The following is a 55,899-nucleotide window of genomic DNA, read 5'->3' on the forward strand; positions in this document are numbered from 1 at the left end:
CGTCGAATGGTGTGCCAGATATGGGATCAGGTGGACGCTGCCGCCGTAATTCTGGACTACCCGGGCCTCCGGCAGGCGGGCGAGATCGGGCGTGCTGTCGCTGGCCGAGGGCGAGACCGGAGAAGCGGCATAGTCACCCCCTTTGACATAGATGGCCGGGCGAAGCAGGGCCACCAGATCGCAGGCCGTTGGCTCGCCGAAGATAGTCACATAGTCGACGCAGGCCAGAGCCGCCAGAATCTCGGCCCGCTCCTCCTGGGGTACGAGAGGCCGCCCTGGACCTTTGAGGGTCCGCACACTCTCATCGCTATTGAGACCAACGATCAGAAAATCGCCCAGGGCACGGGCCTCCTGAAGATAGCGCACATGGCCCAGGTGGAGCAGGTCGAAACAGCCATTGGTGAAGACCGCCCGTTCACCGCTTTCTTGACGTTGACGCACCAGGGCAGCCAGTTGCGCGCGCTCCACCATCTTGGCGCGCGTCGCCAGAGGCGAGCCGGGGTAGCCCGCTGACGGGGCCGGTTCGGCAGGGCGAGCGCTGCCGCCCTGCGTTGTCAGCTTAGGTTCTCCTCCATTACTCATGCAGAGCATCCATCAGTTCTTCTGGCGTATTGCTGGCGCAGCCGAGGCGACGCACGACCAGAGCGGCGGCCACGTTCGAGAGAAAAGCCGCCTCAGCCATCGTAGCGCCGGCGGTCAGGGCCAGCGCGAAGGTCGCGGCCACTGTGTCGCCGGCACCGTTGGTATCGACCACCTCGCTGCTATGGCGGTTCAGGCGATAGACCGGCAGGTGCAGTGGTTCCCTGCCGACCTCGAACAGACTCATCCCCTCGCTTCCGCGAGTGATCAGCACGCCGCGGGCCTGACTGCCCTCTAGCAGGCGCCGCCCGGCCTCGTTTAGCTCCTCCTCGTCGTGGATCGTCATCCCCAGCGTCGCCTCGGCTTCCGGCTGATTGGGGGTCAAAGCGGTGACGCCCTGGAAGCGGAAGAGCGAGCCATGTGAGTCCACCACGATGATCTTGCCCAGCTCACGTGCCAGGGGCAGGCAGGCGGCAATGATATCGGGACTGATCACGCCGTTCTCGTAATCGGCGACCATGACCGCGTCCATCGAGGGGAGCATGTGCTGAATATAGGCGATGATCTGGCTCTTGCAGGGTTCAGTGACCTCCGATGTATCGACGCGATCCAGGCGCACGATGTGCTGACGCACTACCTGCGGGCTACCGGCCAAAATGCGTGTCTTCGTAGAAGTTGGGCGGCGCTGGTCGGTCAGGAGGCCCTCCTGGTGGATGCCCCAATCGCGAATGGCCTGGCGCAGGCGGGCACCGGGGGCGTCATCGCCGACCACACCGGCCAGGAAGACCTCCGCGCCCAGGGCACGTGCGTTTACAGCCACATTGGTAGCGCCGCCTGGGATAGTGCGCTCTTCGCTCAATTCAAGGATCAGGACGGGAGCCTCGCGAGCGATGCGCGTTGGGCGCCCGATCAAATACTCATCGGCGACCATATCGCCGATGACCAGCACGCGCTTGCCGGCGAAGGCTGAAATAAGAGCGCGCAGGCGTGCAAGCCTGCTGGTGCCAAGCTCTTCCTGCATCATGCCTCTGAATGCCTTCCTCGTCCCTTGAAGATTACCACCAGTGCAAAGCGGGGCAGTGCCAGCATCCGGCGCCAGCGCCACGGCTCGTGATAGAGGCGGTAGAGCCATTCCAGGCCCAGACGCTGCCAGGCACGAGGCGCCCGCTTCTTGCGGCCCGAAAGGAAGTCGAAGGCGCCGCCAACGCCTATGGCCACGGCTACCGGCAGGCGTGACAGGTTGCGCCAGATCCACAGCTCCTGAGCTGGCGCACCGTAGGCCACGCAGAGCAGGTCGGCCTGAGCGGCGGCCAGACGCTGCAGGATCGCCTCCTCCTCGGAAGGTGCGGGCGAACCTGCATAGGTACCGGCGATCTGCAGGCCGGGGAAGCGCGCACAGAGGCGAGCGGCGGCGGCCTCGGCCACACCGGGAGCGGCACCCAGTAAATAGAGACGATAGCCGTGGGCGGCGCAGCGCTCCGCCAGGGCTGGAATCAGGTCGGTACCTGTGATGCGCTCGGGCGCGGGCTGGCCCAAATAGCGTGTTGCCCAGACCACGCCGATGCCGTCGGGCACGTTCAAAGCCGCCTCGTTGATGGCCTGGCGAAAGGCCGGGTTGCGGCGGGCCTCCATCACGAACTCAGGATTGACCGTCACGACCTGACGACAGGGCAGGCGGTTGCCACTGGCGCGCCGGCGGCGCATCTGCTCCTCAATAAAGGTGAGGGCTTCCTCCTGCGTAACGCAATCGATACGCACGCCGAGCACAGAGACAAAACGAGGGCTTCCCCGGCTCTGGCTGGGCGTGCTTTCCACTTGCTCTACTGACATAGTGCCTGTTGTAAGTACTCAGCCTGGTCAGGCGAGCCTGGCAGGGGTGGGCATCACCATCACCAGCTCATAATCTCGGTCCTGGCGTCGGTCACGATCACATCGGGGCGTGTCTCTTCGATGAAGCGCCAGACATGATCAAGGACCTCTTCGGCATGCTGGCTGCTGGTGCTCACGTAAGATAGCCCCAGGTAGGCGATCTGCCAGCGGTCATGCCCATCCACCTCGGCAATCGCTACCTCGAACTGGTTGCGCACGCGCGCCATAATCGATTTCAGAACCTGCCGTTTGGCTTTCAACGAGTGGCACGACGGCAGATGCAATGTGATTTGACAGACTCCCACGACCATGAGGCTAGTATAGCACAGTTGGTTAGCTCTCGTGACCTGCTTGCCTTCACTGCACGTACTTCCAGGTCCCAGGCCAGCCCTGCCCGCTGCCTGACGAGCTTCCTGTCGTTGGCCGATCTGCTCACTGACGGCCTGCCTGAGTTGCTCACCGCCACGGCTTGCGCGTTCGCCTATTTGCTTGCTTGCTTGCTTGCTCGCTCGCTCGCGTGCGGCACAGATGTGCGATGCAGGCCATCCCTGGGGTTATCCTATCCATTCCTGTGGCAGGCCCACGAACCGCTAAAGCGGTGCTGCAGGCAGGGCACAAGTGCTGGCTCCGCTCTGCCAGTCGCCAGCCCCTCATTGAGCGACTGGCTGGCACTTGGTAGGCGGGATGGGACACTCTCGACGCCCTCAATTATCTCTGATAGAATGGCATGAAGGCAACCATACAGGCCACTTTTCTTCCGCCACGAGCATGAAGGAGAAGGCAAGATGACAGAAGTTGGTACGCGGAGCGAAGAACAGCCCGTGCTCCCAATGCAGGGAGTGCCGCAGCCTCGTCGGGAAGAGGTCCTCAATCTACCGCGTGTCCATATATCTCACCACCCGGTGGTGGCGCATAAGATGACCGCCCTGCGCGACAAACGCACGCCGCCCACCGAATTCTATCGCCTGGTGAAGGAAATCGGGGCCTTGCTGGCATACGAGGCCACGGCCAATCTCTCGCTGGAGCCGGTCGAAGTTGAGACGCCACTCCAGAAAACCATCGGTCAACGTTTGGCCGGCGGCATTGGCATTACACCGATTCTCCGCGCTGGTCTGGGACTGGCGGAGGGCTTCCGCGAGGTCATCCCCGATGCCCAGGTCTGGCATCTGGGTCTGCGGCGCGATGAGCGGACACTCCAGGCCCAGGAGTACTATAATCGGCTGCCAAGTACGGTCAATCTGCAGGTCTGCTACGCCGTCGATCCTATGCTGGCCACTGGAGGCTCGGCGATCGATGCCATTTCGATCCTCAAGCAGCGGCATATTCCACGCATCTGCTATGTGGGCATTATCGCCGCCCCCTATGGATTGCTGCGGCTCTCGCAGGCTCATCCAGATATCGACATCTATATTGCCGCTCTTGATGAGAGCCTGAACGATTACGGCTTTATCCTGCCGGGCCTGGGCGATGCCGGCGACCGGCAGTTTGGAACCTTCTGAGGAGGACGGCGAGGGGCGCGATGTCGGATGTGAACCATGACCCGGAACAGCTCCGCGCAGAATCCGCTCGGGTGCCGGACAGGCAGAACCAGACAGCCGGGGAGGCCGCTGTCTCCGAAGCGGCTCCCCAGGCCGGTGTCAATGAGACTGAGGCTGGACAGTCCGCGCCAGGAAGTGCGGCCACAGAAGAGTGGGAAACAAATGGTGGTCCGCTGGGCTGCTGTCTGGGCGTGACTGTCGGCCTCCTGCTGAGCCTCTCTCTGCCTGTGGCTGCGCGCCTCATCGGCTCACCGCTCACCGATCTCTTCAACGGCGCGCTCCTGCGAGTGACGATGGCTCTGGTCGCTCTGGTGGCCGCCATCATCTGCGGCTACTTCGGCTGGAAGATCGGGCGCCGCCTCTATCGTGAGTATGAGCTGAGCCCCCGCCAGCGTCGCCGCCTGGAGGAACTGGAGCGCAAATATGCCCAGCGCCAGCGGGGACAGCGCTGAGCGGTAGACCAGGGAGGGAAGGCCCGCGCGGGCCCGACCCATTCATCGCTTTCCACAGAAGAGAGGGCGGAGGTCGTCGTAGGAAGATAGGAGTGAGCGTTACTTTTTTGGCTTTTTAGTATCTTGCTACGTCATATATAGAGAGGATCAATGTGAGACAGACAGGCATATGTAGTAAGTATGTGTAAGCGATTCTACATCGCTTGAGGGAGAGCTTCCCTATGCGGATCGTTATCTTTTGTGATATGGAAGGGGTGGCCTGCATTGAGCACTGGGAGCAGGTCACAGCGGGTCATTCGCTGTATGAGGAGGCGCGCAGACTCTACACTGACGAGATGAACGCAGCGGTGCGCGGGGCGCGTGCTGCCGGCGCCACCGAAATCACGGTTGTGGATTGCCACGGGGCTGGAGGCGCGCATAACTTCAAAAGCTTTCTCCCGGAGCGTCTGGAGTCTGGCGCGCAATATGTGCTGGGTCATCCCTGGGCGCGCTACATCGAAGCCTTCGAGCGCGGCTGTGACGCCATTCTCTTTGTCGGGGCCCATGCAATGGCTGGCACACCTGACGGAGTGCTCTGCCACACCGTTTCTTCCGAGGCCTGGTACAATGCCTGGATCAACGAGACGCGCGTTGGAGAGAGTGGCATTCTCTCTGCCATCGCTGGCTGCTGGGATGTGCCCGCCGTCTTTGTCTCCGGTGACGCAGCCACCTGCCGCGAGGTGACAGCCCTGCTCGGCCCCCAGGTAGTTACTGCCGAGGTTAAGCGTGGACTGAGCTGCTTCTCAGCTGTCCATATGGCGCCGCGCGATGCCTGCTCGCTGATCGAAATGGGGGTAGCGCGAGCGCTGAGCACACGCAACTGGCCCAAGCCCTACAAACCGACCACCAGTCCGGTCACCTTCAAGGTCGAGCTGGCCGGACCTGAACGGGTGAGTGACTTCAAGGGCCGTCAAGGCGTGGAGATTGTTGGACCGCGGACGGTGAGCTCGACAGCCGCAACCTTCTGGCAAGCCTGGGACCAGTTGTGGTATCGTCATGCTTAACTGCGCTGAGGCGAAGAGCGCTTCAATGCTGCTTGAAACGGCCCCTGGGACCCTGCATCAACCCGGATGACGCAGGCCAGGCCCAGCCGCGCCTAGCTTCAGCCTGTCCTCTGGCCACGCTGCTCTCTCTGACTTCTGAGCTGGCAAGAGAAACAGATTTGCGGAGCGCGTGGCCTCTGCTCCGTCGGGGGCTGAGGCAACCGCCGAAGCGCCCGGCTCACCCCACCTGCTTCACAGCTCTTCTTGTACCTTGAACGGTGCCAGGCGCCGACGCAGGCCCTCGGTTAAGCCAACCATCGCATCAACTGCCTGCTTGCTGTGCTGCAAGTGCTCGTTGAGTTCTGTACTCATACGAGACATCTCCCCTACCGAAGCGACAGCCAGCTGCGAGCTTTTGCTCTGGCGTTCCGTATCGACGTGGATCACGTCGGCCAGATCGGCGATCTGCTCAGCCACCGTCAGAATGGCATCCAGCTCGATGCCGGTCTGCGTGACCAGGTCGGTCTGAGTGATCACCTGCTGGGTATTGCGCTCCACGCTCTGGGAAATGGCTGTTGTCTCGTGCTGCACTGTGCGGATATGGGTAGCGACCTTGCGCGCCGCTTCGGCGCTGCGCACTGCCAGCGTGCGAATCTCCTGAGCGATCACCGCGAAGCCCTGGCCATACTCACTGGCGCGCACAGCTTCAATGGCCGCGTTGAGGGCCAGCAGATTCATACTAGCTGTCAGGTCAGTGATGGCCGTTACTGTCTCATTAATCTCCTGACCACTCTCGCTCAGGCGCTTCATGAGGCGTGCCGACTGCATGGTTGCCTCGCGTACCTGACGGATGCCCTCCACGGCGCGATCCACCGTTTCCTGTCCCTTAGCCGTCACATCCAGGGCCTCCGAGGTCATCTGTGTCAGCCTGGCGGCGTGTTCGCCCAGTTGGCGGATCAGGGTCATCAGTTGATCGACCTCGTGGGAGAGGTGGTAGACCTGACGCTCCTGTTGATCGGCGTCACGCACCAGCAGCTCGGCGCTTCGCTGCAGTCCGTGAGCGTAGTCATCGAGCGTGCGTGTGCTTTTCTGGAGATCGGAGACTGTGGCGTGAAGGTGCTCAATCAAGGTATTGAGCACCTCCGTCACTGGCTCCAGGGAGACATGGCGGGCTTGCAGTCGGACCCGCAGATCGCCGCGGCTCAGCGGCTCCAGCTCTGCCCGCAAGGCGGCAATAGCCTCTTGTAAGGCCCGATGCTCGGCCTCTTGCTGAGCAAAAACCTGGGCATTATCGATGGCGATCGCTGCCTGATTGGCGAAGAGTTCCAGGATCTCAATGCGCTCTAAGGTGGGGATCTGCCCATCCTCCGGCTCATCAAGTGAGATAAAGCCGACGAGCTGTTTCTTGCGTGGACTGTAGAGCGGCACGATCAGCATGTCGAGCGGATGCCAGCCACCGGGCTGATAATCGCTGAGGGGCATATTGCCGACCAGGGTGACATCAGCAAACTCATGGATATGCTCATGTGAAATAAAGTAGCTCTGGCTGATGCGGAACTCTGGTCGCATCTGGCGCAGCATTTGCTCCACTCGCATAGGATGCTCGATGAGGCGGCGCTGGTCCTCGGAGGAGATGCCGGCGAAGGCCACTGCTTTCAAGTACTCGCTATTCTCTTGCAGCAACTTAATTACCGCGCTGCGGAAGCCGGTGCAGGCAGTAATCGAAGCAGCAATCTGCTGAAGCACCTCCTCCAGGCCCAGCTCTGCGCGCAGCATATTGCCCAGGCGGATCAGCTCCTTGACCTGGCGTGTGTAAAGCGCCTGTTCCTGGGTGGTAGGATTGGCCGTACCGGTCGCGCTGGCGGAGCCAGTGGCGGGCACTGCAGGTCCGGGTCCGGCGGACTGAGGCCGTGAGGCGAAGCGCTCGCGCTCCGCCGAGGTATTGAGCGGGGGGAAGGTAGTCATAGCAGCCCTACTCCGTGCAAGGTTAGTCTCGTGATGGACGCTCCGTTCCTGGCGTGTCGGCTCATTGCCGCTGCGCAGGCGTACACGCAGGGGAATAAACCAGTTCTGCTGTTTTCTCTCTGCCATGCCAGCATCGTATTCCTTTCCAGTGTGGCCCGCGCGGTCTGGCCTGGCGGCAAAAAGCGGGGCAGCCGGTCTTGCCTCCTGTGCTTCCGGTGGGCGAAAAGGACTCCCATGCCGCGCTAAAAAGTCGCCTCCAGTCTTAGGGTGAGGATAGCATATTCTCATGCAAGAGTACAAGGTGGGTGGGAAGATGGTTTGAAGAAGATCTCGTTTTGAGGAATCCGGGCCTGCTGGCGGCCAACCGGGCCACCTCAGAGCGGCGCTTGCTCAGCCCTTCTCTTGCTCTCAAGATTCGGCTGATGCCAGGGCATCGAGTGGGAGCAGGCCCTCCTCTATGGCTCGACTGAGGGCCTCGGTGCGTCCCGAGACTTGCAGCTTCTGGTAGATGTTGGCCAGGTGGAAGTTCACGGTGCGCTCGCTGACCTGCAGGCGACGTGCGATCTCCTTATTGCGCAGGCCGCGCGCCAGCAAGAGCAAAACCTGGCGCTCGCGTGCCGTCAGCGAGGTAGCGCCGCTGCCGCTGCTGCCTTCCTCTCCCTGGCTCAGGCGCGTCAGCAGGCGGGCTGCCAGCTGGGGCTGCACCACCGTCTCGCCTCGGGCCAGCGCGCGGATGGCCTGGACCAGCTCTTCGGGGGCCACTTCTCTGAGCAGATAGCCATCGGCCCCAGCTCGCAGCGCCGCTGCAAGGTGCTCGGGACGACTGGAGGCCGAAAGGACCAGGATACGGGTATCGGGGCTGAGCTGCTTCATCTGACGCAGGGTCTCTACTCCCTGCTCTTCGGGCAGAGGAAGGTCGAGCAGCACCACTTGTGGCCCCAATTCGAGCGCCTCACCGCTGGCCTGGATGCCACTGGCGGCCTCGCCGATGACCTGCAGATCGGGATAGCTCTCTAGCAGGCGGCGCAAGCCGGCGCGCATCACGGGCTGACCAGCGACCACCAGCAGGCGCAGGCCCTGAGAAGGTGTCTCCGTCTCCGCAGCGCCGGCTGGCAAGAGTGCGGGAAGGCTAGAGTCGGGCGGGCGCTCGTACGGCAGACTGGCGCTGATCTGGTGACCCTGACCAGGCGTGGCACTGATCGTCAGGGTGCCTCCCTGAGCACGTAGCTGCTGACCTAAGCCCTCCAGTGCCTCCTGGCTGCTACCACCTGGAGCGAAGGGGGGTGCTGCCACGACTGTGCTCCCCTCAGCGACCGTGCCATCGCCGCTGAGGGTCAACTGCAGCCGCTCGCGGCCATAGTGCAGAGTCAGCCGCAGGTGGTGGACATCGCGGTAATGACCTATTGTAGCCAGGGCGGCGCGTGTCAGGCGATAAAGCAGAACTGCAGCTGAGGGGGACAGCCGCCGCGCCTCGCCCGTCACCTGGACCCGGCTGGCCGATCCCAGGGCCTCGGCGCGCTCCTCCACCAATCGCCCCAGCGCCTCCGCCAACTGCTCCGTCTGTTGCTCCGGCTCCTCCCCGGCGGAAGGTGTGCTGGCGAGGCGCAGCTCGGTCAGCAGCGTTGTCACCTCCTCCTCCACCAATGCCAGGCCCTGGGTCACAGTAGCAAGCTGCTCAGGGGCGAGCGGTCCGGTCCCGGTCAGCAGCGTGTGCAAGGCCCGCAGCTGCAAAGCGATCGTACTTAAAGCCTCAAGCAAACCTTCGCTGTGCCCGACACTGCGGGCGCTATCCACTGGTAGCATCAGTCAGCACTCCCCTGCAAATAAGGGAAGCCAGCCGGCCTCTCCCGCTCGTGCTGGCGGTCCGATCCGGCTGGCCTCAGACAGCACGGGCCCAGCCAGCCCATCAGCCGGCCAGGCGGTCTCAGACCTGGGCCGCCGCCCGCAGCGGCTCGATCACAATCTGGCCATCGCGGACGTCGATCTGCAGCGTATCGCCCTCGCGGATCGTCCCGTCCAGCAGCGCGCGCGCCAGGCGGTTCTCGACCTCGCGCTGGATCACCCGCTTGAGCGGGCGGGCACCGAAGTGAGGATCGTAGCCCTCGCTCGCCAACAGCTCACGGGCTGCCTCGCTCACCTGCAAGCTGATATGGCGCTCGGCCAGGCGCGGACGCAGGCGGTTGATCTGAATATCCACGATCTCCTTGATCCGCTCGGGTGTCAGCGGATGGAAGATTACAATCTCGTCGATCCGGTTGATGAACTCTGGACGGAAGCCCTCCTCGCGCAGGCGCTGACGGACCTGCCGCTGGGCCTCCTCCTCATCGAGGCCCTCCAGCTCGGGCAGCCAGGTGGTGCCCACGTTGCTCGTCATAATAATGACCGTGTTCTTGAAGTCCACGGTGCGGCCCTGGCCATCGGTCAGACGACCATCGTCGAGCAGCTGTAGCAAGACATTGAAAACATCGGGCGCTGCCTTCTCGATCTCATCGAAGAGCACCACACTGTAAGGATGGCGGCGCACGGCCTCCGTCAACTGGCCGCCCTCCTCATAGCCGACATAGCCCGGCGGAGCACCGATCAGACGCGAGACACTATGCTTCTCCATGTACTCCGACATGTCGATGCGCACCAGCGCCTGCTCATCATCGAAGAGGAACTCCGCCAGAGCACGGGCCAGCTCTGTTTTGCCGACGCCAGTTGGACCCAGGAACAAGAAGCTGGCCAGCGGACGGTTGGGGTCCTGCAGGCCGGCACGCGCCCGGCGAATGGCGTCCGAGACTGCGCGCAGCGCATGGTCCTGACCGACCACCCGCTCACGCAGACGCTCCTCCATCTTCAGCAGCTTCTGGACCTCGCCCTCCATCAGTCTGGCGACCGGGATATGCGTCCACTTCGAGACGATCTCAGCGATATCTTCGGCGTCGACCTCCTCCTTTAGCATGCGCGCGCCCTGAATCTCGCTGAGCTTCCCCTCCATCTCGCGGATGCGGCGCTCCAGCTCTGGGATGACGCCGTAGCGCAGGCGGGCCTGCTCCTCCAGGTTATACTCACGCTCGGCTCGCTCCAGAGCCACCTGAGCCTCTTCTAGCTCCGTCTTCAGGCGGCGCAGGGTCTCCACCGGCTCCCGCTCGCGCTCCAGCGAGAGGCGCAGGCTATGCAACTGCTCATTCAGATTAGCGATCTCCTGCTCCACCCGCTCGCGCCGCTCACGGCTGGCCGGGTCGGTCTCCTTCTTCAGGGCCTCATGCTCCACCTGGAGCTGACGGATGCGGCGCTCCAGAGTATCGATCTCGCTCGGCGTGCTATCCAGCTCCACGCGGCGCCGGCTGGCCGCCTCATCGATCAGATCGATAGCCTTATCCGGCAGGAAGCGGTCGCTGATATAGCGTTTCGAGAGCACCGCCGCCGCCACCAGGGCGCTATCCTGGATACGGACGCCGTGATGGACCTCATAGCGCTGCTTCAGGCCGCGCAGGATACTGATCGTATCCTCGACCGACGGCTCCTCAACCATAATTGGCTGAAAGCGGCGCTCCAGGGCGGCATCCTTCTCAATATATTTACGGTACTCATCGAGCGTCGTTGCACCAATGCAGTGGAGCTCGCCGCGGGCCAGCATAGGCTTGAGCATATTCGAGGCATCCATCGCCCCTTCAGCGGCGCCGGCCCCAACCAGCGTATGCAGCTCATCGATGAAGAGGATGATCCGTCCCTCGGAATTCTGGATCTCGCGCAGGACCGCCTTCAGGCGCTCCTCGAACTCGCCGCGGTACTTGGCACCTGCAATCAGCGCGCCCAGATCGAGAGCGATGATCTGCTTATCCTTCAGTGTCTTCGGCACATCACCGCGTACAATGCGCTGAGCCAGGCCCTCGACAATGGCCGTCTTCCCCACGCCGGGATCGCCGATCAACACCGGGTTATTCTTCGTGCGCCGGCTCAGCACCTGAATAACGCGCCGAATCTCCTCATCGCGCCCAATCACCGGATCAAGCTTACCCTGAGCCGCCAGGGCCGTCAGATTGCGCCCGTACTTCTCCAGGGCCTGATACTTGCCCTCGGGATTCTCATCCGTCACGCGCTGCGCACCGCGGATCGCACTCAGTGCCCGCAGCGTGGTATCGCGCGTCACCCCGGCAGCGCGGAAGGCGCGCTGAATGGCCTCACCACCAACCTCAAAAAGCGCCAGCAGCAAATGCTCGACACTCAGATACTCATCCTTGAAGCTACCCATCTGGCGCCAGGCCTCTTCCAGGACCCGCCGCAGCTGTGGCGAAAGACCCGGCTCGCTCCCACCATAGACGCGCGGCATGCGCTCCAGCTCATTACGCACCACGCGCTGCGCTGCCGCCAGGTCCCCCCCAGCCTTCTGGATAACCTCTCTCGTAATGCCACCCTGCTGCTCCAGCAGGGCATAAAGCAGATGCTCTGGCTCAATCTGGCTATGGTTATAGCTCCGTGCTAACTCTGACGCATCCGTGATGGCCTCGCGGGCCTTCTCGGTTAAGCGCTCTAACTTCATGGCTCTTCTGGTCTCCCTCTGTTTGCCAACGTCTTACCTTGTCTGTTACTATACCATATTGAGTGGCTCATTGCAAGAAGATTTGAGTGACTTCTTATCAAAGTTTGGCCAGGAGGACCAAAATTGCCGGCTATGCTGGGAGGAGGGGCTATGATATAATGGCCGCGCCGTCCCGCTCCTCTCCCGGGAGGGGGAAGGCGGGCGCGGCGCTCAAGTTGGTCACTCAGGCAGTGAGTCAAGTCAATCAGTCATCAGCCAGTCAGCGATTCACTCACCCACTAGGCGGAGGCAGGACGAGGTGAGCGCGGAGACGCCGAACGGCACGACAGAGGTAGCGGCCCTGCCACAGGCGTTGCAGGGAGATGAGGCGCGTGTAGCGGCAGCGATCGAAAGCCTCCTCTTTGTCGCGGGGCGGCCGCTGGAGCAGCACGAGCTGCGCAAGGTCTTGGGCGTCAACGAGGAGGAGCTGCAGGCGGGCCTGCGCGCGCTGGCGCATAGTTTAGAAGAGCAGCGGCGTGGGCTGCGCTTGCAGCGTCTAGGCACTCAGGTGCAGCTGGTGACAGCGCCTGAGAATGCGCGCTACGTGGCGGCGCTGCTGGGTCTGCCATTGACTGCCAGGCTGACGCCGGCGGCTCTGGAGACACTGGCGGTGATCTGCTATCGCCAGCCGATTACGCGCGCGCAGATCGAGGCCATTCGCGGAGTGAATAGCGATCGGGCCCTGGCGAGCCTGATTCAACACGGACTGGTCGCCGAGGTGGGCCGGGCCCCGACAGTGGGCCATCCGGCTCTCTTTGCCACGACGCCGGAGTTTTTGCAGCAGTTTGGGCTGACGAGCCTGGAGGAGTTGCCTCATATCGATGGACTGCCCGATGTTCAACGCGCCGTTCAGGCCCTGCAAGAACGGCTGCCCTTGAACGACGGCCCGGCCACCTCGGCTGGCCAGGGAGGACAGGCGTCCAGGACGGAGGCCTCATCTTCATAGAAAGCGGCCCCTGAGTTCTGACGAGATGTGGAGCAGCAGAGCAGATCAGAGCAGGGCGCAAGATCAAGCCTAGGCGGAGAAAAGAGCGAGATGAGAATAGGAAGGCATATGCCACTCAACGGCAAGCCCCTGCGGGCGCTGGAGATTGCCTCTTTCCTGGGCTGTGAGACGATCCAGCTGTTTGCCAGCAATCCCACAGGGTGGAAACCGCCGGCTGGGGGAGAGGAGGCGGCGCAGGAGTTTGCGCAGGCCGCGCGGGCGCGAGGTCTGGCGCCGCTGGTGGTCCATGCGCCCTATCTGATCAATCTTGCTTCACCGCGTGAGGAGATCTGGCAGTCCTCGGTCAGGCTCCTCTCCTGGACGCTGAGGCGGGCGGCCCTGCTAGGGGCTTCTGATGTAGTAGTGCATATTGGCAGTCACCGTGGAGCTGGCCTTGAGCTGGGCATCGCGCGCCTGCAGGAAGCCGTGCGCCTGGTCCTGGCCGAGGCTCCGGAGGACGTGCGCCTCTTGCTCGAAAACGACGTCGGGGCTGGCCATACCCTGGGGCAGCGCTTCGAGGAGCTGGCCACTGCGCTGGCCTTCCTCCCAGAGGAGCAGGAGCGGCTGGGAATCTGCCTGGATACGGCTCATCTGTGGGGGGCTGGCTACGATATCGGCTCGCCCGCCGGAGTGGAGGCGGTCCTCCAGCGCTTCAGCGAGCTGGTTGGTCTCGCGCGACTCAAGGTGCTGCATCTCAACGATAGTCGGCAGCCGCTGGGCAGTCATCGCGATGTTCATGCCCGCATAGGCGAAGGGCAGATTCCTGTGGCGGGACTGCAGGCTCTGCTCAATGATGCCCGTCTGGCCGGGCTGACGGTAGTGCTGGAAACGCCCATCAAGCGTGACGAGCAGGACCGCGAGGACTGGGAGCACGATCGAGCCCATCTACAGTATGTCAGGAGCCTGCGGGTGGATGAAGGCGGCCTGGCCTCTCCACACCTACGCCCGCAGCAGGAGCAGACTGGCGAGAGGAGAGCGGCGTCTCAGTCGACGGAGGAGGGAGGAGAGGGCAGGAGCGAGACCCGTGCCGGCGGCTCCCTGCGGAGCGAGCGCGGGCGGCACTCCGCTTCTGCCCTCCAGTGAAGGCCCCGGCAAGCCACAGGCGTCGCAAGCTTGTGGCTGAGGCCCGGCTCAGTAGGAGATGTGATCGGCAGCGGTAGCTGGGCGGAAGGTACTGCCGTCGTTGAGCAATACGAGGCGCTGCTCACCGATATGGACGAGCAGATCAGGCCGACCGTCTCCGTTCACATCGCGAACCTCGGCGGTAATCGGCACCAGGTCCTGATTGGGGCCGAAGAGCACCGGGCCATTGTAGACGCGCGCGTTGTTGCCATCCCCGCCAGGAAATTCAATGATCTCAACATGTCGATTGAGATTGATAAAGACAAAGTGGGTGGGATGGCTTGGGCTGTCGTTGTGCCCAACCACAGCGTCCATCTGCCAGGTACGTGGGCGCCCAAACTGGACATCTTCCTGGTGGAGCTGCCACCAGGAGCCGAGGTAAGCCAGGCCCAGGCCGAGCAGGGCGGTCAGCAAGAGGCCCAGAAAGAAGGCGCGCAGAACCCAAGAGCGACCCATGCGCCGGGCCTTGATGCGCGTTGGGGCCACGGTGCGCAGCCCCTCGGGCACCACCGCCTTGGAGGTCGTGCCATATTCCGGCCTCATCTGGTTACTGGCACGCCGCCGTTGGATGAAAACCGCTGGCTGCGGGCCAGTAATGCCGCTCAGCGGGCCAACCACGTCCGCGTTGGCGGGTGGCAGGGGCTGATAACGGCGTGTGCTGCTCGGCAGCCGCGGCGTAAGGTAGATGGCATCATCCTCCTCCTCCCCGGTGATGGCCTGCCTCTTCCTGGTCACCCCGGGCGGCTGACGAAGCTGTATCGTCATGGAGTATTTTCCCCTTTTTCGCCGGCCCATATGGGCCTAGAATGCATGTTCTATATACTAAGGCGATCACAGTTCGTTTGTCAAGTCCCCCGGTAGGAAAATCTTAGATGTAACCTGGCATGAAACAGTGTATAACAATGTGAGACAGCTGCAGTTGCGTTGCAACGCCAATGTCTGCTTTGCAGGGATTCAGGCTTGACTCTCGTGATTTGTCTATGCTATAGTTGTTTGTGTCTCGGGTTGCTTGCCGGACGTGAACCTCAACAATTCTTCTGAAGAAGCGAAAGTCCATCCCTGAGCGGAAGTTTCTGTCACGAGTCTCTTCAGACCAAGGAAGCATTCAGTGCTCTCAGGGAAGAGCTGGTCCCTGGACGTTGTATCGTTAGCGCGCCTTGTGCTCACGAGGTGGGACGACGGACCGGCTGAGGGCTTTCCGGCTGTGCTGCTTGCATCGGAACCCCTTATCCGCTTCCTGGCTTGTACTTTCATGACTGTGTCGCTGTAGTGCGCGCCCTTCATGCTATCTCTAAGCTGGCGGCCCAACTGAATCCCGACTGAGTTTTCTCCTACTATGCCTTATTGCTTCTTGCCCTGGTGGCCAGGACTGCGTTCGGCTCTGCTTGTCTGACTGTCTGCTCAGAAGGTGAAGGGAAAGAGGGGCATCTAGCATGTGGCCCTGGCCTGGCTGGGGGAGGGTTGCTTACTCTGTTCGGCTGATGGCCTTGCGGAGGAGGGGAGCGGCGCGGAGCGGAGCAAGAAGGAGGATCTGTGCGGGCCTCTGTCTTGCTGTGCTTTCCGGGAAGGATTTTCTCGCTTTCTGTTTTCTCCCTCTCTCCTGGCGGTTGCCGTGCGCTGGTTCTGGTGCAGAGGCGAGGAAGCTCGCGATTTGGGGCGGCTCGCTATCCTCAATATAGGGATGGGAGTGAGAGGAAGAGCTACCAGGCGGCGGTTGGCTGGGCTGGGCTAGGTTGAGCTGAGCTGAGCTGAGCGGTGCAAGGAAGCCCGGAATGTGTGCTGTATCCAGCGGCAGCGAAGGCTGCGATGGCTGTATCGTGTGCGTGTGTCTATGGTATTCGTCTGCGTGCCAGGCAGGCAGTGAGTCAGGCTGTGCGCGTGGTGAGTTGGTCTGGCTGCGAGCGAGCACTGGCGCGCTCTTGTTGAAGGAGGCACCGCTATGACCAGGACGCGCGTGGAGGCGGTCCACATCGTCTGGATCACCGCGGGCCTGGGCTGTGATGGCGACTCGGTCTCGATTACGGCGGCCAGTCAGCCAAGCCTGGAGGATGTGATCCTGGGGGCGATTCCGGGACTTCCCCGCGTTTATTTGCACAATCCTGTTCTCGCCTACGAGCTGGGCGGAGACAGCTTTATGACCTGGTGGTACCAGGCCGAACGCGGCGAGCTTGATCCTTTTGTGCTGGTGGTCGAAGGCTCGATCCCCAATGAGCGCATTAAGCGAGAGGGCTACTGGGCCGCCCTCGGCACCGATCCGGCGACCGGACAGCCGATCACGACCTGTGAGTGGATCGATCGCCTGGCGCCGAAGGCCTGGGCGGTGGTGGCCATCGGGACCTGCGCGACCTACGGCGGTATCCACGCGATGCAGGGAAACCCCACCGGAGCGATGGGCCTCGCCGACTATCTGGGCCACGGCTGGAAGTCGTGGGCCGGAATCCCCATTGTCAACGTCCCCGGCTGCCCTGTGCAACCGGACAACTTCATGGAGACGCTCCTCTACCTGCTCTACCAGGCGGCGGGTCTGGCGCCGATGATCTCCCTCGATGACCTCGGGCGCCCTACCTGGCTCTTCGGCAGAACCGTACATGAGGGCTGTGACCGCGGCAGCTACTACGAGCAGGGCGACTTTGCTACCGAATATGGCACTCCCCAATGTCTGGTGAAACTCGGCTGTTGGGGCCCGGTGGTGCAGTGCAACGTGCCGAAGCGGGGATGGATGGCCGGCCTTGGTGGCTGCCCCAATGTGGGCGGCATCTGCATCGGCTGCACGATGCCCGGCTTCCCCGATAAGTTTATGCCTTTCATGGATGAGCCGCCTGGCGCCAAGCTGTCTACTGGCATCGCTGGCGCCTATGGGGGCGCGATTCGGGCGCTGCGCAATATTACAAAGTCGACGCTCAATAAAGAGCCTTCGTGGCGCCGTAAGGGCCGCGAGCTGGCGACCGGCTATCAGCCACGCTGGTAGAGAGGGAACGGCTGACGTCTCTGACGAGCGGCGGCGCCCGAGCCTTCTTTTGCTCAGGTTGCTGTGCTGCTGTGCGCAGGTCTCCCTGTCTTGTTTGCTCGTCTAGATGCTTGCTTATGGCGGCAGGAGCGGCAGTGGTGGAAGTGTCGCTCGCCATTTCCGCTCTCTGGCTGGCTGGTGCCTGTTCGGCAAAGGAGAGAGCAGATGACCACTGAGGTGCGACGTCAGGCAGCCCCGGCTGAGCCTGGCCAGATCATTGAAATGGCCTGGGACCCGATTACGCGCATTGTGGGCAGCCTGGGGATCTATACCAAGATCGATTTCAAGAAGCGGCAGGTGGTGGAGTGCTACAGCACGTCGTCGATCTTCCGCGGCTATAGCATTTTCCTGAAGGGCAAGGACCCGCGCGATGCCCATTTTATCACCAGCCGCATTTGCGGAATCTGCGGAGATAACCATGCCACCTGCTCGGTCTATGCCCAGAATATGGCCTATGGGGTGAAGCCGCCGGCCCTCGGCGAGTGGATTCTGAACCTGGGCGAGGCCGCGGAGTATATGTTTGACCACAACATCTTTCAGGAGAACCTGGTCGGGGTCGATTTCTGTGAGCAGATGGTGCGGGAGACCAATCCTGGGGTCTGGGAGCTGGCTCAGAAGACTGAGGCTCCGCATGCCAAAGACCACGGTTATCGCACGATTGCCGATATTATGCGGGCGCTTAATCCCTTCACGGGCGAGTTCTATCGCGAGGCGCTGCAGATGAGCCGCCTGACGCGCGAGAAGTTTTGCTTGATGGAGGGGCGCCACGTGCATCCGTCGACGCTCTATCCCGGCGGCGTAGGGACGGTGGCGACAGTCCAGCTCTTCACCGACTATCTGGTGCGCCTGATGAAGTATGTGGAGTTTATGAAGAAGGTTGTGCCGCTGCATGACGACCTCTTCGATTTCTTCTATCAGGCGCTGCCGGGCTACGAAAAGGTAGGGCAGCGTCGCATTCTGCTCGGCTGCTGGGGCTCGTTCCAGGACCCCGAGGTCTGCGACTACGAGTATCGCACGATGGATAAGTGGGGACGGGCGATGTTCGTGACGCCGGGCGTGGTGGTCGATGGTGAGCTGGTGACGACCAGCCTGGTCGATATCAATCTGGGTATCCGCATTCTGCTGGGTAGCTCCTACTACGAGGATTGGGAGAACGAGCGGACCTTTGTGGATCGCGATCCGCTAGGTAATCCGGTTGATCAGCGTCATCCCTGGAACCAGACGACGATCCCGAAGCCGCAGAAGCGCGATTTCAAGGGGAAGTATAGCTGGGTAATGTCGCCGCGCTGGTACGATAAGCGTACGGGGCAGTATCTGGCGCTGGATACCGGCGGGGGGCCGCTGGCGCGCCTGTGGGTGACGGCGCTGGCGGGTTTGGTCGATCTGGGGGGCTACATTAAGGCGACCGGCCACAGTGTGAAGATCCGCTTGCCGAAGACGGCGCTCAAGCCCGAGGTCGAGTTTGAGTGGAAGATTCCGAAGTGGAGCAATGCCCTGGAGCGCGATCGGGCTCGTTCCTACTTCCAGGCCTATGCGGCGGCGGTGGCGCTCTATTGCGTGGAGAAGGCGCTCGCCGAGATCCGCGCGGGCCGCACGAAGACGTGGAGCGATTTTACGGTGCCCAAGGAGGCGATCGGCTGCGGCTTCCATGAGGCGGTGCGCGGGGTGCTCTCGCATCACCTGGTGATCGAGAACGGCAAGATTGCCAACTATCACCCCTATCCGCCGACGCCCTGGAATGCCAGTGTGCGCGATGTCTATGGGACGCCTGGCCCCTACGAGGATGCGGTGCAGAATACGCCGATCTTCGAGGAGAATGGTCCCGAGAAGTTTAAGGGCATCGATATCATGCGGGCGGTGCGCAGCTTCGACCCGTGTCTGCCTTGCGGGGTGCATATGTATCTCGGCGACGGCAAGGAGCTGGAGGTGGTGCATTCGCCGACCTTCGGGCGCGTGCCGTAGTATGGAGGCGCTGAGAGGTCCCGCTGGGCTGCCTGCGCCACCCGCGGCTGGGCTGTGTGCTGGGGCGGGCAGCGCTCATTGAGGAGGAGAAGGCTATGGGTAGCGATGTGCACAGCGATGTGCAGGGGCGCCAGGGAGGTCAGGAGCTTCATCCGGCTGCTGAGATTGAGCGCTTGCTGGCCGAGGTTGAGAGCCTGCCCGATCTTCAGGCGCGCGCCTTGGCGGAGGAGCTGGTCCGGGCTTTGCTGGCGCTCTATGGCGAGGGCCTGCGGCGGATCGTGGAGCTGCTGGCCGCTGTGGATGGCTCGCAGACGCCTGCGGCCTCCTCTGGGGGGCGCCTGCTCGATCTGCTGGCGCGCGATGAGTTGGTCGCCGCTCTGCTACTCTTGCATGATGTGCATCCCATCCCTCTCAGAGAGCGGCTGGAGCAGGCGCTTGCGGAGCTGCGGCCTGTGGTAAGGGGGCACGGCGGCGATCTGGTGCTCCTGGGTGTGGCCGATGGCGTGGCCTCGCTGCGCCTGAGCGGAAGCTGTCACGGTTGTGCCGCCTCGCTTCAGTACCTGCGGCAGAGGATCGAAGAGGCGGTGTATCGTGTGGCTCCCGATTTGAACGGGTTGGAGATCGAGGGGATCGCTGGGGCGGAGGGTGGGACGGTGGGGGCAACGCCGTCGCGGAGCAGGACGCCGGCCCCGGTGGTCTTTGTCCCGCGGCGGCGCGGCAGCTCTCCTGCGGCGATAGCGGCGCAGGAGAGCGGAACCAGGGTGAGAGAGGGGTGAGTGGGTAGTGATGAAGAAGGTTGGTAGTGTGTGGCCGGGGCCAGACCTGGCGCGGCTCTCCTGGCGTGAGGAGGCGGGTGCTACAAGCGGGCCGCGTGCCGGCCAGGCTCCGATGGCGCTCCCCTTGGGCGCGCTGCGGCGCTTCGTGTCGCGCGAAAGTCAGCCGCAGCGCCGCCCCCTGGAGCGCTGCGAGCTATGCCGGGCCGCGTTGCTGCCGACCCATCGCCATCTGTTGGCCATCGAGCGGCGTCAGGCGCTCTGTGTCTGCGAGCCGTGTGCGCTGCTTTTCCGGGCTGGGGCCCAGCCTGACCAGGGCCAGTATCGCTTGATCCCCGAGCGCTATCGCTGGCTCCGCGATCTGGCGCTGACTGATGCCGAATGGGAAGCGGTGGGCTTGCCAGTGAACCTGGTCTACCTCTTCTACAGCACGCCTGCGGGGCGGCTGCTGGCCTTCTATCCGGGGCCAGCGGGGGCGACGGAGTCCTTGCTGGATCTCGACGGCTGGCAGGGGCTGGTCGCCCGCTATCCGCTGCTGGGGGAGCTGCTGCCCGATGTGGAGGCCCTGTTGATCAATCGTGTCCGCGGGGCCCGCGAGACGTATCTGGTGCCGATCGATGCCTGCTATCGTCTGACGGGCCTGATGCGGGCCACCTGGCGCGGCCTGAGCGGCGGCGCCGAGCTAGAGCGCGTCCTGGCGAGCTTTTTCGCAGAGCTGCGAGAGCGGGCCGAGGTGATCACCGTTGGAGACACGGCGCCGGACCGTGGGGAAGGGGAAGATGATGCCGGATCTTGAGTTTGCCATCCTGGGCGCAGAGGTGCCAGCCTATGCCGCCGCTCCCATGCTGCTCTTCCGGCTGCAGGTCAGCAATGGGGTGCCCCGGGAGCCGGTGCAGAGTGTGGCCGTGCGGACCCAGATCCAGATCGAGGCCACGCGCCGCCGCTACAGTCCAGCAGCTCAGGCGCGCCTGCTGGAGGTCTTCGGGGAGCCACCGCGCTGGGGCGAAACCCTGCGCTCGCTGCTCTGGACCCATGCCGGGACGGTCGTGCCGGCCTTCAGCGAGTGCACCGAGGTTGAGCTGCCGGTGCCCTGCACCTACGATTTCGAGGTGGTCAGCGCCAAGTATTTCGCAGCCCTGGAAGGCGAGGAGGGGGCCATTCCGCTGCGCTTCCTCTTCAGCGGCACGATCTTCTACGAGAGCGAGGAGGGGCGCCTCCAGGTTGCTCCGATCCCCTGGTCGAAAGAGGCCGCCTTTGATCTGCCACTGGCTTGCTGGCGTGAGCTGATCGCCCGCTTCTATCCCGGGAGCGCCTGGCTTCGTCTGCAGCGCCAGGTCTTTGATCGTCTCTCTGCCTATAAACTGGCTCACGGACTCCCGACCTGGGATGAGACCGTACAGCGCCTGCTGGAGGCGGCAGAACAGGAGGGAAGGCAGTGAGGAAGTTGGAGGAGATCCAGGCCATTGCCGATGCGGTGCTCTATGAGGGCTATCTGCTCTATCCGTATCGTCACTCGGCTCTCAAGAACCGTCAACGCTGGACCTATGGTGTGGTCTATCCACGCGCTTACAGCGAAGCTGGCGGCGAGGTCGAACCCTGGCGCATGCAGACGGAGTGTCTGCTTGAGGCCGGGACGGGGCTGGGGATCGAGACGCAGCTCTCTGTTTCTGTGCGTTTCCTGCACCTGATGCGCTGCAGGCGCGAAGGTGAGCGCCACAGCCAGGGAGAGGTGCCGGAGCGGCTCCAGGAGGCGCCACTCTGGGAGGACGCCCCTTTTGACGGGGTCTGGGAGGAAGGAGTCGAGCGCACAGTCCGGGCGGCAGCGCTTTCGCTGCCTGGGCTGCTTCAATCTGAGCAGCGCCTGCCCTTCGCCTTTCCAGCGCGGTGCCTGGTTGAGGAGGAGCCGCTTGGGGAAAGAACGAGTGGATCAGGACGCATTGTGCGTGAGGGGCACGCTCTGAGCGGTGAGGTGTCGATCGCCGCTGAGCTGGTGCCCGAGCGAGCGCATCTCTACAAGCTGCGCGTCACCATTACGAATACGACCCCTGTAGAGCAGCCGGCAGAGCTACGGGCGCACGAAGCCCTGCTCGCGGCCTGCGTCTCGACGCATACCGTTCTCCAGGTGGAGGGAGGAGCCTTTGTCTCCCTGATGGAGCCGCCAGAGGAGCTGCGCCAGGTGGTAGCTTCCTGTTGCAACAGCGGCACCTGGCCGGTCCTGGTCGGCGAGCCGGGTGAGCGCGACAGCCTGCTCTCGGCGCCCATCATCCTCTACGACTATCCCCAGATTGCTCCTGAGAGTCCGGCGGCCCTCTTCGACGGGACCGAGATCGATGAGCTGTTGGCCTTGCGCATCATGACCCTGACCGATGAGGAGAAGGAGCAGATTCGCCGCGGCGATGCCCGTGGGCGGACCGTGCTGGAGCAGATCGAGCGTCTGACGCCAGAGCAGTGGCAGCAACTGCACGGCACCATTCGCGGCCTGCGTGCGCTGGGGGAGGGTGAACCATGAGCCTTGCGAACGGCAACGACTGGATCTTTCCCGGAGAGGACTACCCGCCGCCGGAGATGATTACTATCGCGGGGCGCCTGGTGAGGGCGGGCACGCGCGTGCGCCTCTGCCCGACACGCTCGCGTCAGGGGCGCCTGGCCGATGCCTTTGATCTGCTGCTGGAAGGGCGCACCGGGCGCGTTGAGGTCATCCAACAAGACTTCGAGAACCGCCTCTATCTGGTCGTCACCCTCGATGATGATCCCGGCAGAGAGCAAGGGGACGAGCGTGTCCTGCCTGGCCATCGCTTCTTCTTTTTCCCGGAAGAGGTGGAGCCGCTCGACGCGGACGAAGATAACGAGCGGGACGGAGGGCTGCCATGCAGAGCCTGAGCTGCGATGAGCGGTCCGCCCGGCCTGAGCAGGAGAAGGCAGGGCTGCAGGCTGTGGAAGAAGCCTTTGCCCTCTCGACCAGAGGGGGGCTGCGTCGCCTGTTGGTGGCTGGCATTGGCAATATCTTTCTGGGCGACGACGGTTTCGGCTGCGCGGTGGCCCAGCGCGCGCGCGGACGCTATCCGCCGGGGGTGGAAGTGGTCGATTTTGGCATTCGGGGTCTGGAGCTGGCCTATGCGCTTCTTGACGGCTACGAGGCGCTGATCCTCATCGATGCCGTGCCGCGCGGTGGCAGTCCGGGCACGCTCTATTTGCTCAAGCCGCTGCTTCCCCCGGCAGATCAGGCAGCCGATCTGGCGTCTGGCAAGCTCGGTCTAGAGGCCCATAGCCTTGATCCCGTGCGCGTCCTGACCTATGCCCGGGCCCTAGGGGCGCCACCCATTCCGACCTTGCTGATTGGTTGCGAGCCGGCTCCTCTGGCAGACGATGCCGGAGAGGAAGGGCTGCGGATGGGACTCAGTCCCCCCGTCCAGGCGGCGGTGGAGCGTGCGCTGCCCATCCTTGACATGGTGGTCATGCAGCTCTCCCAGGGCTCGGATTCGGCTGAGACCGTATAGTACTGGCGTGAGAACGAGCCTCGCTCTCACTGACTGAAAGGAGGCATCTACCGATGGTCAAATGGATCATGAGCGCCATTGTCCTGTCGCTGTTGTTACTTGTGCTCAGGCAGCAGCTTCCCGATATTCAGCGTTATTTGCGTATTCGCTCGATGTAGAGAGAGAAAGTGACTGTGCACAGACAGCGCCACCTGTGAGCAGGCGCGGAGAGGATGGCGGGGCAGCGCAAACACAGCCAGGCCCCGGGCGATCGAGACAGGCGAAAGGTGGGAGTGGCGATGCATGAGCTAGCGCTCGCTGAGAGCATCATCGAGGTGGTAGAGGCCAGGGCGGAAGAGTGCGGCGTACAGAGGGTGCGGACGGTGCATCTGCGTGTGGGCGAAGCCAGCGGCGTCCTGGTGGAGGCCCTGCAAACGGCCTTTGTCATGCTGGCTTCGCTCTCGCCCGCTCTGGCTGGGGCCCGGCTGGCGATCGAGATCGTCCCGCATCGGGCCTGGTGCGAGCCGTGCGCCCAGGCTTTCGCCGTCGTGGACTACATCGCTCGCTGTCCTGCCTGCGGCACCTGGTCCGCGCGCATCCTCTCGGGCACCGAGCTGCAGATTCTCGACATGGAGGTTGCGGCTGACAATGAGTCAGGAGGCCCGGGGCAGGAGAACAACGGATGAGGAGCGGTAGCTATGCCCAGAGTGACTATTGCCAGACACATCCTGGCGGCCAATGAGGAGGTTGCGGCAGAGGTGCGCCAACGGTTGGCGGCTGCTGGCGTGCGCTGCATCAACCTGATGAGTGGTCCGGGCGCAGGCAAGACGACCCTGCTTGAGCGCAGCGTCGCCCGGCTGCGTGGACGACTGGCCATAGGGGTGATCGAGGGGGATATTGAAACCAGCCTGGACGCTGAGCGCATGGAGGCCGCCGGGGCCCAGGTAGTACAAATCAATACGCGCGGCGCCTGTCATCTAGAAGCGCATATGGTGCGCGATGCTTTGGAGGCGCTTGATCTGCAGCGGCTCGACCTGCTCTTCATCGAGAATATCGGCAATCTGGTCTGTCCGGCGGCCTGGGAGCTGGGCGAGGACCTGCGGGCCGTGGTGGTCTGCACGACCGAGGGCGATGAGAAGCCGGCTAAGTATCCGCAGATCTTTGCCGCCGCCCAGGTGCTGGTGATCAATAAGCTGGATCTCTTGCCCTACGTGGACTATGATCCCGAGCGCGTGCGTGCTCAGGCGCTGGCCGTCAACCCAGGGCTGCAGATCTTCACGCTGAGCTGCCGCAGCGGCGCGGGACTCGACGCCTGGTGTGATTGGCTGCTCTCCTTCGCCGCTCGACCTCCTGCTGTTCCCGCTCAGGCAGCGCCAGTTAGCCAGGAGGAAGGAGCAGCGTCATGAGCGAGCACCTTTCCGGAGTCCAGGCCACGATGACAACCCGCCAGCGACAGCGCCTCTCGGTAATGGGCATTGTCCAGGGGGTAGGTTTTCGTCCCTTTGTCTACGGTCTGGCTCAGCGTCTGGGGCTGGCTGGCTTCGTGCTCAACGATAGCCGCGGGGTCACCATCGAGGTGGAAGGACCGGCAGAGGCCCTGACTCGCTTTCGCCAACTGCTGCTGGCCGAGGCGCCGACGCTGGCGCGTATCGAGAGAATCACGGTCGAGATGCTGCCACCCCGGCACGAGATGGCCTTTGTAATTGGGCAGAGTCAGGAGGGCCACGAGCGAACCACGCTGGTCTCCCCCGATATGGCCACCTGCGCTGATTGCCTGCGCGAGTTATTTGACCCAGCGGATCGTCGCTATCGCTACCCATTCATTAATTGCACTAATTGCGGGCCGCGTTTCACCATCATTCAAGATGTCCCCTACGATCGTGAGCAGACGACCATGCGCGTCTTCGTCATGTGTCCTGCCTGTCGGGCCGAGTACGAGGACCCGGCCAATCGGCGCTTTCATGCCCAGCCCAATGCCTGCCCGCGCTGTGGGCCGCGGGTCCAGCTAGAGCTGTGGACTGAGGGGGAGCTGGTCCTCGTGGCCAGCGGCCCAGAGGTCGAGGAGGCGACCCCCATTGAGCAGGTAGCTCGGCTGCTTACTCAGGGGGCGCTTCTGGCCATCAAGGGCCTGGGCGGCTATCATCTGGCCTGTGATGCCCTCAACGCCGTCGCTGTCCAGCGGCTGCGGCGACGCAAGCGTCGTGAAGCCAAACCCTTCGCCTTGATGGTACCCGATCTGGAAACGGCGCAGCGTCTCTGCTTTGTCAGCGAGGCCGAGGCGACCTTGTTACAGTCGCCGCGCCGGCCTATTGTCCTGCTTGAGCAGCGGCCTGCCTCTCCCATCGCGCCCGCCGTGGCCCCGGGCTACCGGACTCTGGGCCTCATGCTGCCCTATACCCCCTTGCATCATCTCCTGCTGCACGCCTTTGCCCAGGCCCTTCCCGCCGGGCGTCTGCCGGTGCTCGTCATGACGAGCGGCAACCTCAGTGAGGAACCGATCGCCTACCGCGACGATGAGGCGCGTCAGCGTCTGGCGGCCATTGCTGATGGCATGCTCAGCCACAACCGCGTCATCCACATGCGCTGCGACGACTCGGTCACGCGCCTGGTGGCTGGAGGCGAGCAACTCCTGCGCCGCTCGCGGGGGTATGTGCCGGAGCCGATCACGCTGGCCTTTGAGCTGCCGCGTCCGCTACTGGCCTGCGGGGGCCATCTCAAAAACACCTTCTGTCTGGGCAAAGGGCGGCAGGCGTTTGTCGGGCACCACATTGGCGATCTAGAGAACCTGGAGACCCTGGCCTCCTTCCGCGAGGGTATTCGCCATTTCCAGCGCCTCTTTGGCATCGCACCCGAGGCTGTGGCCTATGATCTGCATCCCGACTATCTGGCGACCCGCTATGCGCTGGACAGCGACATAGAGCTGCGCCTTGGCGTCCAGCATCACCATGCCCACATCGCCAGTGTCCTGGCCGAGCACGGCCTGAGTGGGCCGGTGATCGGCATTGCTGCCGACGGGACGGGCTACGGTACCGATGGGGCGATCTGGGGCTGTGAGATCCTGCTGGCCGATCTCTGCGGCTTCGAGCGCCTGGCCCATCTGGCCTATGTGCCGCTCCCTGGAGGAGAGCAGGCGGTCCGCCAGCCGTGGCGCATGGCGGCGGTCTATCTGGCGCAGACCTACGGCGAGCGCTTTCTCACCCTTGACATCCCCTTCGCGCGGCGTCTCGACCGCAGCACCTGGCGCATTCTGGCGCAGATGATCGCGCGCGGCCTCAACTCGCCGCTGACTTCCAGTCTGGGGCGCCTCTTCGATGCCGTCGCCGCCATCCTCGGCCTGCGCGACGAGGTGTTCTATGAAGGCCAGGCGGCCATCGAGCTGGAGATGCTCGCCAGCGCTGTGCCACCCGACGACCAGCCGTCTTATCCCTACGCTCTCCTGCGTCCTGGTCAGGGACCACTTCAGATAGACGTTTCTCCCCTGCTCACCGCGCTGGTCGATGATCTCCAGCGCGGCGGTGAAGTGGCGCGTCTGGCTCGTCGCTTTCATCGCTCGCTGGTGGTCATGTTCAGCGACCTTTGCCAGCGGATCAGGGAGCGCACTGGTCTCTCCCAGGTCGCACTCAGCGGCGGCGTCTTTCAGAACCGCCTGCTTCTGGAAGAACTGGTCAACGACTTGCAAGCCAACGGCTTTCACGTCTATCTCAATCGCCGTGTCCCCCCGAACGATGGCGGTTTGAGTCTGGGGCAACTGGCCGTCGCGGCGGCCCGCCTGGCGGCGGGGAGTGAATGCAGCTCTGTATCTGCAAAGTGAACCGGCGTGAGAACCGGGCCGGCCTTTGACAGCTGCCATCAGCCGCGCAGGCTCAGCGTGCACAGGAGCGCGACGTCCTGGTTGGTTGCCACAATCCAAGAGAGGAGCCAGTCCGATGTGTCTGGGAATTCCTGGTCAAGTGCTTGAAATCGTAGACGAGGCCAACTCGATTGCGCGTGTTGACGTCTCGGGCGTCAAGCGCAACGTCAGTGTTGCCCTGGTGCGCTCGGAAGGAATTGCCCCCGGCGACTGGGTGCTCATCCACGTCGGCTTTGCCATGAGCAAAATCGATGAAGTGGAGGCGCAGGAGACGCTCAAAGCGCTCCAGCTAATGGGGGACGTCTACACCGATGAGCTGAAGCTTCTGGGCTCCAGCCAGATCGAGTAGTGATGAGGGAGGAGGACGATCAGCGCATGTCTCCAGAGGCGCAAGAACCGCTTGAGGCCGTACTAGAGCGGCGCTTTGGCCTCAGTACCAGTCTACCGGCGCTCTTCTTTGAGCGCGAGGCGCCGCGCATCGCCGAAGCCTGCTGGGCGATGGCCCGCCGCTTTCATCAAGGTGGGCGCCTGCTGGCCTTTGGCAATGGGGCCTGGGCCTCCGACGCACAACACGTCTCGGTCGAATTCGTCCATCCGGTCATTGTCGGCAAGCGCGCTTTACCGGCTCTGGCCCTGACCAACGATAGTGCCACGCTCAGCGGCCTCATGGCTGGCGGACGGACTGACAGGCCCTTTAGCGAACAGCTGCGTGTCCTGGCGCGGCCCCAGGATATCGCCCTCGGCTTCTCGCCAGACGGGTGCTGTGCCAACGTCCTGGCCGCCCTGGCGCAGGCGCGGCAGATGGGCCTGCTCACCCTGGCAATGCTAGGCGGCGATGGAGGGTTGATCACTGCCGAGGCCGTCGACTATCGCTTTGTCGTGCCCGCCGACGATCCGCTGGTCATCCAGGAGGTCCATGAAACGCTCTATCACGTCCTCTGGGAACTGGTGCATGTCTTTTTCGAACACGAGGGGTTGCTGCAATGAAACCGGAATCCGAGCGCATCTCTCCCGCTCTGTCGCCAAGCGTGCCATTGCGACCGCTCTGTCAGCCCGATCCCGAAGGGCACTGTCCCACCTGTGCGGACGAGGCGGTGGCGGTGACGGTTCTCAGTGTCGACCAGGCCGCCGGCCTGGCCTGCGTCCGTCTGGGCCTGGGCGAGGCCCTGATCGACATCACCCTGCTTGGGGAGGTGCAGCCGGGTGAGCGCCTGCTTGTGCATGGCGGCGTTGCCCTGGAGCGGCTCGACGAGGCGGCGGAGCCGGCTCGTGAGGAGCACGGTCCCTCTGCCTGAGCTGTTCAGCCTGGGTCACCTTCACGAAGGAAAGCGAGCGAGCCAGCCATGAGCCATGACCTTGAGCATAGCGAGCCGGTCCAAGGCTCGGAGTACGATCGCCTCTTTTATCCCTATCTCTTTGCGGGTGGCAAGGTCAGTCTGGAGGAGGTCCTCAGCCAGGTCCGGCATTCCACCCTGGAGAAGTGCCGCGAGGTCATCGCCCTGCGTCAGGCGACCCTGGCCATCGCGCGCGAGGCGCTGCTGGCGGCGGCCCAGGCGATGGCCCGGGCCTTCGCTGCCGGGGCGACCCTGCTGGCCTTTGGCAATGGGGGCAGTACCACCGATGCCCAGGACCTGGTGACCGAGCTGCTCCATCCGCCCTTCTCTCACTGGCGGGCGCTGCCGGCCATTGCCCTCACCAACGACATCGCCGTCGTCACGGCGGTGGGCAACGATGTCGGCTTCGAGAATATCTTTACGCGCCAGGTCATCGCCTTCGGGCGACCCGGCGATATTGCCGTGGGCATCTCTACCAGCGGCAACTCGCTCAATGTCCTGCACGCCTTTGAGCAGGCCAAAAAACAGGGCTTGCTCACTGTGGGCCTGGCTGGCTACGACGGCGGCAAAACCAGGCGCTCGCCGGCGGTGGACTACTGTCTCGTCTCCCCCGGCGATCACATCCCGCGCATTCAGGAGGCGCAGGCCACTGTCTACCACGCCCTCATCGAGCTGGTGCAGGCCCTCTTAGCCGCACAGAAAGGGAGAGCTGACAGCGATGAAGTTCGTTGATGAGTATCGTGATCCTGATCTGGCCAAACGGATCGCCGCCGAGATCGCCCGCCTCAGCGACGGGCGCCCGCTCAAGTTCATGGAGGTCTGTGGTGGCCATACCCATACCATCTACAAGCACGGCATCGAGGACGTGCTCCCACGCAGCATTGACCTGGTGCATGGCCCCGGCTGCCCCGTCTGCGTCCTGCCGATGGGGCGCATCGATGATGCCATCGCCATTGCTCGCCTGGAAGGCGTCATCTTCACCACCTTCGGCGATATGATGCGCGTCCCGGGTTCGAAAGGCAGTCTGCTCGATGCCAAGGCCGAAGGGGCCGATGTGCGCTTCGTCTACTCGCCACTGGACGCCCTCAAGCTGGCGCGCCAGCATCCCGATCGCCAGGTGGTCTTCTTCGCCATCGGCTTCGAGACGACCGCGCCCTCGACGGCAGTGACCCTGCTGCGAGCCAGAGCCGAGGGGATCAAGAATTTTTCGGTCTTCTGCAATCATGTGACCATTATTCCAGCCATCAAAGCCATTCTCGACTCGCCCGGCCTGCGCCTGGACGGCTTCATTGGTCCAGGGCATGTCAGCATGGTCATCGGCATGCGTCCCTACACCTTCATCGCCCGCGACCATCACAAACCTGTCGTGATCGCTGGCTTCGAGCCACTCGACATTATCCAGGCCGTCTACCTGCTGGTCAAACAGATCAGTGAAGGACGGGCGGAGGTCGAGAACCAGTACACGCGCGTAGTGCGGCCCGAGGGCAATGTGCGGGCTTTGGAGGCGATGGCCCGCACAATGGAGCTGCGGCCCTTCTTCGAATGGCGCGGCCTCGGCTTCATCACCCACAGCGCCCTCAAGCTGCGGCCCGAGTTCGCCGACTGGGATGCCGAGCTGCGCTACGAAGTGCCGGGCCTGCGCGTGGCCGATCCCAAAGCCTGCCAGTGTGGCGAGGTCCTCAAGGGGGTGATCAAGCCCTGGGAATGCAAGGTCTTCGGCACGGCCTGTACCCCTGAGACCCCAATCGGGACCTGCATGGTCTCGCCGGAAGGAGCCTGCGCCGCCTACTACAACTATGGCCGCTTCTCGATGGCCGCCGAGCGCGACCACCTGCGCAGCCTCTCACAGACCCCCTAGACGGCAGCGAGGGCCAGACAGGCAACCCGGCCCTGATGAAGCGCACCAAACCCACGCAACCAGGCGAACCAGGGGAACAGGCACAGCAAGCTCCTCAATGACGAACGCAAGAAAGGAGGAAGGGAGAGAGCGATGGACGTCAAGCCCGGTTCTGAGCAGGAGGCGGCGCGGCTCGACGCGGTCCTGCAGAAAATGGAGCGCGTCCGGCAGGCGCGCCGACACAAGTTCTATTTGCGTGACGAGCGCATCACGCTCAGTCACGGCAGCGGTGGCAAGGCCACCCATAACCTGATTGAGGGCGTCTTTGCCCCGGCCTTCTCCAATCCACTGCTTGACGCGCTGGAGGATGCGGCGGTCTTCTCACTGGACGGCAGCGGTCTGCAGCTGGCCTTTACGACTGACACCTATGTGGTCAGTCCCCTCTTCTTTGCCGGCGGCGACATCGGCAAACTGGCCGTGCACGGCACCATCAACGATCTGGCGATGGCCGGGGCTCAACCGCTCTATCTATCAGCGAGCTTCATCCTGGAAGAGGGCTTTTCCATTGCGGAGCTGCGACGCATCGTCGCCTCCATGCAGGAGGCGGCCAGTCAGGCCGGGGTGGCCATCGTCACCGGCGACACAAAGGTCGTGCAGCGCGGCAAAGGGGATGGCGTCTTCATCAATACCGCCGGCGTCGGACTGCGACGTGCGCACTGGCCGCTCGGGCAGACCTGTCTGCAGCCGGGCGACGCTGTGCTCCTCAGCGGCAGTGCGGGCGACCACGGGATTGCCATCATGCTGGCGCGCGAGACCCTCGATATCGAAACCGATATCCAGAGCGATACGGCGCCGCTGCATACGCTGGTAGCGGCCTTGTTCGAGGCTCTTGGCGAGCGTGTGCATTGTCTGAAAGACCCGACCCGCGGCGGCGTGGCCACGGCCCTCAACGAAATGGCCCTGGCCTCCGAAGTGGCCATTGGCCTTGACGAGCAGGCGATCCCCGTGCATCCCGGAGTGCGTGGCGCCTGTGAGATCCTGGGACTCGACCCGCTCACCATTGCCAACGAGGGCAAGTTGCTGGCTGTGGTGGCCCCCGAAGCGGCAGAGCAGGCCCTGGCCGTCATGCGCGCACATCCTCTGGGACGAGAGGCGGCTATCATCGGCAGCGTCCAGGCCGAACCGCCCGGCATCGTCTTTCTGCGCACGGAGATCGGCGGTATGCGTGTCCTCGATATGCTCGTCGGTGATCCGCTCCCCCGCATCTGTTAAGTTTCTTCCTCTTCTGCTCCCCTCGAACACTCCAAGCGCTCGCCTGAAGCTAGAAGGTGAGCGCTATGCTCATTCCGGGAAGCCCTTCTCTACCTGTGAGCAGCCTCCTATATCATCAGAAGTCACAGATATTGAGCAATATAAATAGAGGGGGTCTGGCGTTTCTATTACGTAGAAAGCTCGCTGTCGTAATATGCTTGCAGGAGAACAACATGCTAGAATCATCGTTTCTATTGCCTGACAGGGGCCGAATCAGTACTTCTCAGCGGCAGAACCTCGTGAGGAGCTGGCTCGGCAAGCAGCTGCTGGGGCTACTGCTCGCTATGGGGTTACTCCTGGCCGGTGGGAGAGTGGCCCTGGCCGAGAGCGTCACTGTCAGCGACAGAGCAGGGGTCTTGGATGTGGCTCGTGTCAAGAGCGAGGGGGCGAAGTTACCCTATCCGTTGGAGGTCGATACGACCAACAGCTTCAGCGGCAGCCAGGCAGACTTTGAGGGCTATGCGCGTGGACGGGTGAGTGCAGCCGAGCTGCTAATTGTGATTGCCATCGACACGGTCCATCGCTGGGTCTATATTGAGTCGGGCAATGCGGTCCCGCTCTCAGATAGCGAGGCGGAGGATGCCTACACGGCCTTCAAGGAGCACTACCGCGATGGGAGCTACACGGGGGCAACGCTGGCGGCCATCCAGTCGCTGGAAGAGAGCCTGACCGGGCTGACCGAGACTTCATCGCCTGATGGATCGTCAGGTAGCGTCAATCAAGGCTTTGATTGGACACGGGTGGTCTGGCCTGGCTGTTTCTGTATCTCTACTGTCGCCATTTTCTTCTTAGCCGTTGGGGCTGCTGCCAATGAGGATGCAGCTCGGCAGCGTAGGAGGTATCGAGGAGGTAAATCCAGCACTGGCTTTGGGAGAAGCAGCTATGGAGGAGGCTTCAGCGGCACTGGAGGAGGAGCCGGTTGGGGCTTCAGCGACAGCGGTGGGAGTGCAGGAGGGAGCTTCAGCGACAGCGGTGGGAGTGCAGGAGGGAGCTTCAGCGACAGCGGTGGGAGTGCAGGAGGGAGCTTCAGCGACAGCGGTGGGAGTGCAGGAGGGAGCTTCAGCGACAGCGGTGGAGGAGCTGGCGGGAGCTTTTAGTTGGGCAGTGTGGATAGGGCCGAACCTTGCTGTCAACCCCGGCCCTAGATCATCCGTATAAATAGCGTGGCATGGAGCAACAAAGTGCGCCATGATAGGGCAAAAAGAGGAGGGGAACGTATTCATGATTCTCACACAAGCACCATCTAGTGGGCCAGATGCTGATCAGCAAAGGGGGCCGTTCCGGTCTGCTCGCCCTCGTAGGTTCAGTGTACTGCGGCCACTACTGGCGCTACTACTCGCCGGCTTCCTGCTCATGCTGACCAGCGCAGCTGCCCTGGCCGATAGCGTGACCATCAGTGATGGGGCCGGCGTTCTTGATAAAGGTCGCGTCCAAAGCGAAGCGGCAAAACTGCCCTACCCCATCGCTATCTATACGACCAACTCCTTCACTGGCAGCCAGTCCGACTTTGAGGCGCGCACACAAAGCCATGTCACCAACTCGCGTCTCATTGTCATTGCTATCGATACTGTTCATCACTGGATGTACATCAAGTCTGGCTCGCAGGTGCCGCTTTCCAACAGCGCCGCCCAAGACGCCTACAATGCCTTCAAAGACAACTACAACAATGGGGACTATACCGGGGCCACGCTAGCGGCGATTCGCTCGCTAGAGGACTCGCTGGCAGCGGCGCGTAGCGGTGAAGGAGGCTCACCAGCCAGCTCCGGGGCTGGCGGTCTCCTATCGGGGGGTCTGGGCACGCTCTGCTGTCTTGGTCTGTTGGTCTTGATCATCGGGGGAATCATCTTCGCTGTCGTCCGGCGGCGCTCTGGCCAGAGCTGGGGTTGGGGGCGCAGGAATGTCCCCTACGAACCGACGCCTCCCGGGGGCTACCCGTACCAGGGTCCCTATCAGGGAGGGTATCCTCCTAACTATTACCCACCCAACCAGGGCGGGGGCATGAATCCCTGGGCTGCCGGTGGCCTCGGTGCCCTCGGTGGCGGCCTGATTGGCTACGAGCTTGGCAAGATGGCTGGTGAGGGAGAGGCCCAACATCATGAAGCTGGCTTCGCCGGTGATCCCGGCCCGGGTGGGGGCGGAGACTTTGGGGGCGGCGGAGACTTCGGTGGAGGAGCTGGCGGAGACTTTGGGGGCGGTGGAGACTTTGGGGGCGGTGGAGACTTCGGCGGTGGCGATGGCGGCAGCTTCTAAACTCTCTCTGTGCGACCCCATCTCATGAGGTCGCCCTGATCAGCGATCGGCGAACAAGCCAGAGTCAACAAAACAACAATAACAACAACAACAACAACAACAAAGGAGAACGCCAGCCGATGGCGTTCTCCTTGTGCTTAAGGACAACGTCCTTGTCTACGAGCGGCTTCCGCTGACACAGCACCTTGATGAAGGTGAAGGGCCAGCGCTCCCAGATGAAGCGGAAGAGGGCTACTCTTCCTCGCCTGTGCTCGGGCGAATACGCCGGGTATGGCGGCGACGCGCTAGCTCTGCCACGCGCAGGCGGCTCACCGCCTGCTCCAAGGCCGCCTGTAGCTCGGCGCGCTCCACATCCGTCTGCGCCTGCTCCAGACGCTCCAGGGCCTGGCGGCGGGCCTCCTGAGCACGGGCCTCATCGATCTCCTCAGCGTGCTCAGCGGCATCGGCCAGCACCGTCACCTGATCCTCGAAGACCTCCAGGAAGCCGCCGGAGACGAAGATCGGCTCCTCGGCCTCTCCCAGACGGATCAGCAGCTCGCCCGGTGCCAGCACTGCCAGGAGCGGCGCATGGCGCGGCAGAATGCCCAGGCGTCCTTCCGTGCCCGGAGCATTCACCTGGTCCGCCTCTCCACTGTAGAGCGCCCGCTCGGCGGTCACCACCTCAACGTGCAGTCTTCCAGCCATATTAGAGAGACCTCTGCTCCTGCTCGTGACGCTCGATCACCTCATCGATCGTCCCCGCCATGTAGAAATGCTCCTCGCGGATATGATCGTATTTTCCCTCAAGGATGCCCTTGAAGCCGCGCACCGTCTCCTTGAGCGGCACGTACTTCCCGGGGCGGCCCGTAAAGACCTCGGCCACGAACATCGGCTGCGAGCAGAAGCGCTGGATCTTGCGCGCACGCGAAACAATCAGCTTATCCTCCTCGGACAGCTCATCGACGCCCATAATGGCGATGATATCCTGCAGATCCTTATAGCGCTGCAGCACGCGCTGCACGCCGCGAGCCGTATCATAGTGCTCCTGACCCACGAACTGCGGATCAAGCACGCGGCTGGTTGAAGCCAGAGGATCAACCGCCGGGAAGATGGCCTGTTCGAAGATCGCGCGGTCGAGCACGATCGTCGAATCCAGGTGAGCGAAGGTCGTCGCCGGAGCCGGATCGGTGTAGTCGTCCGCCGGCACGTAGACCGCCTGCATCGACGTAATCGAGCCGCGCGTCGTCGAAGTGATGCGCTCCTGCAGCTCGCCCATCTCCTCCGCCAGGTTCGGCTGATAGCCCACCGCCGAGGGCATACGCCCGAGCAGAGCGGACACCTCAGAACCGGCCTGTGTGAAGCGGAAGATATTATCGATGAAGAGCAGCACGTCTTTCCCTTCCTCGTCGCGGAAATACTCCGCGATCGTCAGGCCGGTCAAGGCCACGCGCAAGCGTGCCCCAGGTGGCTCATTCATCTGGCCGAAGACCATCGCCAGGCGGTCGATCACGCCGGCCTCCTGCATCTCATGGTAGAGATCGTTCCCCTCGCGCGTGCGCTCTCCAACGCCAGCGAAGACGCTATAGCCGCCGTGGGCCTTGGCCACGTTATTGATCAGCTCCTGGATGATCACCGTCTTACCCACGCCGGCACCGCCGAAGGCGCCAACCTTACCACCGCGCATGAAAGGACAGATCAGATCGATCACCTTCAGGCCAGTCTCGAAGACCTGCACCTCCTTCGCCTGCTCCTCCAGGCTCGGAGGAGGACGATGGATCGGTAGACGCGGCACATCAGCCACTGGCGGCTTATTGTCGATTGGCTGACCGAGCACATTGAAGATGCGCCCCAACGTCTTGGGGCCGACCGGGACCGAGATGGGCTGGCCACGATCGATGACCTCCAGGCCGCGCTGCAGACCATCGGTCGGTCCCATCGCCACGCAGCGCACCCAGTTATTGCCCAGGTGCTGCTCCACCTCCAGCGACAGCTCCTGATCGGAGCCCTCGGGGCGGACTACCAGCTCATTGTAGATAGGAGGCAGCTGCTCGGGGGGAAACTCCACATCGACCACGGCCCCGAGCACCTGAACAACCCTCCCCTTGGCAAGTGTCTTTGTCGTCATGTATCTCTTCGCCTCCTGCGGAAGCCTTGACAACGCAGTCGCTCACTACCAGCAAGGCGCGTCAGCCTGCTCGCAAGCCTGCTGCATCCATCCCGCTTCCGTTCAGCGTTCGTTTCGTTACAGACTATTACGTGTCCCTGATAGAAACCGTTGCCCACAGCAACGGACAGGCTCGCGCCGGGTGGCCATGACCGACCGACCAGGCGCGAAGGCTGACTACACTACAGCTCGCCTGCGCCGGCCACCACCTCAAGAATCTGCGTCGTAATGCTGGCCTGGCGGGCCTTGTTGTAGGCCAGCGTCAAATCATCGACCAGCTCGTTGGCATTGTCGGTAGCGTTCTTCATCGCCACCATACGTGCCGACTCCTCGCTTGCCCGCGCCTCAAGCAAGGCCAGATAGACCTGGACATCCACATAGCGCGGCAGCAAAGCCTCGAAGATGGCCCCCGGGTCCGGCTCGTAGATATAGTCAATGCGCTGACGCTCGCTGCTCCCCTCACTTCGCGGCGGCTGCACCGGCAGCAGCTGGATCGCCACCGGCTGCTGCGAGGTCGTGCTCACAAAGCGGGCGTAGACCAGGTAGACGACGTCCACCTCGCCGCTCAGGAACGCATCCATTGCCACCTGAGCCACCGCCGACGCATCGTTCATCGAAGGGTTATCACTCAGCTGTGTAAACTCGGCCAGCAAGTGCTGCTGCGTCCGCACAACGAAGTCGCGCCCCTTGCGGCCAATAGCCACGAATGAGACAGCCGGACGCTGTCCCTCGGCCCGCTGCACCTCTTCCTGAATCTCCAGCGCCGTCGAAGCCGCTTTACGGTTAATATTGCTCGGCAGCGCGCCGCAGAAGCCGCGGTTAGGCGAGATCACAATGAGGCCGACACGCTTCACCGGACGGCTGCGTAGCAAGGCCAGCTCACTGCCCAGATCCTCGCCGGCCACCGTCGCCAGGCGTGACACCAGCTCTCGAATCTGCTCCGCATAAGGGCGCGCCCGCTGGACCCGCTCCTGCGCGCGCCGCATGCGGCTGCTGGCGATCATCTGGAAGGTGCGCGTAATCTGAGCAATATTCTTGACCGTCCTGATGCGCCGCCGAATCTCGCGGGTTGATGGCATAGCTCTCCGCCTCCTAGCTAGCTAGCTGCTGCTGCTTGAGCCTTCTGCGGCTGCGGTGCGGCGGTCTTCTTGAACTCCTCAATAGCGGCTCGCAGACGTGCCAGCAGATCGTCGGACATATTGTTACGCTGCTTCACCGACTTCTCGATGATCTCCTGACCGATCTCGGGGTGGTTTGCCTCCATATAGCGATGGAAAGCCGCCTCCCACTCCTGGATCAGCTCCAGCGGCACATCGTCGAGGTAGCCCTGTGTAGCGGCATAGATGATCATCACCTGCTTCTCCACCTCAAGCGGCTGGTACTGTTTCTGCTTGAGGATCTCCGTCAGGCGCTGGCCGCGCTCAATGCGGGCGCGTGTTGCCTTATCGAGGTCGGAAGCGAACTGCGCGAAGGCTGCCAGCTCGCGGAACTGAGCCAGATCCAGGCGCAGCGAGCCAGCCACCTGGCGCATAGCGCGTGTCTGAGCGCTACTTCCCACGCGGGAGACCGAGATACCGACGTTGATCGCCGGGCGGATACCGGCGTTGAACAGATCGGTCTCCAGGAAGATCTGGCCGTCGGTGATCGAAATGACGTTGGTCGGAATGTAAGCCGAGATATCGTTAGCCTTCGTCTCAATGATCGGCAGAGCGGTCAAGGAGCCGCCGCCGTAGTCCTCATTCAGGCGAGCCGCGCGCTCCAGCAGGCGCGAATGCAGGTAGAAGACATCACCGGGGTAGGCCTCGCGGCCCGGCGGGCGGCGGATAATCAGCGAAATGTTGCGGTAGGCCTCGGCATGCTTGGTCAAATCATCGTAGACGATCAAAGCATCGCGGCCCGACTCCATAAACTCCTCGCCGATCGCGCAGCCGGCGTAAGGCGCGATATACTTCATCGGAGCCGGATCAGCCGCGCCGGCCACCACCACGATCGTATGCTCCATCGCCCCGTACTTCTCCAGCGTCGCAATCGTGCGCGCCACCGAAGAGTTCTTCTGGCCGATGGCCACATAGATGCAGATCAGATCTTTGCCCTTCTGGTTAATAATCGTATCGATAGCGATGGCCGTCTTACCAGTCTGGCGGTCGCCGATGATCAACTCGCGCTGACCGCGACCGATAGGGATCATCGCGTCGATCGCCTTAATACCGGTCTGCACCGGTGTATTCACCGAGCGGCGCGTAATCACACCGGGAGCCACGCGCTCGATCGGGCGCCGCTTATTGGTAATGATTGGCCCCTTATCGTCGATTGGCTCGCCGAGGGCATTGACCACGCGCCCAATCAGAGCGTCGCCGACGGGGACCGAAATCACCTGACCGGTCGTGCGCACCTCATCGTCCTCGCGCAGCTCAGTATAGTCGCCGAGGATGATGATACCGACCGTTTCCTCCTCCAGGTTGAAGGCCATCCCCTTCAGCCCGGTGCGGGGGAAATCCACCAGCTCCAGATATTTCACATCCTGCAAGCCATAAACGCGGGCGATGCCGTCCTGGACGGCGATCACGGTCCCGACGCTGGCCGTGGCAGGCTGGCTTTGATCGAAGCCAACAATATTGCGTTCGATGATGGCACTGATTTCATCTGCCCACGATGCCATCGTCTTTCCTCCTCAGGTAGTCTCTCCTCGCCATAGAGGCCAGCCGGAACAAGGAGCCGATCCACGCAGACGCCGAATCACAAAGCGAAGCGGCCTGCGTGCACAGGCCAGCCCGGCATAAGCCTGCTGTGCCGGCCTCAGACTAAGAGGACGGCGGGCAACAACAAGGCGGACCAGTAGACAGCAGGGCAGCCGGCCCGTTACGGACGAGAGCGAGCGATGGGCAAAACGCTAAAGTACAGATTCACCAACTGGCGAACGAGAAGCAAACGAGTAAACAAACAGACAAAAGAGCAACGGCCAACAACCAGAGAGTTGAGGAGCCGACGCCTCAACTCGCAGCCAACGGGCCTCACTGCCTGCAGCGCTCCAGTCAGAGTCAGCCGGGCCAGGGCAGGCAGGCAGGCAGACAAGAAGACAAGGCTGATCCGATTCCTGCTCTACTGAGTGCGTGTCGGCTCAGGGCGGTCCCTGGCTGGTGGATCGTTGACCGTCGCCAATTCGGCGGGCAATTCCAGCGAAGCCAGCAGTTCAGAGCTATGGGCGGCAGTCTCCTGCAGCAAGCGCTGCTGAAGGGTAGCCAGCCGATGCTGGACGCTGGCATCGATGACCTCATCGCCGACGCGGGCGATGATCCCTCCCAGAATCTCCGGCTCGACCTTTGTCTGCAGGATAATCTCTTTTCCAGTTCTTCGCTCTAACGCCTGCTTCACACGCTGAAGCGCGGCCTCATCGAGAGGCGCCGCCGTAATCACCTCGGCGATTGCCTGGTTCTTATACCGAAGTACGAGCTGTTCGAGTTCGCGCGCAATATTCGGCATCAACTCGACCAGATTACGCTGGACCACCAGCAATGCGAGATTGAGCGACGTCGGCAGAACCCGCGACGCAAGCGCCTGACGCAGCGCCTGCTCCTTGCGCGCCAGGGGGATTTTCGGCTCGCTCAGCAGATAGGCCATCTTGCGCTGGGCAAACAATTCAGCGATGGAGCGCACTTCGTCGAGAGTGCGATCAATCGTCTGCTGCTGCCGCGCGATAGTGAAGATAGCTTCAGCGTAGCGGCGTGCGATCGCTCCCTTAAGCATTACTGTCCCTTCGTAGCCTGGCTGGCGTTGACGAACTCTTCAACCAGGCGGCGGTTATCACTGCTATCGACGGACTTACTGATCACTTTACCGGCGGCAGCGATTGAGAGGTTGACCACCAGGCGACTCAGGTCGGCACGAGCGCGGGCGGCCTCCTGGCGGATACGCTCAACCTGCTGCTGCTCGATCTGGCGGGCGCGCGCCAGGGCCTCCTCCTCGATGCGACGGGCCTCGCGCTCGGCGGCGCGCTGGGCGTTAGCGATGACCTCCTGGGCCTCGCGACGTGCCTCCGCCAGCAGCTGCTCTGCGCGGGCGGTGGCATTCTTCAGCTCCTCCCGCGCTCGCTCGGCGTTCTCGATGCCCTCGCGGATAATGGCGGCGCGTCTATCAAGCATGCGCTGAACAATGGGCAAAGCCCACTTGCGCAGAAGAATCAACACGATGATGAAGCTAACGAGCTGCGAGAGGAAAGCAAAGGTATTGATACCCAGGCCCTCTAGCGGACTCGCTGCGAGAATCAAAGTCACGCCGACCCCCTCCTTTTTTCTTCAATCAAGGCGTGCGTTTCACGCTCTCCATACATGCGGGTAAGCCAAGGGGAGACCGATCAAAAAAATCCTCGGAACCATCGTATTCCTCGCCCGCTCCCTCGAATGGGGGAACAGCTTGCGAAGTAGTGATAGGCACGATGTGTGTTGGACATACCCGCATTGTCAGGCGCGCTACATGCGTTCGTTCCGGCAGGCGGGACGAGCAGCCCGCGAGGCACTCCGGGCGGAGCCGGGCGCCTGCTTCGGCGGGCCAGCTCGTCTTCTCCTTGCCTGTCCCTACCAGCTTACTTCACGAACTGGAGCAGGATGGCGATGACCAGTGCGTAAATGGCAATGGCCTCGGCGAAGACCAGACCCAGAATCATATTGATACGGATCTGCGGCTCCGCCTCGGGATTGCGCCCGATAGCCGAGGCCGCCTGACCGGCAGCGATTCCGATGCCCAGACCCGGGCCAATAGCCCCCAGACCGATAGCCAAAGCGACAGCTAACTGCGACATAGCTGAATATCCTCCTTTAAGGACAAAGCTTCGTTGGTTCGTTCCTGGTTGTGTGTTCGTTTGTTGATGTCAAGCGGGCAAGTAAAGTACGTATGAATTGAACGGTAACAAGCAATTCAAGAGCGCCTGCCTTGCGGCCTCGCTCGGCCAGGCCAGGCAAGCGGCGCCCCTCGCTCAGCCTGCGCTGCACCCGCACTGGAGTGAACCCGCGGCACTCGGAGCAATCAGGCGGGCGCGTTCACAAGAGAACCTCCCCGACCAGGCGGCTGAGGAGGCTCGCAGACGGCGAGGTGCAGGCACTACGCGGCGGCCTTCTCCCCTTGTAGTACCTTCTGCTCCTCTTCGACAAGATGCTCCTCGTGAGCCTCGTGACTGGTGGTGCCGATCTCCATGAAGACCAGCGTCAGCAGGGAGAAGATCAGGGCCTGCATCACCGCGACGAAGATCTCAAAGGGAATGAAGATGATCGCGGCGACGAATGGCAGGATGAAGGCAAACGCAGCCAGCACAAGGCTACCAGCGAAGATGTTGCCAAAGAGACGGAAGGAGAAGGAAATGATACGCGCGGCTTCGGAGATGATCTCCAGCAGCCCGACAACAACATCGATAAGGCCCATTGGGCCTTTGCGTAGTGCTCGGAAATTGAAGTACTTTGACAGGTGCTCTTTGGCACCCAGATGGTAGAAGCCGAAGAACTGGGTTGCCCCCACCGAAAGCAGGGCCATTGCCACCGTCAGGTTAAGATCGGTGGTCGGCGGACGGAACCAGGGGATAATCAGGTTCGAAATGTTGCCAAAGAGGAAATGAATCGGCCCCAACGAGAGCGGCTGACACGAAGGCAGGAAGCCCAGGACCGGCGCGCAGTTGCCTCCCACATGGGCGACCTCCTCTCCTTTGAGCGTGCCAATGGTGTCAACACCCGGCAGCACGTCCATCAGGTTGGCGACCAGAATGAAGATGAAGAAGGAGGCGACCCACGGGAAGAAACGCGCCGCTTTCTCCTTCCGCGAGCCAACCACACCGTTGACCAGATTCACCACAAATTCGACGATCCACTCCACGAAGTTTTGAAAACCCGAGGGGATCAGCGAAGCGTTGCGTGTGCCAAAGTAGAAAAAGGCAACCAGAGCAAGAATGGTAATCCAGGTGCATAATAGCGTATTGGTTATCGGAAAGATACCGCCTGGATTCCATATGACCTCTGGTGCCAGGGATACCTCAGGAAATTTCCAGAGCACTCAATATCCTCCATCCGAATCGTGCTCTGCGTGGCCCGGTCTGTCAACGTCGACGCCGTCTATCTCATGCTTGAGAAGAAGGTTTTAAATAAACGGTACGCGCCGTATATTCCCGTAATCAGGCCAAGCAGCAGCCCGAGAAGTATACACAACGGTGCGGTACGCAACACGCCATCCAGGTAGTGACCGAGAATGGCTCCTGCAGCAATGGGGACTGCAATCGTGAACCCCAATCCTCCCACTGGCCCCACGATTTCCCACAGGGTGGGGGGAGGCTTCTTACTCATCCTTTTGTTGTCCCGCTTGTCTCACGATTATATCATACCGTGAGGATTATAGCATAAGGCTGACTGTCTGTGCAACGCAATGACAGCATCCCTCAAGCGCCTTCGCTCCCGGCTCGCTTCCTGTCGCAAGCCGCTCTCTCGCCTTCAGAGAGCAGGCAGCCGACAAGCCGGGCCGCCTCTTCAATTGCGTATTTCTACGGATAGCCCTGCTCAGGTCCCAGCGGCCCGGCTGCCGGGGGCCAGGGCTGCTCTGCTCTCCCCGCTCCTTGCTCTGCAGGGCCGTGTCTATTATTTATGCACTCCGGTGGTAAGTGGCCCTCTCTTGCTGGCCTGCCGGAAGAGGCTGGTCGGCAGAGCTGTGTAGCGCGGCGCGGCCCTATGCGGATCAGATCAGATCAGATCAGATCAGATGAGCTTGCGCTCGCGGGCCTTGCTCGCGGCCTGGGTACGGTTAGTCACCTGCAGCTTGCTCAAGATGTTGGAAACGTGGTTTTTGACGGTACCCTCGGCCAGACAGAGTTGTTGGGCGATCTCGCGATTGCTGGCTCCCTGGGCCAGTAATCGCAGGACTTCTCGCTCGCGGGTGCTCAGCTCCTCTCTCACGCCTTCGCTGCTCTGGAGCTGGCTCTGGCTCCCTTTTTCTCGCCGGCCAAACTCGATGAGCAGCTTGCTGGCGATACTCGGTTGAATGAACGGCTCCCCCTGAGCAACCCGGCGGATGGTGGCCGCCAGCTCTTCGGCGGGCAGGTCCTTGAGCACGTAGCCCGCCGCCCCGGCTTTGATGGACTCGAAGACGTAGTCGTCGTAGTCGAAGGTGGTCAGGATGATGATCTTTGCCTCCGGGTAGGCGCTCAAGATAGCGGCGGTTGCTTCAACCCCGCTCATGAGGGGCATCTGGATATCCATCAAGACAATGTCTGGTCCCTGACCGGCCTGTCGCAGCTCTCGGTAGCGCCTGACCGCCTCCTCGCCGTTCGCGGCCTCGCCCACAACCTCCATGCCTGGTTCCAGATCGAGAATGGTGCGCAGGCCCTGGCGCATCAGCGTCTGGTCCTCGCAGAGGAGCAGCCGGATAACTGGTGTCGACAATGCTGACCTCCCTCTTCTGTCTAGCTGGCGGCTGGCGGGGCGCTGGTGGTCGCTGCTTTTCGCTCTGATCCTTTCCACTTCCTCTCCCCTCCCTCTTCCCGGGCTGCGGCTGCGACCCCTTCCCTCTATAGGATATTCTATCTCTTCTGCTGAGAGATGAACAGTGACATCTCTGTCGCGCGCACAAATTTTGTCGAGGCTTAACGGGTTCTTTGAGGGAATTTTACAGAGCTATAACGCTGCTGGCTGAAGATTCTCTTGAGGGGTGCTGTGGGGGGGCTGAGGGAGGGAGGGAGGGCTGGCCAGGGTCAGGGCTGATGGTTGCTCTGGTCTGCCCGCTGTGGTGAGGCGCGGGGGGAAAGAGACGAGGACGGTGTAGAGCAGGAGACAAAGGAGGACTGCGATGCGGGTCGCGATTATTACTGAGAATTTCTTGCCCAAGCTGGATGGGGTGACGCGCACGCTGGCGCGACTCCTCTCTCATCTGGAGAGCAGCGGCCACCGGGCGCTCTTGTTAGGCCCGCGCTGTGGAATGCGTGAGTATGCCGGGGCGGAGATTGTGACGACGCCTGGCCTGCCGTTGCCTTTCTACCCAGAACTCAAGTTCAACTTTTTCCGTCCTCTCTTTGTGAAGAAGCTCCAGGAGTTCCAGCCTGATGTCATCCATGTTGTCGATCCCGTCGTGCTGGGTGCCGTGGGGGTGGCCGTGGCCAGGCTGCTGCGGCGCCCCCTTGTCTCTTCCTACCATACCAATCTCGCCGCCTATTGTCGTCATTTTGGCTTTCCCTGGGCAACAGGCCCTATGTGGCGCTACAATCGCTTTCTGCACAATCACTGCTCTCTGACCTTCTGCCCGTCTCCTTCGACAGCCAGGGCGTTGCGCTGTCAGGGCTTTCAGCGTGTGCGGCTCTGGCCCCGCGGTGTGGACAGCACGCTCTTTCGACCTGAGCGTCGCCGCTCTGCCCTGCGTGCTGCCTGGCTGGGTACTACTGAGGAGAAGGCAGACGAGCGCTGTGTCTTGCTCTATGTAGGGCGCATCTCCCGAGAGAAGAATCTCCTGTTGTTGGCTAACGCTTATCGTCAGCTGGATCATCGTCACTGCCATCTGGTGGTGGTTGGTGGGGGGCCGGCCATGACGGAGCTGCGCCAGGCTCTGGCCGGGCTGCCGGTCACGTTTACCGGCTATCTCACTGGCGAGGCCCTGGCGGAGGCCTATGCTTCTGCCGATGTCTTTGCCTTCCCGTCGGCCACCGAGACCTTTGGCCAGGTGGTCCTTGAAGCGATGGCCTCCGGCCTGCCAGTGGTCGCGCTGCAGGCCGAAGGGGTCTGCGATCTGGTGATCCCGCAGGAACAGGGTCTGTTGCTGGACCCCACTGGTCTTAGCCCGGAGGCCCAGGCCGCCGCCTATCGGCATTTGCTCGCTCGTCTGATCTACGAGCGAGCAACACGGGAGCGTATGCGCTCCGCAGCGCTCGCTCAGGCTGCCAGATATAGCTGGTATGAGGCGATGGAGTCGCTGCTGCGTGGCTATGAGGAAGTGATTCGGCAGAGAGAGCAGACGCTGCTGGCGGCTTGATGGGTTCACCTGCCGAGTGGTGGGCATCCCTGAACCTGGATGGAGCGCTGCCGGCCTGTGTAGGACGCGGCATGAAGTTATAGGAAGAAAGACGCCCGATGTCCAGATTGTTCCCAGAAACTGCCCTCGATAGGGCTGGCGGGCGCCAGGCTCTCGCTCAGCAAGACTCCCAGGCGTTCGCTGATCCTCAAGCACTGAGGCGTGAGCCTTCAGCACGTGTTTTGCGCCTCGCGCGCGGCATTTCATTGTTGTGTTCACCGGCTGCTGTCTCGGTGCCGTTTGTTCTGCTGGTGGCCCTCTATCGCTCCTCTTCGCTCTGGCCCTCGCTCGGCTTCGCGCTCCTAACGCTCGGCTTTGTCTGTGCTGGCCCCCTGTTCTATGTGCTTCTGGCTATGCGCCTGGGGCTGGTGAGCGATCTTGACCTCACGCGCCGCCACGAGCGCTGGCATCCTTTCCTCGTCAGTCTGCTCTCCTATGGCCTGGGATTGCTCTTGCTCCTCCTGCTGCATGCGCCGCGGAGCCTGGAGCTGGCGCTTAGCCTGACCTTGCTGGTGGGGGGGCTCCTCCTGCTGATTACCCTCTGGTGGAAGATCAGCATCCATGCGGCAACGCTAGCCGGAGCGGCCACGGTCTTGACTGTCCTCTATGGCCTGGTTTTCCTGCCATCCTTCCTTCTGCTGGTGCTTGTCTGCTGGTCGCGGGTGGCTTTAGGGCGCCATACCCCTGCTCAGGTAATCAGCGGGGCCCTGCTCAGCATGGGTCTGGCTCTGGGCCTGCTCCTCCTGGTGGGCCTCTAAGCCTGTGCCTTCTTCCTCCCTTCTCGGTCCAGTGCCAAAAGCGGACCGACTTGCAGGCAGTGAAAGGCCAGAGCAACGGCAAAGGCAGCCCCGGCCTTTCACTGCCTGCTCAGAACCTGGCACGGTGTAGGGGCAGCCGCGTCCTTCTCTCTTGACTTTCCATGCTCTTGCTTTCTATACTGCTCCAGAACAATTCCCTGAGTCTGCATAACTATTGTATGTGTGTTTCTTGCTGACTGCGATGAAAGGCTATTTGCTGCAGAAGCTTGTCTCGCTGCTAAGGTTGAGCAAGCAAACAAGCTCTTTTTGCCCTGGTGCTGGCCTCCACCTCACTGGTAGGTGGGGTGGGGCGGGGGCCTTGGGGGCTTTGCCAGAGGCAAGGACCGCCCAAGCAACGGCTTGCCAGAAAGCAGCCAATTCGGATAGACTGAGGGAAGAGACGCGGTGACGCTCAGCGAGCCTGTTTTCACTCTGCCGTTATACTATCTCGGCAAATGCTCGTCTGATCAGGTAAGGAGAGTCTGGCAGTGAGTCAACATCAGAGTCTGAAAGTGCTCTGTACCTTCCCCTTCGATGAAGAAGCGCTGGGGAAGATTCGCGAGGCGGCCCAGGGCGAAGTTGTGCTGGCCACACAGGACGAGGAGCTGGCGGCGCAGGCGGGGGATGTCGAGGTCATCTGTGGCTTCTGGTTACCCAAGAACATCCGTCAGCTTGCCCCGCGTCTGCGTTGGCTCCAGTTCGCTGGCGCGGGCGTTGATGGCCTGCGTGACACGGGTCTGCTTGATTCTGCCAGTGGAGTGATGGTAACCACTGCCACTGGAATCCATGCCTCAACTATTGGGGAGTATGTCTTTGGCAGCATGATCATGTTCAATCGTTCCTGGCCCGAGCTGGTACGTCTGCAGGATCGCCGTATTTGGGGCAACACCGCCTGGTATCATCTGCGCACGCTAGAACTCTATGGGCAGACGCTGGGAATCATTGGCGTGGGCCACATTGGGCGCTACGTTGCGCGCCTGGGACGGGCTTTCGGCATGCGCGTCTTGGGAGTGAGGCGCTCGGCCAGGGGTGGCGAGCAGGACCAGGATGTCGAGCGCTATTATACGTTCAGCCAGTTGCGTGAGATGCTGCCGCTGTGTGACTATGTTGTGATTGCGACGCCGCTCACCCCTGAGACGGAGCGCTTGATCGGCGAGCCGGAGCTACGTGCTATGCGCCGAACCGCTTATCTGGTCAATGTCGCTCGTGGGCGAGTCATCGACGAACAGGCCCTGATTCGCGCCCTGAGCGAGGGCTGGATTGCCGGGGCAGGTCTCGATGTAACTGAAGTGGAGCCGCTTCCCCAGGACAGCCCGCTCTACTCGCTACCCAATGTCATTCTAACGCCCCATATTTCGGGTGAAAGCATTCACTATGGTGCCCGGCTGGCCTCGCTCTTTGCCGATAACCTCCAACGTTATCGCCGTGGCGAGCCGCTACGCAATCGCTATGATCCAGAGCGCGGTTACTGATCTCGCCCAACCCGACCGGGCCATAGAGACCTGTCCGGCGGTCGAGAGGCGCGGGCAAAGTCGACGAGGCGGGCCAGTGAAGCACACAATGGCTGTCTAAGGTGAGGGCTCTCTGCGGGTCTCCGGGGAAGGGCAGGCATCTGCCGGCTGCGCCTTATGCTAAGGGCTAGCTGAAACGACTTGCCCTGGCTCTGGCGGTGTCTAGATCCATGCGTGATCTAGGGGAGCTCTCCATCCTGAGCTTTCTGGCAGACGGCATGTACAATTGCTGAAAGAGGGCCGGATGATCCTGACTGTCTGTTGTCTGTCCGACTCCGAACAGCCAGGGAGGGACGGAGGTACGGCTGACACTGCAGCGACAGGTGAATCGATTATCAGAAGGGAGCAAGACACTCTTCACGTAGGGGCAAAGAGGAGGTCCGATGAGCAGAGATTTAGGTCTGGTGGAACTACTGGGCGCGGATGCCGTTGGCCCACCGGGGCAGCGTCGCTTTCGTCTGTTTGCGCGCAGCGAAAGTGGCTCTGCTATGATGTGGATGGAAAAGATGCAGCTTAACGAGCTGGGGCTGGCCATTGATCGCCTGCTGACCCAAGTGACGCAAGGTAAGGTCCTGCATGTTGAGGCACAAGCCCGGCAGGAAGGTGCGGAAGAAGAAGCGGCACCACCGGGTATACCTGCTGATTTCCCGCTGATCCCCGACGAGGAGTTTCAGGTAGCGCAGTTGAAGCTCAGCTACGACTTCCGTCGAGAGCTGATCATTCTCATGGCAGTTCCCCTGGAGATCATCATGGAGGCAGATCAGGAGCCGCACGGGCGCGTCCGCGAGGATCGAGCGGTCACTTTTTCTTTCACTCATGCTCAGGCAGAGGCCCTGACCAAGATGATCACGCGCGTCGTCTCCGCGGGGCGTCCCGTTTGTCCTTTCTGCCATATGCCCCTGGATGGGGGGCCACACATGTGCGAGAAGCAGAACGGGCATCGTCAGATTATCCAATTGTTGGAAGAAGAAGATGATGACGATGATGGTGAAGACGAAGAAGAAGAAGAGGGCGACTAGCGCATGCTAGCTCAGTTGCGGCGGCGGAGGGGGAGGCCTATGCTTGCCAGGAGTAAAGAGGGTGCACGCGCTAGCGAGCAAGCAATTATCCTGGCAAGCTGGCCAGGGGCGATAGCTGGGCGACACCAAGAGGCGAAAGCGAGCGGTCTTTCTAGCGACGATGGGCTGAGCAGAGGGCAAAAGCAGACCGGGAGCCCGTCCGCCCTCTTCCTCAGCCTGGTCTGGTGGGAGAGGCTTCGCCGGGCGCCGGGTCCAGGTCCGCAAGCGAGCAAGCGCTGGGTGGCTATTGCGAGGGGCTGGTGGAGGGACGAGTAGGCCCATCCGGTGCCATCGCCGATCGAGCGATCAATCGGTACAGAGATACTTATTAGCCTTTTGCAAATACAGCTCCTCGTTCCCCTCGATCATCAGCTTATGGAGCACAACGATGTCGGCGTCCGGCAGATTTTCCACCGGCTGAAGGCAGAGGCGCATTGTCGCGCGGCCATTTTCGATGACCTGGACGAAGCCTTTACCGCGGGGTACGCGATAGATGCGCTGGGGGGCAGTAGGGCTAGGCACCTCCAGATAGCCATGCCAGAGGAGCTGGCGGAACTGCTCGGGCGTCAGGATATCGCGCAGCAGATCGGAGGCCCGTCGCTCGGCCCGCGACCAGCCCCGTAAATATGGCTGAGTGATCAGCCAGACAACGGCTCCCATCGCAGTGGCGATGATCACCCAGTCCAGGATGGTCAGAATCTCAGAGATCAAGCTCATCCACCGACAACGCGCGGAACCATGATGATCTGCTCGGCGGTCGCGTCAAACTGATCGATGCGCTGAGCAGGCTTCCCGGGCTCGACACGAAAAGCAGTGGCTCCCCTGGCGCGCTCCTGGGCGAAAATGCGCTCAGCTTCTCGCACGGCGGCCAGTGCTTCGGGGTCACCTGCTAACACCTTCTGCTCATCCCAGGCGACACGATCATCACCGCGCCGTGACATCACCCGTAGCATTCCCACGGTTGTTCCTCCTTCGTCGCTTGCACCATCGGCGATGGTGGCTGACTAACGAATCTTCCAGTGAGTGAACGCATGATCTTCTGGCTACAAGCTCTCGCGCAGGTTCCACGGCTACTCTGCATGCGTTGGCCCTGTGCCGCCTTGCCTGCTTGCCTGCCTGTTGACCTGTCGTCGAGCCAGGCGAGCAAGGAGCCTGAAGTCTCGCGGCTCAGAGAGCGGTTGGAGGCACGCACATAGAGCGAGCCCTGCAGTGCCTGCAGCACAGCCCTTTCTGGCGTGGGTAAGCGCTCTACTACCTACTATTGTACCGACGAAGATGCAAGTCGTCAATGGTTATCTCATAATGTATCAGCTTTATTGCCTGAGATGACCTCATGCCGTCCGACCGTGCCCGCCGAGCGGGCCAAGGACCTGCCCGGGCCTGCTTGTCTGGCTGGCTAGCTAGCTGGCTGACTGGCTGGCTGCCTGCCCGCCCGACGGGTCTGGGGGGAGGAGTTCGGGTTTACTGTGCGCTCATAAAGATAATACCGACGGTGCCGGGTCCTGTGTGGGTACCGAGGACGGCGCCCAGCTTATAGCGTGGAATTGGCTGAGGGTAGACTGTCTTCATGGCTGCGGCGAGCTGCTCGCCCAATTCGTCGCTTGATTCCACGATGACCACCTCTTCCACCGGGCTGGCTTCCTGGAAGAGCTGAGCCACCCGCTCATAGGCTTTGGCGCGTGTGCGTGGGCGTTCGACCGGCACCACCTCGCCGGCCTGAATGCCGATAATCGGCTTGAAGCTCAGCATCGTGCCCAGGAAGGCGCTGGCGCGTCCGATGCGTCCCCCGCGGCGCAGATGCTCCAGGCTATCCAGCACGCCCAGGATGCGTGTGCGGCGCAAGCGACTGATCAGGCGTTCTTTAATGGAAGCCAGATCGTCGCCGCGCTGGGCCTCTTCGGCGGCGTGCATGACCGACATCCCGATCCCCAGGCTGATGCTCTCGGAATCCACGACCTCGATAGGGATGTGTTGCAGCTCCGCCGGCAAGGCCGCCCGAGCGGCGCAGGCCGACTGGTAGGTTCCGCTGAATTTGGCTGACAGATGGACCGAGAGAATGGCCTCGGCGCCTTCTTCGATCAAGCGCTGGTAGACGGCGAGGAAGTCGGCGGGTGTTGGCTGTGAGGTACGGGGAAAATCCTTACTCTCCGCCAGCTTTTTGAAAAAGCCCTCTGTATCCAGATTGACCCCGTCCAGATACTCTTCATTGCCAAAAATAACCTTGAGGGGAACAACGCTGATTCCCAGGGCCGCGGCCCGTTCTTTAGGCAGATCCGCCGTGCTATCGGTGACGATGCGGACGGCCATGAGGCACCTCCTGAACGCGAGAGAATTGTCTGCGCATGCGCGTCAGCGCACATGGCAGCTTGCAAGAAGCGTGGGTACGTTTATCGCTAGAGTAGCGGGAAGAGCACCGGGACGAGACCAGCCCTCTCGGCCTTGATCCTGTCTGGTTGTCTCTCTCTGGGTTCTGCGCGGTCCGGTCTGGCTTACGGTTCCGGCCAGGCTAGCTAGCTGCCGGGCATGCGCTCTGAACGGCTATCGCTGTCTCTGATCTTTTCATTCAACTGAGAAAATATAAGTGTAGTAGGGTTGGCCACCATCCACCACCTCTACCTCCAGGTGGGAATAGGTCTGCTTGATGCGGGCCGCGGTCTCCTGAGCGTGGGTCTCGCTGGTCCCCTCACCGTAGTAGATGGTGAGCAGCTCGTAGCGCTCGACGTGCATGCGCTGGAGCAGGTCGTTGATAACGCCGTCCAGACTGCTGCCAGCCACCGCCAGGTTGCCATTGATCAGGCCGATGATGTCGCCCTCTCGCACGCGCAGGCCATCGATCTGGACGGCGCGCACAGCCGTGGTGATCTCGGCGGTCTGGATGCGTCGGGCGGCGGCGCTCATGCTTTGGACGTTGGTAGCCAGGTCGGCGCTGTAGTTGAAGCCCATCAGGGCGGCAATCCCTTGGGGCAAGGTCTCGGTTGGAATGACCTCCACCCGTTTGCTGGTCAGGCGTGGAATCTGCTGCGCGCTGAGGATCACGTTGCTGTTGTTGGGCAGGATAATGACCTGCTCGGCTTCAACGGAGTTGACTGCCGCCAGCAGCTCTTCAATGCTGGGGTTCATGGTCTGTCCACCGGGCACGAGAGCGCTGACGCCCAGGCCGCGATAGACCTTCTCGAAGCCGGGACCTGAGACGACGGCGACTGTGGCGATCGGAGTGGTGGGGGCCGAAGCCTTGTCATCTGCGGGGGTGTCCTGGCCCCAACCTTCTGCTCGTGCATGTTCGGCGCGACTCTCTGCCGCGTAAGCCAGGCTCTGCTCCTGAAGGTTCTCGATATTGATGTCCAGGAGACTACCCAGGCTCACGCCGTAGTCCAGGATTTTGCCAGGCCACTGGGTATGGGTATGGACCTTGAGCAGCTTTTCATCGCCGGCCACGACTGTTGAAACGCCGCCCATGTCGATGATTGTCTGGCGAATGCGCTCGACGTCGAGGTTCTCGCCACGCAGCAGGAAGACCACCTCGTAGCCGTATTCTTCCTCCTCGACATTGACGCGCCCGCGTCGAGGAGTGGCCTCGGCGGGCGCTGCCGCTGAGGAGAAGGGACGCGCCTCTCGCCCCTCGCCGCGTAGGGCGTGCCAGATCCCTTCAAGAATCACGCACAGCCCCTGGCCGCCGGCATCGACTACTCCCGCCTGCTTGAGGATGGGTAGCAGCTCGGGCGTGCGGGCGACCGATTGCCGCGCCGCAGTCACCACCTCGTGCATCAGGGTCACCAGGTCGTCGCCGCGCTGCGCACTGGCCAGGGCTGCCTCGGCGCAGTCGCGGACCACCGTCAGGATCGTCCCCTCGACCGGTTTGATGACGGCGCGCGAGGCCAGCCGAGAGGCTTCCATCAAAGCGTTGGCCAGGTCTAGCGAGGTAAAGGTCTGCTTTTTCTCCAGTCCCTGGGCCAGGCCACGGAGCACCTGCGACAGAATCACCCCCGAGTTGCCGCGCGCACCCAACAGGGCGTCATGAGCGATGCGTGCCGCGATCACCCCCGCCGCCTTCTCCTGGCTATCGATGATTCCCCGGATGGCGGCCTGCATGGTGGCGGACATGTTCGAGCCAGTGTCTCCATCCGGGACGGGGAAGACGTTGAGGGCGTTAATGCTCTCGCGTCGCTCCTCCAGCCAGGTGGCCCCCGCAATGATGGCCTTCTTCAGGTCCTGGCCGTCCAGCACACTGATCCGCCGCGGGCGGCTAAACCGCTGCATCTGCTGCTTGCCTTGCGCATCTTGCGCGTGTAGAGCACCTGGTGCCTGTTCCTGCATAGATCGCTTACCTTATGTGGTGGTGGTGGTGGTAATGAGGTCGGTGGTGCCCACACCTTGTCGTTAGTGCTCGCGCCGTGTAGTAGGGCTGTGTTCCAGCCCCTGGATATTGACGTTCACCTGCTGCACGGGTACTCCGAGCATCTTTTCAACCGAGAATTTAACGCTGCTCATGATATTATGGGCGATCTCAGACATGCGCAGCCCGTATTCCAGCACGACGTAGACCTCGATGATCAGGCGTCCGCTGGCGATGCGCACCTGGATGCCCTCGCCGCTGCGTTCGGGGGGAAGAAGGATGGCCTCCCCATTGCGCAGGCGGGGCGCGGCGATGCCGACAACACCGTAGCTTTCGCTGACGGCGCGGGCCGCGATGGTGTGAATCGCGTGAGGAAGGACCTCGATCCTGCCCAGCGGGCGCGTTCCGTGCTGCGGTTGAATCGTAGATGGCTTCGGCATACCCATGTCTTCTCTGTGCTTTCTCTGCTTTGCTGGTTTGCTGGTCTTCTTTCTGGCCTATGCACTTGCCAAAGCGAGGGCGATCTGCTATACTCGCAGAGCGTACTCAACGCTTACTAACGCTTTGCTCTCGACTTACTGGAGTGCAAGGCCCGCGTTCTGTTGCAGTATATCAAAGGCCCCCGTCAGAATCAAGGGCGCCGTCGTCTGCCCTGTAGGGTGGGGCAGGGTCGTGGTCCCCGTGGGGCGCTGTGTTTTTCTATAGTAGGATGCGTAGAGCAGGCGCCTGCCCTGGCAGCGGCAAGCCAGGGAAAGGAAAGGCCAGGCGCTGGGAGTTGTTGAGACCAGTTCAGGTCTACCAGCGGGTTGAGGGATTGTGGCAGGGTCCTGGCACCTGGCTGGATACCTCTTATCCTGATCAAGCGGCCTCCGGGCGGTAGTCCCCTGACGCGGCTCGGCGAAAGCCGTGGCCCCTCTGCCTGTACTGTCGGGTGAGCATGGGCTGGGGCCTGTCGTTCCCTCCTACTTCAAACGGCAACGGCGGAACATAGGCAGACAGGTGTCAGGATGAGCGCCTGGACGGCTTGAACTTGAAAGATGAGAAGAGAAAAGAGGAAGGGAGATTGCTATGGCTGGTCGTTGTGACCTCTGTCAGCGTAAGCCGATGTATGGCAATAAGGTGTCGCACTCGCAGCGTCATACACGGCGGCGCTTCGTGGTGAATGTGCAGCGTCGTCATCTGGAGATCAACGGGGTGCGGCGCACGGTGCATGTCTGTACGCGCTGTCTGCGTACGATGCTCAAGCTCCCCAAAGCATAGCGTTGGCCGGAGGCAGGTAAGAGCGCCGCTCGCACGGCGTTCCCTCCCCGGCCTGCCCGGCTGCCCTCTGCCGCGCGTTCGTCCGTCCTGTTATTGCTGTTCCTTCTCCCTGCTACGTCTTTTCTTTTTTTTGGGGCACGCTGAGGTCACTGGGGGCGAACCGGCTCAGGTCGGCGGCTGAAAGCCGCTGCCAGCCGCTGCTGGGTCACGAAGCGGGTGCGCAGTTGCCCGCAAGCAGCATCGATGTCGTCGCCCCGCTCGGCCCGGACGCTGTTGCTGACGCCGTGCTCGAAGAGGATCTCGCGGAAACGACGGATGGCTTCCGGCCCGGGCGGACGGTAGCCTGCCGCTGTCTTGTTGACTGGAATGCAGTTGACGTGCGCATACTGCTTGAGTGGAGACAACAGCTCGCCAAGCTGATGGGCACAAGCAGGACTATCGTTGACACCGGCCAGCAGGACATACTCGAACGTGATCTGCCTTCGCGTGGCGGCAATGTAGTCCTGACAGGCCGCCAGCACCTCGGCCAGCGGATATTTGCGGTTGACCGGCATCGTTTGCGCGCGCAGCTCGTCGTTGGGCGCATGCAGCGAGATGGCCAGGTTGACCTGCAGCCCCTCTTGACTAAGGCGCCGGATGCCGTGGGGCAGCCCTACGGTGGAGATGGTCATGTGCCGCGCGCCCAGGTTGAAGCCCTCGGCGCTGTTCAGGATGCGCAAGGCGTGGAGCACGTTGTCATAGTTATGCAGTGGCTCGCCCATGCCCATAAAGACCAGATTGGTGATGTGGTCGATAGGCTGGCTGCCGGGCAGGCCGCGAGCACGCCAGGGGGCCGCCCGCAATTCGCGCGCGAAGTGCAGAACCTGGGCCACGATTTCCCCTGCACTCAAGTGCCGCTCAAATCCCATCTGGCCCGTAGCACAGAAGGTGCAGCCAAAAGCACAACCCGCCTGGCTGGAGACGCAGACGGTGGCGCGCGCGCTGCTCCCTCCCAGGGGTGGGTAAAGCATCAGCACCGATTCGATGAGGCGGCCATCGGCCAGCTCCAGCAGGATCTTGCGCGTGCGGTCATCCTTGGAGCGCTGCTCGCTGCGAACGATGACCTGGCCAATGGTGGCTTCGCGCGCCAGACGCTGCCGGAGGCGCAGAGGCAGGTCGCTCATAGCCTCGAAGTCCGTGACCAGGTGCTTGTAGATCCAGTTGTAGACCTGCCTGGCGCGATATGGCGGCTCCCCCAGTTCCTTGAACCAGACTTCAAGCTGCGTGAGGGTCAGCCCGAACAGGTCTTGCTGAGGAGCGCTTGTCTCTGTTGTTTTCCCCCTGATGCTCATGCCTTCATTATAGCATGTTGGTCTGCCCCAGGCCAAGCCGCTAAGCCGCTGCCCCCCTGCTTGCCTTCCAGCCTCTTGCTTCCCAGGCTTCCGGCATCTTGGCTGTGACAGTGAGCCTGGAGCCTCGTTTGATTATATATCAGGAGGTTCAACTTTCTATTTCATTACTTCTCATTCATGATCTTGGGAGGAAGAAGTAAATGTCTCTGTCGTTTAACTGGATCGATCTTGCCTTTCTGGCTACAGCCATTGTGCTGGTCATCAATGGTTTCCATAATGGCCTTATTGCTAGCTTAATTAATCTGGTTGCGCTCCCGCTGGCCTTGGGTGTAGCCCTGCTCTTCGGTCCCACCTTCACCGCTGTGCTCGCTGGCAATGGTGCCGGAGCGGCGCCTCTGCTGGCCTATGCGCTGCTCTTCTTTGCTACTGTCGTTATCGTTCATATCATCACCACTCTCATTCGGGCCTTTGTGCACCGCATTCCAATGCTAGGTATTCTGGACGAGTTGCTCGGGATGGTCTTGGGTTTTGTTGAAGCCTGGCTCC

55 protein-coding genes (1 of these 55 only partly in view) are annotated in these 55,899 nt (G+C 62.2%); 31 read left to right on the forward strand and 24 right to left on the reverse strand.

Annotated elements, in window-relative coordinates:
- From BGC09_RS11735 to BGC09_RS11750, 4 genes are all read right to left on the reverse strand, one after another.
- On the reverse strand, positions 1-582 hold a 582-nt coding region (locus tag BGC09_RS11735; protein WP_218104031.1), incomplete at its 3' end, for an adenylyltransferase/cytidyltransferase family protein.
- Positions 575-1,603 carry a bifunctional heptose 7-phosphate kinase/heptose 1-phosphate adenyltransferase gene (locus BGC09_RS11740; protein ID WP_084658504.1) on the reverse strand — a complete coding sequence of 343 codons (1,029 nt, stop codon included), beginning with the start codon at positions 1,601-1,603 and terminating at the stop codon, positions 575-577. The genes BGC09_RS11735 and BGC09_RS11740, both read right to left, overlap by 8 nt.
- On the reverse strand, positions 1,600-2,409 hold the full coding sequence (locus BGC09_RS11745) for a WecB/TagA/CpsF family glycosyltransferase (RefSeq protein WP_069804185.1): 810 nt from the start codon (positions 2,407-2,409) through the stop codon (positions 1,600-1,602). The genes BGC09_RS11740 and BGC09_RS11745 overlap by 4 nt, the downstream gene beginning before the upstream one ends.
- Positions 2,410-2,468: 59 nt before the next feature.
- Positions 2,469-2,759, reverse strand: a complete 291-nt coding sequence (locus tag BGC09_RS11750) for a DUF503 domain-containing protein (RefSeq protein WP_069804186.1) — start codon at positions 2,757-2,759, stop codon at positions 2,469-2,471.
- Between the two features lie 519 nt (positions 2,760-3,278).
- On the opposite strand from BGC09_RS11750, the gene upp reads away from it, so the two are divergent.
- The 3 genes from upp (at position 3,279) to BGC09_RS11765 (ending at position 5,481) form a co-directional block, all read left to right on the forward strand.
- Positions 3,279-3,947 carry a uracil phosphoribosyltransferase gene (upp, locus tag BGC09_RS11755; protein ID WP_069804247.1) on the forward strand — a complete coding sequence of 223 codons (669 nt, stop codon included), beginning with the start codon at positions 3,279-3,281 and terminating at the stop codon, positions 3,945-3,947.
- A gap of 20 nt (positions 3,948-3,967) precedes the next feature.
- The gene (locus tag BGC09_RS11760; RefSeq protein WP_069804187.1) at positions 3,968-4,438 is read left to right on the forward strand and encodes a hypothetical protein; all 471 of its coding nucleotides are present in this window, start codon (positions 3,968-3,970) and stop codon (positions 4,436-4,438) included.
- 221 nt (positions 4,439-4,659) lie between these two features.
- Positions 4,660-5,481, forward strand: a complete 822-nt coding sequence (locus BGC09_RS11765; protein WP_069804188.1) for a M55 family metallopeptidase — start codon at positions 4,660-4,662, stop codon at positions 5,479-5,481.
- Positions 5,482-5,712: 231 nt separating this feature from the next.
- Here the strand turns inward: BGC09_RS11765 and BGC09_RS11770 are convergent, their stop codons facing one another.
- The 3 genes from BGC09_RS11770 to clpB form a co-directional block, all read right to left on the reverse strand.
- Positions 5,713-7,551: a methyl-accepting chemotaxis protein gene (locus BGC09_RS11770; protein ID WP_069804189.1), complete on the reverse strand. Its 1,839-nt coding sequence runs from the start codon at positions 7,549-7,551 to the stop codon at positions 5,713-5,715.
- 282 nt (positions 7,552-7,833) lie between these two features.
- Positions 7,834-9,228 (reverse strand): helix-turn-helix transcriptional regulator, encoded by a 1,395-nt coding sequence (locus BGC09_RS22205; protein ID WP_084658510.1) that lies wholly within the window; start codon positions 9,226-9,228, stop codon positions 7,834-7,836.
- 121 nt (positions 9,229-9,349) lie between these two features.
- Entirely contained in the window at positions 9,350-11,950 is a 2,601-nt protein-coding gene (gene clpB / locus BGC09_RS11780) for an ATP-dependent chaperone ClpB (RefSeq protein ID WP_069804190.1), read from the reverse strand.
- Between the two features lie 298 nt (positions 11,951-12,248).
- Here clpB and scpB point away from each other — a divergent pair, with 298 nt between their 5' ends.
- Both scpB and BGC09_RS11790 read left to right on the forward strand, forming a co-directional pair.
- Positions 12,249-12,935, forward strand: coding sequence for an SMC-Scp complex subunit ScpB (gene scpB / locus BGC09_RS11785; protein WP_069804191.1), 687 nt, complete (start codon positions 12,249-12,251; stop codon positions 12,933-12,935).
- 90 nt (positions 12,936-13,025) lie between these two features.
- A complete protein-coding gene (locus tag BGC09_RS11790) occupies positions 13,026-14,057 on the forward strand; it encodes a deoxyribonuclease IV (RefSeq protein ID WP_084658513.1) in 1,032 nt (343 codons plus the stop codon).
- Between the two features lie 48 nt (positions 14,058-14,105).
- Here the strand turns inward: BGC09_RS11790 and BGC09_RS11795 are convergent, their stop codons facing one another.
- On the reverse strand, positions 14,106-14,861 hold the full coding sequence (locus BGC09_RS11795) for a hypothetical protein (protein WP_069804193.1): 756 nt from the start codon (positions 14,859-14,861) through the stop codon (positions 14,106-14,108).
- A gap of 1,174 nt (positions 14,862-16,035) precedes the next feature.
- On the opposite strand from BGC09_RS11795, the gene BGC09_RS11805 reads away from it, so the two are divergent.
- The 20 genes from BGC09_RS11805 to BGC09_RS22890 all read left to right on the forward strand — a co-directional run bounded on the left by BGC09_RS11805 (position 16,036) and on the right by BGC09_RS22890 (position 33,896).
- Positions 16,036-17,064, forward strand: a complete 1,029-nt coding sequence (locus BGC09_RS11805) for an NADH-quinone oxidoreductase subunit B family protein (protein ID WP_069804195.1) — start codon at positions 16,036-16,038, stop codon at positions 17,062-17,064.
- Between the two features lie 204 nt (positions 17,065-17,268).
- Positions 17,269-19,065 (forward strand): nickel-dependent hydrogenase large subunit, encoded by a 1,797-nt coding sequence (locus BGC09_RS11810; RefSeq protein WP_069804196.1) that lies wholly within the window; start codon positions 17,269-17,271, stop codon positions 19,063-19,065.
- A 95-nt stretch (positions 19,066-19,160) separates the two neighbouring features.
- Complete coding sequence (locus BGC09_RS11815; RefSeq protein ID WP_069804197.1) at positions 19,161-19,841, forward strand: NifU family protein; 681 nt, start codon at positions 19,161-19,163, stop codon at positions 19,839-19,841.
- Positions 19,842-19,851: 10 nt separating this feature from the next.
- Complete coding sequence (locus tag BGC09_RS11820) at positions 19,852-20,634, forward strand: DUF5947 family protein (protein ID WP_218104033.1); 783 nt, start codon at positions 19,852-19,854, stop codon at positions 20,632-20,634.
- Positions 20,618-21,277, forward strand: a complete 660-nt coding sequence (locus tag BGC09_RS11825; protein ID WP_218104034.1) for a DUF6084 family protein — start codon at positions 20,618-20,620, stop codon at positions 21,275-21,277. Before BGC09_RS11820 ends, BGC09_RS11825 begins: the two co-directional genes overlap by 17 nt.
- Positions 21,274-22,347: a hypothetical protein gene (locus BGC09_RS11830; protein ID WP_084658516.1), complete on the forward strand. Its 1,074-nt coding sequence runs from the start codon at positions 21,274-21,276 to the stop codon at positions 22,345-22,347. Before BGC09_RS11825 ends, BGC09_RS11830 begins: the two co-directional genes overlap by 4 nt.
- A complete protein-coding gene (locus BGC09_RS22210) occupies positions 22,344-22,718 on the forward strand; it encodes a hypothetical protein (protein WP_084658519.1) in 375 nt (124 codons plus the stop codon). The genes BGC09_RS11830 and BGC09_RS22210 overlap by 4 nt, the downstream gene beginning before the upstream one ends.
- Positions 22,706-23,335, forward strand: coding sequence for a hydrogenase maturation protease (locus BGC09_RS11835; RefSeq protein WP_084658521.1), 630 nt, complete (start codon positions 22,706-22,708; stop codon positions 23,333-23,335). Before BGC09_RS22210 ends, BGC09_RS11835 begins: the two co-directional genes overlap by 13 nt.
- A gap of 53 nt (positions 23,336-23,388) precedes the next feature.
- Positions 23,389-23,493 carry a DUF6893 family small protein gene (locus BGC09_RS23610; RefSeq protein ID WP_439959666.1) on the forward strand — a complete coding sequence of 35 codons (105 nt, stop codon included), beginning with the start codon at positions 23,389-23,391 and terminating at the stop codon, positions 23,491-23,493.
- A 120-nt stretch (positions 23,494-23,613) separates the two neighbouring features.
- Positions 23,614-24,000: a hydrogenase maturation nickel metallochaperone HypA/HybF gene (locus BGC09_RS11840; RefSeq protein WP_069804199.1), complete on the forward strand. Its 387-nt coding sequence runs from the start codon at positions 23,614-23,616 to the stop codon at positions 23,998-24,000.
- A gap of 12 nt (positions 24,001-24,012) precedes the next feature.
- Positions 24,013-24,720: a hydrogenase nickel incorporation protein HypB gene (hypB, locus tag BGC09_RS11845; protein WP_069804200.1), complete on the forward strand. Its 708-nt coding sequence runs from the start codon at positions 24,013-24,015 to the stop codon at positions 24,718-24,720.
- The gene (gene hypF / locus BGC09_RS11850) at positions 24,717-27,125 is read left to right on the forward strand and encodes a carbamoyltransferase HypF (protein WP_218104035.1); all 2,409 of its coding nucleotides are present in this window, start codon (positions 24,717-24,719) and stop codon (positions 27,123-27,125) included. The genes hypB and hypF overlap by 4 nt, the downstream gene beginning before the upstream one ends.
- Before the next feature lie 115 nt (positions 27,126-27,240).
- On the forward strand, positions 27,241-27,513 hold the full coding sequence (locus BGC09_RS11855; RefSeq protein ID WP_069804201.1) for a HypC/HybG/HupF family hydrogenase formation chaperone: 273 nt from the start codon (positions 27,241-27,243) through the stop codon (positions 27,511-27,513).
- A gap of 26 nt (positions 27,514-27,539) precedes the next feature.
- On the forward strand, positions 27,540-28,151 hold the full coding sequence (locus BGC09_RS11860; RefSeq protein ID WP_069804202.1) for a D-sedoheptulose-7-phosphate isomerase: 612 nt from the start codon (positions 27,540-27,542) through the stop codon (positions 28,149-28,151).
- Positions 28,148-28,459, forward strand: a complete 312-nt coding sequence (locus BGC09_RS11865; RefSeq protein WP_069804203.1) for a HypC/HybG/HupF family hydrogenase formation chaperone — start codon at positions 28,148-28,150, stop codon at positions 28,457-28,459. The genes BGC09_RS11860 and BGC09_RS11865 overlap by 4 nt, the downstream gene beginning before the upstream one ends.
- Positions 28,460-28,507: 48 nt before the next feature.
- Entirely contained in the window at positions 28,508-29,230 is a 723-nt protein-coding gene (locus tag BGC09_RS11870; RefSeq protein WP_069804204.1) for a D-sedoheptulose-7-phosphate isomerase, read from the forward strand.
- Positions 29,217-30,356 carry a hydrogenase formation protein HypD gene (hypD, locus tag BGC09_RS11875; RefSeq protein ID WP_069804205.1) on the forward strand — a complete coding sequence of 380 codons (1,140 nt, stop codon included), beginning with the start codon at positions 29,217-29,219 and terminating at the stop codon, positions 30,354-30,356. Before BGC09_RS11870 ends, hypD begins: the two co-directional genes overlap by 14 nt.
- Positions 30,357-30,488: 132 nt before the next feature.
- Positions 30,489-31,607 (forward strand): hydrogenase expression/formation protein HypE, encoded by a 1,119-nt coding sequence (hypE, locus tag BGC09_RS11880; RefSeq protein WP_069804206.1) that lies wholly within the window; start codon positions 30,489-30,491, stop codon positions 31,605-31,607.
- A 212-nt stretch (positions 31,608-31,819) separates the two neighbouring features.
- Positions 31,820-32,743 carry a hypothetical protein gene (locus BGC09_RS11885; protein ID WP_069804207.1) on the forward strand — a complete coding sequence of 308 codons (924 nt, stop codon included), beginning with the start codon at positions 31,820-31,822 and terminating at the stop codon, positions 32,741-32,743.
- Positions 32,744-32,867: 124 nt separating this feature from the next.
- Positions 32,868-33,896: a hypothetical protein gene (locus BGC09_RS22890; RefSeq protein WP_069804208.1), complete on the forward strand. Its 1,029-nt coding sequence runs from the start codon at positions 32,868-32,870 to the stop codon at positions 33,894-33,896.
- 231 nt (positions 33,897-34,127) lie between these two features.
- On the opposite strand, the gene BGC09_RS11895 is transcribed toward BGC09_RS22890, so the two are convergent.
- The 10 genes from BGC09_RS11895 to BGC09_RS11935 form a co-directional block, all read right to left on the reverse strand.
- Positions 34,128-34,580, reverse strand: coding sequence for a F0F1 ATP synthase subunit epsilon (locus BGC09_RS11895; protein WP_069804209.1), 453 nt, complete (start codon positions 34,578-34,580; stop codon positions 34,128-34,130).
- A gap of 1 nt (position 34,581) precedes the next feature.
- Positions 34,582-36,000, reverse strand: a complete 1,419-nt coding sequence (gene atpD, locus BGC09_RS11900) for a F0F1 ATP synthase subunit beta (protein WP_069804210.1) — start codon at positions 35,998-36,000, stop codon at positions 34,582-34,584.
- A gap of 221 nt (positions 36,001-36,221) precedes the next feature.
- A complete protein-coding gene (gene atpG / locus BGC09_RS11905; protein ID WP_069804211.1) occupies positions 36,222-37,118 on the reverse strand; it encodes an ATP synthase F1 subunit gamma in 897 nt (298 codons plus the stop codon).
- 17 nt (positions 37,119-37,135) lie between these two features.
- The gene (gene atpA, locus BGC09_RS11910; protein WP_069804212.1) at positions 37,136-38,698 is read right to left on the reverse strand and encodes a F0F1 ATP synthase subunit alpha; all 1,563 of its coding nucleotides are present in this window, start codon (positions 38,696-38,698) and stop codon (positions 37,136-37,138) included.
- 440 nt (positions 38,699-39,138) lie between these two features.
- A complete protein-coding gene (atpH, locus tag BGC09_RS11915) occupies positions 39,139-39,783 on the reverse strand; it encodes an ATP synthase F1 subunit delta (protein ID WP_069804213.1) in 645 nt (214 codons plus the stop codon).
- Positions 39,783-40,310 (reverse strand): F0F1 ATP synthase subunit B, encoded by a 528-nt coding sequence (gene atpF, locus BGC09_RS11920; protein ID WP_052887543.1) that lies wholly within the window; start codon positions 40,308-40,310, stop codon positions 39,783-39,785. The genes atpH and atpF overlap by 1 nt, the downstream gene beginning before the upstream one ends.
- A gap of 308 nt (positions 40,311-40,618) precedes the next feature.
- Complete coding sequence (gene atpE / locus BGC09_RS11925; protein ID WP_052887544.1) at positions 40,619-40,834, reverse strand: ATP synthase F0 subunit C; 216 nt, start codon at positions 40,832-40,834, stop codon at positions 40,619-40,621.
- 299 nt (positions 40,835-41,133) lie between these two features.
- Positions 41,134-42,072 (reverse strand): F0F1 ATP synthase subunit A, encoded by a 939-nt coding sequence (gene atpB / locus BGC09_RS11930; RefSeq protein ID WP_069804214.1) that lies wholly within the window; start codon positions 42,070-42,072, stop codon positions 41,134-41,136.
- A 59-nt stretch (positions 42,073-42,131) separates the two neighbouring features.
- On the reverse strand, positions 42,132-42,359 hold the full coding sequence (locus BGC09_RS23520) for an AtpZ/AtpI family protein (RefSeq protein ID WP_084658524.1): 228 nt from the start codon (positions 42,357-42,359) through the stop codon (positions 42,132-42,134).
- Positions 42,360-42,764: 405 nt separating this feature from the next.
- A complete protein-coding gene (locus BGC09_RS11935; protein ID WP_084658527.1) occupies positions 42,765-43,448 on the reverse strand; it encodes a response regulator transcription factor in 684 nt (227 codons plus the stop codon).
- A 403-nt stretch (positions 43,449-43,851) separates the two neighbouring features.
- Here BGC09_RS11935 and BGC09_RS11940 point away from each other — a divergent pair, with 403 nt between their 5' ends.
- The 4 genes from BGC09_RS11940 to BGC09_RS11955 all read left to right on the forward strand — a co-directional run bounded on the left by BGC09_RS11940 (position 43,852) and on the right by BGC09_RS11955 (position 48,390).
- Entirely contained in the window at positions 43,852-45,024 is a 1,173-nt protein-coding gene (locus BGC09_RS11940; RefSeq protein ID WP_069804215.1) for a glycosyltransferase family 4 protein, read from the forward strand.
- A 98-nt stretch (positions 45,025-45,122) separates the two neighbouring features.
- Positions 45,123-45,821 (forward strand): phosphatase PAP2 family protein, encoded by a 699-nt coding sequence (locus BGC09_RS11945; protein WP_084658530.1) that lies wholly within the window; start codon positions 45,123-45,125, stop codon positions 45,819-45,821.
- A gap of 527 nt (positions 45,822-46,348) precedes the next feature.
- Entirely contained in the window at positions 46,349-47,332 is a 984-nt protein-coding gene (locus BGC09_RS11950) for a D-2-hydroxyacid dehydrogenase (RefSeq protein WP_084658533.1), read from the forward strand.
- 422 nt (positions 47,333-47,754) lie between these two features.
- Entirely contained in the window at positions 47,755-48,390 is a 636-nt protein-coding gene (locus tag BGC09_RS11955) for a DUF3090 family protein (protein ID WP_069804216.1), read from the forward strand.
- A 345-nt stretch (positions 48,391-48,735) separates the two neighbouring features.
- Here the strand turns inward: BGC09_RS11955 and BGC09_RS11965 are convergent, their stop codons facing one another.
- The 5 genes from BGC09_RS11965 to BGC09_RS11985 form a co-directional block, all read right to left on the reverse strand.
- The gene (locus BGC09_RS11965; protein WP_141727757.1) at positions 48,736-49,140 is read right to left on the reverse strand and encodes a hypothetical protein; all 405 of its coding nucleotides are present in this window, start codon (positions 49,138-49,140) and stop codon (positions 48,736-48,738) included.
- 2 nt (positions 49,141-49,142) lie between these two features.
- Positions 49,143-49,382, reverse strand: a complete 240-nt coding sequence (locus BGC09_RS11970; protein WP_218104036.1) for a hypothetical protein — start codon at positions 49,380-49,382, stop codon at positions 49,143-49,145.
- A 508-nt stretch (positions 49,383-49,890) separates the two neighbouring features.
- A complete protein-coding gene (locus BGC09_RS11975) occupies positions 49,891-50,736 on the reverse strand; it encodes a DegV family protein (RefSeq protein WP_069804219.1) in 846 nt (281 codons plus the stop codon).
- Between the two features lie 252 nt (positions 50,737-50,988).
- On the reverse strand, positions 50,989-52,686 hold the full coding sequence (locus BGC09_RS11980; RefSeq protein ID WP_069804256.1) for a DAK2 domain-containing protein: 1,698 nt from the start codon (positions 52,684-52,686) through the stop codon (positions 50,989-50,991).
- Positions 52,687-52,806: 120 nt separating this feature from the next.
- Positions 52,807-53,202 carry an Asp23/Gls24 family envelope stress response protein gene (locus BGC09_RS11985; RefSeq protein WP_069804220.1) on the reverse strand — a complete coding sequence of 132 codons (396 nt, stop codon included), beginning with the start codon at positions 53,200-53,202 and terminating at the stop codon, positions 52,807-52,809.
- A 628-nt stretch (positions 53,203-53,830) separates the two neighbouring features.
- Here BGC09_RS11985 and rpmB point away from each other — a divergent pair.
- Entirely contained in the window at positions 53,831-54,022 is a 192-nt protein-coding gene (rpmB, locus tag BGC09_RS11990; RefSeq protein WP_069804221.1) for a 50S ribosomal protein L28, read from the forward strand.
- Positions 54,023-54,168: 146 nt separating this feature from the next.
- Here the strand turns inward: rpmB and rlmN are convergent, their stop codons facing one another.
- Entirely contained in the window at positions 54,169-55,353 is a 1,185-nt protein-coding gene (gene rlmN, locus BGC09_RS11995) for a dual-specificity RNA methyltransferase RlmN (RefSeq protein ID WP_069804222.1), read from the reverse strand.
- Between the two features lie 200 nt (positions 55,354-55,553).
- Between rlmN and BGC09_RS12000 the strand changes: the two genes are divergently transcribed.
- On the forward strand, positions 55,554-55,899 hold the 5' portion of the coding sequence (locus BGC09_RS12000; RefSeq protein WP_069804223.1) for a CvpA family protein. It continues 173 nt past the right edge of the window; the window shows 346 of its 519 coding nt (coding positions 1-346); it begins with the start codon at positions 55,554-55,556; its stop codon lies beyond the right edge, outside the window.

The organism is Thermogemmatispora onikobensis, from assembly GCF_001748285.1.
Taxonomy (GTDB): domain Bacteria; phylum Chloroflexota; class Ktedonobacteria; order Ktedonobacterales; family Ktedonobacteraceae; genus Thermogemmatispora; species Thermogemmatispora onikobensis.

What these genes read in the sequence shown, in the direction of transcription:
- BGC09_RS11740 (WP_084658504.1), bottom strand. Translation starts at nt 1,603, where the DNA reads ATGATGCAGGAAGAGCTTGGCACCAGCAGGCTTGCACGCCTGCGCGCT.
- BGC09_RS11745 (WP_069804185.1), bottom strand. Translation starts at nt 2,409, where the DNA reads ATGTCAGTAGAGCAAGTGGAAAGCACGCCCAGCCAGAGCCGGGGAAGC.
- BGC09_RS11750 (WP_069804186.1), bottom strand. Translation starts at nt 2,759, where the DNA reads ATGGTCGTGGGAGTCTGTCAAATCACATTGCATCTGCCGTCGTGCCAC.
- upp (WP_069804247.1), top strand. Translation starts at nt 3,279, where the DNA reads ATGCAGGGAGTGCCGCAGCCTCGTCGGGAAGAGGTCCTCAATCTACCG.
- BGC09_RS11760 (WP_069804187.1), top strand. Translation starts at nt 3,968, where the DNA reads ATGTCGGATGTGAACCATGACCCGGAACAGCTCCGCGCAGAATCCGCT.
- BGC09_RS11765 (WP_069804188.1), top strand. Translation starts at nt 4,660, where the DNA reads ATGCGGATCGTTATCTTTTGTGATATGGAAGGGGTGGCCTGCATTGAG.
- BGC09_RS11770 (WP_069804189.1), bottom strand. Translation starts at nt 7,551, where the DNA reads ATGGCAGAGAGAAAACAGCAGAACTGGTTTATTCCCCTGCGTGTACGC.
- BGC09_RS22205 (WP_084658510.1), bottom strand. Translation starts at nt 9,228, where the DNA reads ATGCTACCAGTGGATAGCGCCCGCAGTGTCGGGCACAGCGAAGGTTTG.
- clpB (WP_069804190.1), bottom strand. Translation starts at nt 11,950, where the DNA reads ATGAAGTTAGAGCGCTTAACCGAGAAGGCCCGCGAGGCCATCACGGAT.
- BGC09_RS11790 (WP_084658513.1), top strand. Translation starts at nt 13,026, where the DNA reads ATGAGAATAGGAAGGCATATGCCACTCAACGGCAAGCCCCTGCGGGCG.
- BGC09_RS11795 (WP_069804193.1), bottom strand. Translation starts at nt 14,861, where the DNA reads ATGACGATACAGCTTCGTCAGCCGCCCGGGGTGACCAGGAAGAGGCAG.
- BGC09_RS11805 (WP_069804195.1), top strand. Translation starts at nt 16,036, where the DNA reads ATGACCAGGACGCGCGTGGAGGCGGTCCACATCGTCTGGATCACCGCG.
- BGC09_RS11810 (WP_069804196.1), top strand. Translation starts at nt 17,269, where the DNA reads ATGACCACTGAGGTGCGACGTCAGGCAGCCCCGGCTGAGCCTGGCCAG.
- BGC09_RS11815 (WP_069804197.1), top strand. Translation starts at nt 19,161, where the DNA reads ATGGGTAGCGATGTGCACAGCGATGTGCAGGGGCGCCAGGGAGGTCAG.
- BGC09_RS11820 (WP_218104033.1), top strand. Translation starts at nt 19,852, where the DNA reads ATGAAGAAGGTTGGTAGTGTGTGGCCGGGGCCAGACCTGGCGCGGCTC.
- BGC09_RS11825 (WP_218104034.1), top strand. Translation starts at nt 20,618, where the DNA reads ATGATGCCGGATCTTGAGTTTGCCATCCTGGGCGCAGAGGTGCCAGCC.
- BGC09_RS22210 (WP_084658519.1), top strand. Translation starts at nt 22,344, where the DNA reads ATGAGCCTTGCGAACGGCAACGACTGGATCTTTCCCGGAGAGGACTAC.
- BGC09_RS11835 (WP_084658521.1), top strand. Translation starts at nt 22,706, where the DNA reads ATGCAGAGCCTGAGCTGCGATGAGCGGTCCGCCCGGCCTGAGCAGGAG.
- BGC09_RS23610 (WP_439959666.1), top strand. Translation starts at nt 23,389, where the DNA reads ATGGTCAAATGGATCATGAGCGCCATTGTCCTGTCGCTGTTGTTACTT.
- BGC09_RS11840 (WP_069804199.1), top strand. Translation starts at nt 23,614, where the DNA reads ATGCATGAGCTAGCGCTCGCTGAGAGCATCATCGAGGTGGTAGAGGCC.
- hypB (WP_069804200.1), top strand. Translation starts at nt 24,013, where the DNA reads ATGCCCAGAGTGACTATTGCCAGACACATCCTGGCGGCCAATGAGGAG.
- hypF (WP_218104035.1), top strand. Translation starts at nt 24,717, where the DNA reads ATGAGCGAGCACCTTTCCGGAGTCCAGGCCACGATGACAACCCGCCAG.
- BGC09_RS11855 (WP_069804201.1), top strand. Translation starts at nt 27,241, where the DNA reads ATGTGTCTGGGAATTCCTGGTCAAGTGCTTGAAATCGTAGACGAGGCC.
- BGC09_RS11860 (WP_069804202.1), top strand. Translation starts at nt 27,540, where the DNA reads ATGTCTCCAGAGGCGCAAGAACCGCTTGAGGCCGTACTAGAGCGGCGC.
- BGC09_RS11865 (WP_069804203.1), top strand. Translation starts at nt 28,148, where the DNA reads ATGAAACCGGAATCCGAGCGCATCTCTCCCGCTCTGTCGCCAAGCGTG.
- BGC09_RS11870 (WP_069804204.1), top strand. Translation starts at nt 28,508, where the DNA reads ATGAGCCATGACCTTGAGCATAGCGAGCCGGTCCAAGGCTCGGAGTAC.
- hypD (WP_069804205.1), top strand. Translation starts at nt 29,217, where the DNA reads ATGAAGTTCGTTGATGAGTATCGTGATCCTGATCTGGCCAAACGGATC.
- hypE (WP_069804206.1), top strand. Translation starts at nt 30,489, where the DNA reads ATGGACGTCAAGCCCGGTTCTGAGCAGGAGGCGGCGCGGCTCGACGCG.
- BGC09_RS11885 (WP_069804207.1), top strand. Translation starts at nt 31,820, where the DNA reads ATGCTAGAATCATCGTTTCTATTGCCTGACAGGGGCCGAATCAGTACT.
- BGC09_RS22890 (WP_069804208.1), top strand. Translation starts at nt 32,868, where the DNA reads ATGATTCTCACACAAGCACCATCTAGTGGGCCAGATGCTGATCAGCAA.
- BGC09_RS11895 (WP_069804209.1), bottom strand. Translation starts at nt 34,580, where the DNA reads ATGGCTGGAAGACTGCACGTTGAGGTGGTGACCGCCGAGCGGGCGCTC.
- atpD (WP_069804210.1), bottom strand. Translation starts at nt 36,000, where the DNA reads ATGACGACAAAGACACTTGCCAAGGGGAGGGTTGTTCAGGTGCTCGGG.
- atpG (WP_069804211.1), bottom strand. Translation starts at nt 37,118, where the DNA reads ATGCCATCAACCCGCGAGATTCGGCGGCGCATCAGGACGGTCAAGAAT.
- atpA (WP_069804212.1), bottom strand. Translation starts at nt 38,698, where the DNA reads ATGGCATCGTGGGCAGATGAAATCAGTGCCATCATCGAACGCAATATT.
- atpH (WP_069804213.1), bottom strand. Translation starts at nt 39,783, where the DNA reads ATGCTTAAGGGAGCGATCGCACGCCGCTACGCTGAAGCTATCTTCACT.
- atpE (WP_052887544.1), bottom strand. Translation starts at nt 40,834, where the DNA reads ATGTCGCAGTTAGCTGTCGCTTTGGCTATCGGTCTGGGGGCTATTGGC.
- BGC09_RS23520 (WP_084658524.1), bottom strand. Translation starts at nt 42,359, where the DNA reads ATGAGTAAGAAGCCTCCCCCCACCCTGTGGGAAATCGTGGGGCCAGTG.
- BGC09_RS11940 (WP_069804215.1), top strand. Translation starts at nt 43,852, where the DNA reads ATGCGGGTCGCGATTATTACTGAGAATTTCTTGCCCAAGCTGGATGGG.
- BGC09_RS11945 (WP_084658530.1), top strand. Translation starts at nt 45,123, where the DNA reads ATGTCCAGATTGTTCCCAGAAACTGCCCTCGATAGGGCTGGCGGGCGC.
- BGC09_RS11955 (WP_069804216.1), top strand. Translation starts at nt 47,755, where the DNA reads ATGAGCAGAGATTTAGGTCTGGTGGAACTACTGGGCGCGGATGCCGTT.
- BGC09_RS11970 (WP_218104036.1), bottom strand. Translation starts at nt 49,382, where the DNA reads ATGCTACGGGTGATGTCACGGCGCGGTGATGATCGTGTCGCCTGGGAT.
- BGC09_RS11975 (WP_069804219.1), bottom strand. Translation starts at nt 50,736, where the DNA reads ATGGCCGTCCGCATCGTCACCGATAGCACGGCGGATCTGCCTAAAGAA.
- BGC09_RS11980 (WP_069804256.1), bottom strand. Translation starts at nt 52,686, where the DNA reads ATGCAGCGGTTTAGCCGCCCGCGGCGGATCAGTGTGCTGGACGGCCAG.
- BGC09_RS11985 (WP_069804220.1), bottom strand. Translation starts at nt 53,202, where the DNA reads ATGCCGAAGCCATCTACGATTCAACCGCAGCACGGAACGCGCCCGCTG.
- rpmB (WP_069804221.1), top strand. Translation starts at nt 53,831, where the DNA reads ATGGCTGGTCGTTGTGACCTCTGTCAGCGTAAGCCGATGTATGGCAAT.
- rlmN (WP_069804222.1), bottom strand. Translation starts at nt 55,353, where the DNA reads ATGAGCATCAGGGGGAAAACAACAGAGACAAGCGCTCCTCAGCAAGAC.